Annotated in this window: 52 protein-coding genes and 7 tRNA genes (1 of these 59 running past the window's edge); 44 read left to right on the top strand and 15 right to left on the bottom strand. The window is 44.8% G+C overall.

Features of this window, described 5'->3' with window-relative positions:
* Together CSX02_RS08240 and CSX02_RS08235 are read right to left on the bottom strand one after the other, a co-directional pair.
* Positions 1-471, bottom strand: the 5' portion of a protein-coding gene (locus CSX02_RS08240; protein ID WP_099386317.1) for an SH3 domain-containing protein. The gene continues 54 nt to the left of window position 1, outside the view; only the first 471 of its 525 coding nucleotides appear in the window; its start codon is at positions 469-471; the stop codon falls past the left edge of the window.
* A gap of 505 nt (positions 472-976) precedes the next feature.
* Complete coding sequence (locus tag CSX02_RS08235) at positions 977-1,315, bottom strand: hypothetical protein (RefSeq protein WP_242970448.1); 339 nt, start codon at positions 1,313-1,315, stop codon at positions 977-979.
* Positions 1,316-1,784: 469 nt separating this feature from the next.
* Here CSX02_RS08235 and CSX02_RS13550 point away from each other — a divergent pair, with 469 nt between their 5' ends.
* From CSX02_RS13550 to CSX02_RS08200, 8 genes are all read left to right on the top strand, one after another.
* A complete protein-coding gene (locus CSX02_RS13550) occupies positions 1,785-2,099 on the top strand; it encodes a hypothetical protein (RefSeq protein WP_189281442.1) in 315 nt (104 codons plus the stop codon).
* A complete protein-coding gene (locus tag CSX02_RS08230) occupies positions 2,062-2,730 on the top strand; it encodes a hypothetical protein (protein WP_242970447.1) in 669 nt (222 codons plus the stop codon). The genes CSX02_RS13550 and CSX02_RS08230 overlap by 38 nt, the downstream gene beginning before the upstream one ends.
* Positions 2,731-2,806: 76 nt before the next feature.
* On the top strand, positions 2,807-3,565 hold the full coding sequence (locus tag CSX02_RS08225; RefSeq protein WP_099386314.1) for a YdcF family protein: 759 nt from the start codon (positions 2,807-2,809) through the stop codon (positions 3,563-3,565).
* Positions 3,566-3,586: 21 nt separating this feature from the next.
* Entirely contained in the window at positions 3,587-3,841 is a 255-nt protein-coding gene (locus CSX02_RS08220; protein WP_099386313.1) for a DUF6171 family protein, read from the top strand.
* Between the two features lie 105 nt (positions 3,842-3,946).
* The gene (locus tag CSX02_RS08215) at positions 3,947-5,452 is read left to right on the top strand and encodes an alpha-N-arabinofuranosidase (RefSeq protein ID WP_099386312.1); all 1,506 of its coding nucleotides are present in this window, start codon (positions 3,947-3,949) and stop codon (positions 5,450-5,452) included.
* Between the two features lie 119 nt (positions 5,453-5,571).
* Positions 5,572-6,510: a PfkB family carbohydrate kinase gene (locus tag CSX02_RS08210; RefSeq protein ID WP_099386311.1), complete on the top strand. Its 939-nt coding sequence runs from the start codon at positions 5,572-5,574 to the stop codon at positions 6,508-6,510.
* 66 nt (positions 6,511-6,576) lie between these two features.
* Positions 6,577-7,122 (top strand): TIGR01440 family protein, encoded by a 546-nt coding sequence (locus CSX02_RS08205; protein ID WP_099386310.1) that lies wholly within the window; start codon positions 6,577-6,579, stop codon positions 7,120-7,122.
* A 21-nt stretch (positions 7,123-7,143) separates the two neighbouring features.
* Entirely contained in the window at positions 7,144-8,304 is a 1,161-nt protein-coding gene (locus tag CSX02_RS08200; protein WP_099386309.1) for a phospholipase D-like domain-containing protein, read from the top strand.
* On the opposite strand, the gene CSX02_RS08195 is transcribed toward CSX02_RS08200, so the two are convergent.
* Complete coding sequence (locus CSX02_RS08195) at positions 8,241-9,041, bottom strand: PHP domain-containing protein (protein ID WP_189281441.1); 801 nt, start codon at positions 9,039-9,041, stop codon at positions 8,241-8,243. The genes CSX02_RS08200 and CSX02_RS08195 overlap by 64 nt on opposite strands.
* 118 nt (positions 9,042-9,159) lie before the next feature.
* Positions 9,160-11,595 (bottom strand): GH36-type glycosyl hydrolase domain-containing protein, encoded by a 2,436-nt coding sequence (locus CSX02_RS08190; protein WP_099386307.1) that lies wholly within the window; start codon positions 11,593-11,595, stop codon positions 9,160-9,162.
* Between the two features lie 333 nt (positions 11,596-11,928).
* Here CSX02_RS08190 and CSX02_RS08185 point away from each other — a divergent pair, with 333 nt between their 5' ends.
* The 4 genes from CSX02_RS08185 to CSX02_RS08170 all read left to right on the top strand — a co-directional run bounded on the left by CSX02_RS08185 (position 11,929) and on the right by CSX02_RS08170 (position 16,280).
* On the top strand, positions 11,929-12,945 hold the full coding sequence (locus CSX02_RS08185; protein WP_099386306.1) for a LacI family DNA-binding transcriptional regulator: 1,017 nt from the start codon (positions 11,929-11,931) through the stop codon (positions 12,943-12,945).
* Between the two features lie 78 nt (positions 12,946-13,023).
* Positions 13,024-14,403, top strand: coding sequence for an ABC transporter substrate-binding protein (locus CSX02_RS08180; protein WP_099386305.1), 1,380 nt, complete (start codon positions 13,024-13,026; stop codon positions 14,401-14,403).
* Positions 14,404-14,494: 91 nt separating this feature from the next.
* A complete protein-coding gene (locus CSX02_RS08175) occupies positions 14,495-15,409 on the top strand; it encodes a carbohydrate ABC transporter permease (RefSeq protein ID WP_099386304.1) in 915 nt (304 codons plus the stop codon).
* Positions 15,410-15,422: 13 nt separating this feature from the next.
* Entirely contained in the window at positions 15,423-16,280 is an 858-nt protein-coding gene (locus tag CSX02_RS08170; RefSeq protein ID WP_099386303.1) for a carbohydrate ABC transporter permease, read from the top strand.
* A gap of 97 nt (positions 16,281-16,377) precedes the next feature.
* Here the strand turns inward: CSX02_RS08170 and CSX02_RS08165 are convergent, their stop codons facing one another.
* Positions 16,378-17,007 carry a 4'-phosphopantetheinyl transferase family protein gene (locus CSX02_RS08165; protein WP_099386302.1) on the bottom strand — a complete coding sequence of 210 codons (630 nt, stop codon included), beginning with the start codon at positions 17,005-17,007 and terminating at the stop codon, positions 16,378-16,380.
* Positions 17,008-17,083: 76 nt separating this feature from the next.
* Here CSX02_RS08165 and hypB (CSX02_RS08160) point away from each other — a divergent pair, with 76 nt between their 5' ends.
* From hypB (CSX02_RS08160) to CSX02_RS08060, 21 genes are all read left to right on the top strand, one after another.
* On the top strand, positions 17,084-17,737 hold the full coding sequence (hypB, locus tag CSX02_RS08160) for a hydrogenase nickel incorporation protein HypB (RefSeq protein WP_099386301.1): 654 nt from the start codon (positions 17,084-17,086) through the stop codon (positions 17,735-17,737).
* 83 nt (positions 17,738-17,820) lie between these two features.
* Complete coding sequence (hypB, locus tag CSX02_RS08155) at positions 17,821-18,480, top strand: hydrogenase nickel incorporation protein HypB (protein WP_099386300.1); 660 nt, start codon at positions 17,821-17,823, stop codon at positions 18,478-18,480.
* Positions 18,481-18,492: 12 nt separating this feature from the next.
* Positions 18,493-19,248, top strand: coding sequence for a TMEM164 family acyltransferase (locus CSX02_RS08150; protein ID WP_099386299.1), 756 nt, complete (start codon positions 18,493-18,495; stop codon positions 19,246-19,248).
* Positions 19,249-19,263: 15 nt separating this feature from the next.
* Positions 19,264-20,409 (top strand): THUMP domain-containing class I SAM-dependent RNA methyltransferase, encoded by a 1,146-nt coding sequence (locus tag CSX02_RS08145; RefSeq protein ID WP_099386298.1) that lies wholly within the window; start codon positions 19,264-19,266, stop codon positions 20,407-20,409.
* Between the two features lie 3 nt (positions 20,410-20,412).
* Entirely contained in the window at positions 20,413-22,122 is a 1,710-nt protein-coding gene (locus CSX02_RS08140) for a lectin like domain-containing protein (RefSeq protein ID WP_099386297.1), read from the top strand.
* The gene (locus CSX02_RS08135) at positions 22,119-23,180 is read left to right on the top strand and encodes an N-acetylmuramoyl-L-alanine amidase family protein (RefSeq protein WP_099386296.1); all 1,062 of its coding nucleotides are present in this window, start codon (positions 22,119-22,121) and stop codon (positions 23,178-23,180) included. Before CSX02_RS08140 ends, CSX02_RS08135 begins: the two co-directional genes overlap by 4 nt.
* Positions 23,181-23,183: 3 nt before the next feature.
* A complete protein-coding gene (gene rdgB, locus CSX02_RS08130; RefSeq protein WP_031545922.1) occupies positions 23,184-23,786 on the top strand; it encodes an RdgB/HAM1 family non-canonical purine NTP pyrophosphatase in 603 nt (200 codons plus the stop codon).
* An 87-nt stretch (positions 23,787-23,873) separates the two neighbouring features.
* Positions 23,874-23,948 (top strand) — tRNA-Pro (locus CSX02_RS08125).
* 33 nt (positions 23,949-23,981) lie between these two features.
* Positions 23,982-24,052, top strand: a tRNA-Gly gene (locus tag CSX02_RS08120).
* 64 nt (positions 24,053-24,116) lie between these two features.
* Positions 24,117-24,190: transfer RNA gene (locus CSX02_RS08115), tRNA-Arg, on the top strand.
* 17 nt (positions 24,191-24,207) lie between these two features.
* Positions 24,208-24,281, top strand: a tRNA-His gene (locus tag CSX02_RS08110).
* 51 nt (positions 24,282-24,332) lie between these two features.
* Positions 24,333-24,405 (top strand) — tRNA-Gln (locus CSX02_RS08105).
* A 7-nt stretch (positions 24,406-24,412) separates the two neighbouring features.
* Positions 24,413-24,485 (top strand) — tRNA-Lys (locus CSX02_RS08100).
* A 253-nt stretch (positions 24,486-24,738) separates the two neighbouring features.
* Complete coding sequence (locus tag CSX02_RS08095) at positions 24,739-25,875, top strand: hypothetical protein (protein WP_099386295.1); 1,137 nt, start codon at positions 24,739-24,741, stop codon at positions 25,873-25,875.
* Complete coding sequence (locus CSX02_RS08090) at positions 25,868-26,698, top strand: efflux RND transporter periplasmic adaptor subunit (protein ID WP_099386294.1); 831 nt, start codon at positions 25,868-25,870, stop codon at positions 26,696-26,698. Before CSX02_RS08095 ends, CSX02_RS08090 begins: the two co-directional genes overlap by 8 nt.
* Positions 26,676-27,344, top strand: coding sequence for an ABC transporter ATP-binding protein (locus CSX02_RS08085; RefSeq protein WP_099386293.1), 669 nt, complete (start codon positions 26,676-26,678; stop codon positions 27,342-27,344). Before CSX02_RS08090 ends, CSX02_RS08085 begins: the two co-directional genes overlap by 23 nt.
* A complete protein-coding gene (locus CSX02_RS08080; RefSeq protein ID WP_099386292.1) occupies positions 27,338-28,489 on the top strand; it encodes an ABC transporter permease in 1,152 nt (383 codons plus the stop codon). Before CSX02_RS08085 ends, CSX02_RS08080 begins: the two co-directional genes overlap by 7 nt.
* Before the next feature lie 144 nt (positions 28,490-28,633).
* Complete coding sequence (gene pyk / locus CSX02_RS08075) at positions 28,634-30,067, top strand: pyruvate kinase (protein WP_099386291.1); 1,434 nt, start codon at positions 28,634-28,636, stop codon at positions 30,065-30,067.
* Positions 30,068-30,837: 770 nt separating this feature from the next.
* A complete protein-coding gene (locus tag CSX02_RS08070) occupies positions 30,838-33,171 on the top strand; it encodes an InlB B-repeat-containing protein (RefSeq protein WP_099386290.1) in 2,334 nt (777 codons plus the stop codon).
* 28 nt (positions 33,172-33,199) lie between these two features.
* On the top strand, positions 33,200-35,050 hold the full coding sequence (locus tag CSX02_RS08065; protein WP_189281439.1) for an InlB B-repeat-containing protein: 1,851 nt from the start codon (positions 33,200-33,202) through the stop codon (positions 35,048-35,050).
* A 21-nt stretch (positions 35,051-35,071) separates the two neighbouring features.
* Positions 35,072-36,100, top strand: a complete 1,029-nt coding sequence (locus CSX02_RS08060; protein ID WP_189281437.1) for an Mbeg1-like protein — start codon at positions 35,072-35,074, stop codon at positions 36,098-36,100.
* Between the two features lie 31 nt (positions 36,101-36,131).
* Here CSX02_RS08060 and CSX02_RS08055 read toward each other — a convergent pair whose 3' ends face one another.
* The gene (locus tag CSX02_RS08055) at positions 36,132-37,574 is read right to left on the bottom strand and encodes an HD domain-containing phosphohydrolase (RefSeq protein WP_099386287.1); all 1,443 of its coding nucleotides are present in this window, start codon (positions 37,572-37,574) and stop codon (positions 36,132-36,134) included.
* 124 nt (positions 37,575-37,698) lie between these two features.
* On the opposite strand from CSX02_RS08055, the gene CSX02_RS08050 reads away from it, so the two are divergent.
* On the top strand, positions 37,699-38,070 hold the full coding sequence (locus tag CSX02_RS08050; RefSeq protein WP_099386286.1) for a hypothetical protein: 372 nt from the start codon (positions 37,699-37,701) through the stop codon (positions 38,068-38,070).
* Here CSX02_RS08050 and CSX02_RS08045 read toward each other — a convergent pair.
* The 5 genes from CSX02_RS08045 to CSX02_RS08025 form a co-directional block, all read right to left on the bottom strand.
* Positions 38,054-38,965, bottom strand: a complete 912-nt coding sequence (locus tag CSX02_RS08045) for a DMT family transporter (RefSeq protein ID WP_099386285.1) — start codon at positions 38,963-38,965, stop codon at positions 38,054-38,056. The two genes, CSX02_RS08050 and CSX02_RS08045, sit on opposite strands and share 17 nt — an antisense overlap.
* 248 nt (positions 38,966-39,213) lie before the next feature.
* A complete protein-coding gene (locus tag CSX02_RS08040) occupies positions 39,214-40,206 on the bottom strand; it encodes an ABC transporter permease (protein ID WP_031545941.1) in 993 nt (330 codons plus the stop codon).
* 3 nt (positions 40,207-40,209) lie between these two features.
* The gene (locus CSX02_RS08035) at positions 40,210-41,286 is read right to left on the bottom strand and encodes an ABC transporter permease (RefSeq protein WP_099386284.1); all 1,077 of its coding nucleotides are present in this window, start codon (positions 41,284-41,286) and stop codon (positions 40,210-40,212) included.
* Entirely contained in the window at positions 41,286-42,812 is a 1,527-nt protein-coding gene (locus tag CSX02_RS08030) for an ABC transporter ATP-binding protein (protein WP_099386283.1), read from the bottom strand. The genes CSX02_RS08035 and CSX02_RS08030 overlap by 1 nt, the downstream gene beginning before the upstream one ends.
* A gap of 86 nt (positions 42,813-42,898) precedes the next feature.
* The gene (locus CSX02_RS08025) at positions 42,899-44,113 is read right to left on the bottom strand and encodes a BMP family ABC transporter substrate-binding protein (protein ID WP_099386282.1); all 1,215 of its coding nucleotides are present in this window, start codon (positions 44,111-44,113) and stop codon (positions 42,899-42,901) included.
* Between the two features lie 249 nt (positions 44,114-44,362).
* Here CSX02_RS08025 and CSX02_RS08020 point away from each other — a divergent pair, with 249 nt between their 5' ends.
* The 10 genes from CSX02_RS08020 to CSX02_RS07975 all read left to right on the top strand — a co-directional run bounded on the left by CSX02_RS08020 (position 44,363) and on the right by CSX02_RS07975 (position 56,263).
* Positions 44,363-46,111, top strand: coding sequence for a methyl-accepting chemotaxis protein (locus tag CSX02_RS08020; protein WP_099386281.1), 1,749 nt, complete (start codon positions 44,363-44,365; stop codon positions 46,109-46,111).
* A gap of 89 nt (positions 46,112-46,200) precedes the next feature.
* Positions 46,201-46,971, top strand: coding sequence for a hypothetical protein (locus CSX02_RS08015; protein WP_099386280.1), 771 nt, complete (start codon positions 46,201-46,203; stop codon positions 46,969-46,971).
* Positions 46,972-47,031: 60 nt separating this feature from the next.
* Entirely contained in the window at positions 47,032-47,871 is an 840-nt protein-coding gene (locus CSX02_RS08010; protein ID WP_031545957.1) for a glycosyltransferase, read from the top strand.
* Positions 47,843-49,687, top strand: coding sequence for a glycosyltransferase (locus CSX02_RS08005; RefSeq protein WP_051638038.1), 1,845 nt, complete (start codon positions 47,843-47,845; stop codon positions 49,685-49,687). The genes CSX02_RS08010 and CSX02_RS08005 overlap by 29 nt, the downstream gene beginning before the upstream one ends.
* A 35-nt stretch (positions 49,688-49,722) precedes the next feature.
* Positions 49,723-49,804 (top strand) — tRNA-Leu (locus tag CSX02_RS08000).
* A 463-nt stretch (positions 49,805-50,267) separates the two neighbouring features.
* The gene (locus tag CSX02_RS07995; RefSeq protein WP_099386318.1) at positions 50,268-50,978 is read left to right on the top strand and encodes an ABC transporter ATP-binding protein; all 711 of its coding nucleotides are present in this window, start codon (positions 50,268-50,270) and stop codon (positions 50,976-50,978) included.
* A 166-nt stretch (positions 50,979-51,144) separates the two neighbouring features.
* Entirely contained in the window at positions 51,145-52,575 is a 1,431-nt protein-coding gene (locus tag CSX02_RS07990) for a putative ABC transporter permease subunit (protein ID WP_242970445.1), read from the top strand.
* Positions 52,576-52,593: 18 nt separating this feature from the next.
* Positions 52,594-52,986, top strand: coding sequence for a C-GCAxxG-C-C family protein (locus CSX02_RS07985; protein WP_099386278.1), 393 nt, complete (start codon positions 52,594-52,596; stop codon positions 52,984-52,986).
* Between the two features lie 127 nt (positions 52,987-53,113).
* Positions 53,114-54,850 (top strand): ABC transporter ATP-binding protein, encoded by a 1,737-nt coding sequence (locus CSX02_RS07980; RefSeq protein WP_099386277.1) that lies wholly within the window; start codon positions 53,114-53,116, stop codon positions 54,848-54,850.
* Positions 54,851-55,108: 258 nt separating this feature from the next.
* Positions 55,109-56,263 (top strand): Gfo/Idh/MocA family protein, encoded by a 1,155-nt coding sequence (locus tag CSX02_RS07975; RefSeq protein ID WP_099386276.1) that lies wholly within the window; start codon positions 55,109-55,111, stop codon positions 56,261-56,263.
* Here the strand turns inward: CSX02_RS07975 and CSX02_RS13760 are convergent.
* The 4 genes from CSX02_RS13760 to CSX02_RS13545 form a co-directional block, all read right to left on the bottom strand.
* The gene (locus CSX02_RS13760; RefSeq protein ID WP_207653766.1) at positions 56,227-56,589 is read right to left on the bottom strand and encodes a hypothetical protein; all 363 of its coding nucleotides are present in this window, start codon (positions 56,587-56,589) and stop codon (positions 56,227-56,229) included. The genes CSX02_RS07975 and CSX02_RS13760 overlap by 37 nt on opposite strands.
* A 28-nt stretch (positions 56,590-56,617) precedes the next feature.
* Entirely contained in the window at positions 56,618-56,902 is a 285-nt protein-coding gene (locus CSX02_RS13415) for a hypothetical protein (RefSeq protein WP_143248162.1), read from the bottom strand.
* 21 nt (positions 56,903-56,923) lie between these two features.
* Positions 56,924-57,406 (bottom strand): hypothetical protein, encoded by a 483-nt coding sequence (locus CSX02_RS13410; protein ID WP_143248161.1) that lies wholly within the window; start codon positions 57,404-57,406, stop codon positions 56,924-56,926.
* A 6-nt stretch (positions 57,407-57,412) separates the two neighbouring features.
* On the bottom strand, positions 57,413-57,671 hold a 259-nt coding region (locus CSX02_RS13545), incomplete at its 5' end, for a hypothetical protein (RefSeq protein ID WP_189281433.1).

The raw sequence follows: 57,671 nt of genomic DNA, 5'->3' as shown, positions 1-57,671 counted from the left end.
TTTCTCAACGACTTCTTTATTTGTGCTGAGAAGAAGGACGCATGAACTGTCCCATGGCACGATTTCCATCGTTGCAAGAGGATGCTGAATGGAGGGAGGATTTTTCCAAAAGCCTTCATATCCATTTGACTCCGGAAGCGGATATTTCAGAATCTCATCAAGCGGAATACTTTTTTCAAATCCGGAAAGGACACCCCAAATCCATTGAGAATCGTCTTCCGAAATAATTTTTGTAAGTTCTTCTCCGGATAGAAAGTAGTAATCTGGTGCAGAAATCGCTATCGGCTTTCCGTCTTCGTGCTTCCAATGCACACTCGTATTGAGTGCATCTAATCTGCTGTTATGGGCAACGATTTCGGTATCTGTAATCAGCCAATTGTACTCAACCTGCCTGTTTTCAATAGCGTCGAGAACAGATTTGAGATAGGTATAATAGCGGCAGCTCTCCTTGTCAATTACACCATAAACCATGCGCTCTCCTCCGATCGTAATCTTTCTTAAAATGATAACAGAAAAGCAATAGGATTGCTATTGTTAAAATAGCAATCCTATTCTGTTAGATCGATCGCAGATGAAATGAGATTGCAGAAGAGGCAAAAAGACATCAGGATTTTGCAAATGTGGTTGCAACTTATCAAAGACATAAGTTAATAAAAAAATAAGGCAAAGGATAACCAATCAATATTGATTGGTTATTCTTATTTATGGATGAAATTCCACGAATTATCTATTTTTCATAGATATAGTTGGTCTCCATAAAAAAATGGAGCAAGCATAAGCCTGCTCCATTGTGATTACAAATTTTCGCGCTTATAGGGGCGAAATCCTAATAACATCGTTCACCTTTAATGGAAGTGAGACTCCAATAGATGTGTAATCGCATCTTTTCTAGGCTAATTATAACAAGATAGTGGAAATTGGCAATGTTTAGTTGGATTTACTGGTGTCTTCAATCTGATAAAATGTCGCATGAGCATTACGCGGTCATCCTCCATATCTTTTTGTCAGGCTCATAATAGAGTCGAATGAGTTTGAGCTGGCCGAGGAGGATAATTTTGCATACAAAAATAAGGGTGCAATCGGTGATATAAACGCCGTCTGCAGTGGTATGTGTGCCTTGATGTGTGAGCAGCTGGTATTCGTGGATTTTATGGATTTGATAGATGCCGTCTTCGTCCAGCAGGCGGATTCGTAGCGGGATCAGTTCCCCGTCTCGGGTGTGCTGGCAGATGACATCGACAGCGATTGGCTGCATGACATGTCCTCCTTTCTGTGTACAAGTATTATAGAACGGATGTTCGAGAAAGTAAAGCAAAACTTTCGCTCTTTACGCATCCCTTTCACTGTTTCTCTCCTATCACTCGTCTCTGCTCCCAATCCTATTTAGTCTCCCTCCGTCCATGCGCTGCCTCCCCTGCCTTCACACGATAGGCGAGGAGGCTTAGATTCTCCAAAGCCGTACGCGCTGCTTCAAGAGGCTGTCCTTTCACCGATTTTGCACTTCGACAAACTGTCTTTTCCACGCAAACATATTGGATACGATTGTATCTCTTTCCTGGGCCATATAGACCGGTAGAGGAACATCGTTGGAAGTGCGCTTAGTAAAACAGAAGCCGATTTTGCGACGCGCTCGATACGAACCGCCACGGATGGCGGTGAGAGTCGATGGCGTCCCGGATGGACGCTCTGAGACGGTGTCGAGCGCTCAAAACCGGCTTCGTCGTTTTACTTAGCAAGCGGACTGTGTTCCGAACCGGTCTATATGGCCCAGGAAAGGACTACAAATGATTGGATGTTTGCGTGGAAAAGACTGTGCCGGAGAAGTGCAAAAAGTTGAAAGAACAGCTTCATTCAAAGAAGCAGCGTGTGGCTTTGCTGAGAATCTTGCCTCCAAATGCCCTGTGAGAAGGCAGGGGGAGGCAGCATACGGGCGGAGAGAGAGAAGAGGATGCGGAGTGAGTGAGGACTGTGAATGGGGGCGAAAGTTTGGTATAATAGAGGGCGTTAGAGAATTGGAAGCAAAGAGACGGAAGATATATGGATATCAGAGAGAGACAGTTTTTGGAAAAAGAAATCCCGCATTTTCAGCGCGAGATTAAGAATTTGTATCGCAAATTTGACCGGGAATTCGGCTTGCATGGAGCGGAGGTTCCGATTAAGTTTTCGTTTGAAGAAAATGTACTTGGATCTTATTCTCCGAAAAGCGAAATGACGCAGGAGCATTTTACATTTTCTTTGTATTTTATCAGTTTCATGAATAAGGATCCGATGCATCATTTGGACAAAATTGATTTGTATGCACATGAGTATGCGCATTATATGCAATACCATTATGAGATTCCGCAGAAACACCTGTGGCAGCCGGGCAAGCACGGCAGTGCATGGAAATATTGCTGTTCGCTGGTGGGTGCGGCGCCGACTGAGTTTTACCGGATTGGAGAGGGGCTGAAGAAGCATGATTATGAGAAGGCACTCTACAATCCGCATGCGGACAAAAATTATGTGCTCAAGGACAGACGCTCACAGGAGCAGATGTATGAGGACAAGCGCAGGCGTGTGATACAATATGCAGTCGGGGAAGAAATCGAACACCCGAAATACGGCAAAGGAATCATTGAGGAAATCAAACCGTATGATCGCGGTGTTCATTTGAACATCCGGTTCAAAGATGAAAGCAAACTGATTGATCAGGCGTGGCTTGCACGCACACGATACAAGAAGCGGACATAGCAAAAAGACCGGGAATGGGCATAAAAACGGACATGGAAAAAATCAGAAGAGGATAGTAGAAGGGAGAAGAAATAAAATGGAACATAATCAGTCGAAAAAAAGAGGAATCCTGTTGGCGCTGTATGCGGTTCTGGCAGTGGTCTGCGTTGCTTACGGACTTATGGTACGGGCCTTGGGCAGCGGAACAGGATTTTTTATTGTATGGATAGGAATCGGAATTGTTTTTGCATTTTTTGCAATTGCGGTCCGCATTTGTCTGTGGCAGAAATTGCCGGCGGCCGTCAAGGGGATCTTTCTTGCGATGGTTGCAGTCTTTGTCTGTATTATGGTGGTGGTGGAAGGCTTTGTGATTTCCCATCTGAACGATAAGGGGCAGGAAGGGCTGGATTATATCATTGTGCTTGGGGCACAGGTTTCGGACAGTGGACCAAGCCCGATTCTGCGATACCGCCTGGATGCGGCAATCAAATATTTGGAGGACAATCCGGATACGGTATGCATTGTCTCCGGCGGACAGGGAAAGAATGAGCCGATGCCGGAGGCTTATGTGATGGGAGATTATCTGCGGGAGCGCGGGATCTCGGATGCGCGGATTCTGGAGGAACCGGATTCGAAGACCACGGAGCAGAATGTCTCTAACAGCATGAGAATGATCAGACCGAACAGTTCCGTTGGACTGGTGACCAATGATTTTCACGTGTTCCGTGCGCTGCAGACGGCAAAGAAAAAAGGACTGACCAATGTGACCGGAATCGCAGCATATTCTCCGGCAACCTATTTGCCTAACAATCTGTTGCGCGAATTCTTCGGAGAAATCAAATTCTTATTATTCTAGGAACAGGATTGCGAAAAAGGGATGGAGCAGGAAAAGAAACGCTTTTGCAAAAAATGCCTGATGCGAGAAATGGCAGAGGCAGATGCGGCGATGATAGAAAAATACAAAGAAGCGATTCGGATGGAAGACCGCGTAGACACGCCGGTTTACGAAAGGCGTCTGGCAGAGTGCAAGAATTGTGAAAAACTCAATGCGGGAACCTGCATGGCATGTGGATGCTATGTGGAATTGCGCGCCCTCAGTCCGGTGAGCAAATGTCCGGATAAACATTGGTAGGTTTCGCAATTATTCAAAAGGATAGAGCAAGAAATATATATCTTTTCAATGAGCTTGTTGGTAAAAATGAATTAGAAAAACAGAAGGGGGATCTAATTTTTTATTATGGCAAAATTAGTTATCAATGATGCGAAAGAACTGAGCACAATTGCACCGGAAATTTACGGACATTTTTCGGAGCATCTGGGCCGCTGTATTTATGAAGGTTTATATGTGGGGGAGCATTCGGATATTCCGAATACAAACGGAATGCGTACGGATGTGGTTGAGGCTTTGAAGGCAATCAACATTCCGGTATTGCGCTGGCCGGGAGGATGCTTCGCGGATGAATATCATTGGAGAGACGGTATCGGCGACAAGGCAACCCGCAAGAAGATGATCAATACCCACTGGGGCGGGGTAGTGGAAGACAACAGCTTTGGAACCCATGAATTTATGGAACTGTGTCGCCAACTTGGATGCAAGACTTATGTCAATGGCAATCTGGGCAGCGGAACGGTGCAGGAGATGAGCGAATGGGTAGAATATATGACCTTTGAAGGGGTTTCTCCGATGGCCGACCTGCGCAAGGCAAACGGACATGAGGCACCGTGGAAAGTGGATTATTTCGGCGTGGGAAATGAGAACTGGGGCTGCGGCGGCAATATGACACCGGATTATTATGCGAATGAATATCGCAGATATCAGACTTATGTGCGCAATTATAACGCAGACCAGCCAATCAAAAAGATTTGTTGCGGACCGAATGTCGATGATTATCATTGGACAGAGCGTGTCATGAAAACCTGTTTTGAGCATACACCGGCAGAACATCATGGATTTATGGATCTGATTTCATTGCACCATTATGTATTTCCGGAAGGATGGGATATCAAGGGCAGTGCGACCGATTTCAATGAAGAGGGATGGTACAAGACCATGAGCAAAGCGCTCTTTATGGATACCCTGATTCGCCGTCACAGCGCCATCATCGACCAGTATGATCCGGACAAAAAAGTCGGATTGGCTGTGGATGAGTGGGGCACATGGTATACCGTGGAGCCGGGAACCAATCCGGGATTTTTGTATCAGCAAAATACATTGCGCGATGCGCTCGTGGCAGGTGTTACCCTGAATATTTTCAACAAACATTCCGACCGTGTGCGTCTGGCCTGCATCGCACAGCTTGTCAATGTGCTGCAGTCGGTAATTTTGACAGAAGGCGAGCAAATGATCAAGACACCAACCTATCATGTGTTCCATATGTATCGCCATCATCAGGGCGCGCAACTGCTTGCATCTGAGTTGAGCGATGTGTCAGAGATCGGAGTGGATGAATGGAAGGTTCCTGCTGTCAACGAATCTGTTTCGCGCAAAGACGGAATCATTACGATTACATTAAACAATCTTTCTGCGACAGAGGAGAACAGACTGGAAATCACCTTGACCGAAAAGAACGCATATGAGCTTGTGGAAGCCAATATTGTAACCGCAGATGATGTTCATACCCATAATACTTTTGAGGCGCCGGAAAACCTCACAGAGACAAAATTTACGGCATTGCAGATAAATGGAAATCATCTGACCGTGACACTTCCGGCAGCATCTGTTGTCGAGATTCGAATCAAATAAAAAACGGAAAGGACCGACAGTCTGCGGTCCTTTTTTGATGCGGATTTCGGTAAGATGCGGCAGAGTTTACGGGATGCGGAAATTGTGTTACAATATGGGCTCAAACAGGAGGAAGAAGAATGGGAATTGTAGTTGTTGGAGCAGTATTTGTAGACATAAAGGGATATCCGGATACAAAATTTATTCCGGGAGGACGCAATGTCGGACGTGTCCTGCAGGTGCATGGAGGTGTATGTAGAAATGTGGCGGAGGACATTGCAAATATCGAGCTGAAACCGACCTTTGTCAGTGTCGTGGATCACACGGGTATTTCGGATGATGTACTCAGCAAATTAAAAAGACACAAGATCGATACAACCTATGTGCGCAGGACAGAGAATGGACTTGGCACCTGGCTGGCGGTCTTTGATAATGGCGGAGATGTCGTGGCATCGGTATCCAAACGGCCGGATCTGAGTGAAATCGGCAGGATATTTGAAGAACATGGCGACGAGATTGTGCGGGATGCGGATAGCATTGTCGTGGAAATTGACATGGAAGCATCAATTTTGAAGACGATTTTTCAGCTGGCAGAGAAATATCAAAAAAAGGTATATGCAATCGTATCCAATATGTCGATTGCAGTGGAGCGCAGGGACTTGTTGAAAAAGACAGATTGCGTGGTGTGCAATCTCGAGGAGTCGGGCATTTTGTTTTCGGAGGATTACAGCGAGAAAATGCCGGAAGAAATGGCAGAGATTCTGACCAGAAAGCTCTTGCTCTCACAGATTCCGAAGATGATTGTGACAATGGGAGAAAGAGGCGCTGTATGGGCTGACGGTGAGGGAAATCATGGCATTTGCCCACCGCAAAAAGTAACTGTGGTAGATACGACCGGATGCGGAGATGCATTCTTTGCAGGTGTGGCTGTCGGTCTGACCTATGGCAAGGATCTGGCGGAGTCTTGCACCATCGGTACACGACTCGCATCATCCGTGATCGCAACCAAAGAAAATGTTTGCCCGCGTTTCCTTCCGGAGGAGTTTTCACTCGCTTTAGACGGCGGACTTTCCCGATAAATCTTGAAATTATGCGGGATTGTGCTATGATTAGAAGTTGTGAGAACAAGAGATAGGAGTAGCACAATGTACGAAGAAATCAAGAAACAGGCAGAAGCTGTTACGAGAGAAATCTGCGAAAAAGCAAATTTAAAAAAAGGACAGATTCTGGTGGTGGGATGTTCCTCATCAGAAGTCTGCGGAGATAAAATCGGAAGCAATTCCAATCTGGAAGTGGCACAGGCAGTCTTTGGCGGCATTTATGAAGTGACATGCGAAAAGGGCATTTATTTGGCTGCACAGTGCTGTGAACATCTGAACCGTGCAATTATTATCGAGCAGGAAGCGGTTCCGTTTGCGGAAATTGTCAATGTGGTACCACAGCCAAAGGCCGGTGGATCATTCGGCACAACTGCATACAAGACATTTGCACATCCTGTTGCAGTAGAGGAAATCAAAGCGGATGCGGGCATTGATATCGGTGATACCCTGATTGGAATGCATCTGAAAAAAGTTGCGGTTCCGGTTCGTCTGGAGCATCATGAGATCGGAAGTGCACATATTGTGGCAGCAAGAGTCCGCCCGAAATACATCGGCGGAGAGCGTGCGCATTACGATACAACATTGGAATAGACAAAGATACCGGTGACAGAGATGAAATGGATTCTGGCAGCGCTTATTGTTTTGGTATATTGCTATCTACTGGTCGCTCCGCTGCTGCGGCGCAAGGCAATTCCAAAGGAATTACAAAAGAAAAAGGATCTGGATGGGGAATGCAATTTGCGCATACGCATCCTAAAGGACGCAGAGGAATCATTTGCGGAATATCTGCGCCTGATTGATCATGCGCGGACGAGCATCCATATTGTTGCGAGTACATTTGAGGACAACAATGTCGGCAATGTGATGCTGGCTGCACTCTATACTGCAGCAACCAAGGGGATTCATGTGCGCATTCTGTTGGATGCGAAGCATATCCGTCTGAGTAGAAGCGGGAAACAGTATATTCAATGTCTGCTTTCCATGTCAAATGTAACAATCTGTGACTATGCACGATTTCATATATGGGCGCCATGGAGGCTGTTTGACTGCCTACACATGGACTTTCTGGTCGCGGATGGTCAGATTGCGGTATTCGAGCAACACGCTCTGCTTGTTCAGATGGACGAACAGGGCAATCCCGCAGAGACAGGGACGGTATCACATCTGGAGGACTGTTTTGAGGCGCTGATGGCGCATCATAAGACTGCAAAGCACCACATCTGTACCCTTGCCAATCGTGCAAAAACAGAACATGCCAAAGCGCATCTGGATCGTCTGTATCAGCATGTCGGACGGCGTAATGTCAGTTGGTTTGCAACGGAGGATTATGCAGAAGTTACCGAACCTGTCGCGGCGGCAGCAGTGTTGTACAATCCGGCATTGTTCTATCAGGTTACGGAATGGATGCGTCAGTCAGAGGAACAGGCCCGAATTCAGACGGCGGATATCAAATTGGATTTGTATATGACGAATCGTCTGATGCAATTGTGTAATTACGGAAAAGGCGCAATCCTGCAGATCAATGCTCCGTTACAGGGGCGGATGATTGAAAAAATAAAAAGAACCGGCGCGACCATAGAGGAGGCACCGGACGATGATTACGGAATGGAGAAGGGAAGCACATTCTCGATTGGAAATACAATCTTTGGACTAGGCTCCATGTCATGGGAAAAGCGCTGCGCCTATGTCAATTCCGAGATATATTTGATTTATAAGATGTCAGCATCGATTTCCATGCCAAACGGGACATCGGGTTTGACGGATTCCCCGTGAAAATCGGATCCACAACTGCATAACAAATGATTTTGAATGGCCAGGCGTCTGTAAAAGGCGACCTGGTTTTTTGTATGTTTAAAATAATACACTTCCAACCCGTCAAGCCCCGCTTCACACAACTCGACAATCAGACTTTCCTGCCATCGTTTTCCCATTTTTAAAAGCCCGGGATGCGCCAGAAATGCCTTGCCTCCCGCACTGTGAATGAGTGAGATGGCCTCCTGAGGAGTCGGTTTCTTACGGTCTGTGGCAGCATGAAAAGCGGGCGTGTTCAAATACCGGTCAAAAGCTTCCTGCCGTGTCCGGACAAAGCCGTTTTGCTGCAGATATTGTGCAAAATGCGGGCGCCCAAGCGAACCGTCATTCTTTTCCGGCAGATCATTTCGCGTGATGGGGATGCCCAGACTGTTCAAATAATCAATGATTCTTTGACCGCGGCTCAGGCGGCTTTTTTTATATTCTTCGCAGGCTTGTATCAGCGCAGGCGTTGTTTCGTCAATCCGGAGTCCGAGGATATGAATCTCTTCTCCGAGCTGAGTGCTGATTTCAATGCCAGGAATAAAATTGACATCATATTGCAGGGCAGCCAGGCGCGCCTCCGCAATGCCATCTATTGTGTCATGATCTGTGAGTGCGTAAAGACTTAGATTGTGTTCCTTTGCCATTTTTACCAGCTCACGAGGGCGGTACTGGCCGTCGGATGCGGTTGAGTGCGTATGCAGATCGACTCTCATAGAAACCTCCTTTATCGCTTCCATTATAGCATATTGCAAATGAAAAGAGCTGACATAGAATGTCAGCTCTTAAAAAAGGATTGGGAATATGAAAAAAGAAAATTAGTGTGTAACTAGTTTAGCCCATTACGACTTCGACATTGTATGTCTTCTTGCCGGCTTCGTATGGAATGACAGTTCCGTCTACAGTCACGCCGTCAACAACCAGAGCGCGTACACCCTTTTCCACATGGGAAGGATTGGTGACTTTGATGTTGTAGGTACCTTCACGGAATTTTCTGGTCAGCGTAAAGTCTCCAAAATCCTTTGGAATACAAGGATCGATGGAAAGACCGCTGTGTGTCGGATAAAGTCCGAGAATGTACTGGGAAATGTTAACAAATGTCCATGCAGCAGTTCCGGTCAACCAGCTGTTCTTCGCTTCACCATGTCTAGGTGCATCTGCACCGGCAACCATCTGTGAATATACATATGGCTCAGTGCGATGAATCTCGCTGATATCCTCGATATATGCAGGACAGGTCTTCTTGTAAACTTCGAATGCGCGATCGCCACGTCCGATGGTTGTTTCTGCGATGGAAACCCATGGATTGTTGTGACAGAAGATTCCGGCATTCTCTTTGTATCCAGGCGGGTAAGATGAAATTTCGCCGAGCTCGAGGTGATATTTGGTATAAGCCGGCTGCAAAATCATCACGCCGTATTTGGTATCGAGACGCTCTTTTACAGAATCAAGTGCCTTGCGTGGCAGGCCTTCCGCCATACCGATTCCGGCAAGTGAACAGAATCCGTTGGACTCGATATAAATCTGTCCTTCTTCGCATTCGCGGGAACCGATTTTGTTGCCATATGCATCATATGCACGGACAAACCATGAACCATCCCATCCGGAAATCATAACAGCATTGACCATGTCTTCAACCTGTGCGCGTGCATAAGCTGCTTCGTCGGTCATATTGAGCTGTTCGCAAAGCTGTGCATATTCCTCTCCGTATTTTACAAACATGCCGGCGATGAATACAGATTCCGCAACAGGTCCTTCGCTTGGACCGAATGTCTGGAATGACTCACCCGGATGCTCGGAGAAGCAGTTTAAGTTCAAACAATCGTTCCAGTCGGCACGACCGATCAATGGAAGATTGTGTGGTCCCTTGTGGTTGACAATGTAGTCGAATGAACGCTTTAAGTGTTCCATCAGGGTAGTTGCCTTTGACTCGTCATTGTCATACGGTACAGACTCATTCAGGATTGAAAGGTCTCCGGTCTCGCGCACATAAGCGCTGGTTCCGGCGATGAGCCAGAGCGGGTCGTCATTGAAACCGCTTCCGATGTCGGAATTGCCTTTTTTGGTCAGAGGTTGATATTGATGGTAGGCACTTCCGTCTTCGAACTGTGTTGAAGCAATATCAATGATTCTTTCTCTGGCGCGTTCCGGAATCAAATGTACAAAGCCCAGCAGATCCTGGCAGGAATCACGGAATCCCATTCCGCGACCGATACCGGATTCGTAGTATGAAGCCGAGCGTGACATATTGAAGGTAACCATACACTGATACTGGTTCCAAATGTTGACCATTCGGTTGACCTTATCATTGTTGGATTCGAGATGGTAACGGGAAAGAAGTCCATCCCAATATTCGTTTAATTCGGCAAATGCCTTTTCTACATCGGCATCTGTGCGATATTTGTCAAGTAAAGCTTTTGCAGGAGCCTTGTTTACAACATTCAGTGACTCGAATTTGAGATCCTGCGGATTCTCGCAATAGCCCAATACAAATACAAATGATCTGGATTCGCCCGGTGCGAGTTTGATGTTAATCTGATGTGATGCAATCGGACTCCATCCGCTTGCAATAGAATTGGTAGCCTGGCCGTTTAATACGACATCCGGCTTGTCCGGTCCGTTGTATGCTCCAAGGAAATCATCACGGCTGGTATCGAAACCATCGATATCTGTATTTACAGAATATACCGCGAAATGATTACGGCGCTCACGATACTCGGTTTTGTGATAAATGGTGGAACCGATTACTTCAACTTCTCCGATGCTTAAGTTACGCTGGAAGTTTTTCATATCGTCATCGGCATTCCACAGACACCATTCCACATAAGAGAAAACAGATAACTGTTTTTCCTCGGAAGAGTCATTGGTGATGACAAGCTGCTGCAATTCGCAGGTGTCATTCATTGGCACAAAAGCCAGAATCTTTGCGGTTACGCCATTTTTTGCTCCCATGAAGCGGCTATATCCGATTCCATGGCGACACTCATAAGCGTCGAGCGGTGTTTTGGTTGGCTGCCAACCTGGATTCCAAACGGTATCCCCGTCTTTAATGTAAAAATACTTTCCGTTTGTATCCAGCGGACTATCGTTGTAACGATATCTGGTCAAACGAAGAAGCTTGGCATCTTTGTAAAAAGAGTATCCACCACAGGTGTTTGAAATCAGACTAAAGAATTCATTGCATCCTAAATAGTTGATCCAAGGCAGTGGAGTCTTCGGAGATGTGATTACATATTCTTTGTTGTTGTCGTCAAAATATCCGTACTTCATTGAGATCCTCCTATATTTACGAAAACGATTAAGTTATCGTATATCCGCATTATATCGTGGTTTTTGAAGGAATGCAATAGTAATTTTCGCATATTTTGGCAGAAATACTTCCAAAGTGGGGAGTGAAAAGTTGCCTATAATAGAAGAAACAGAAATGTTATCGGGAAAAATTGATAAAAATGATTATCAAAATTTGTATAAAGACACCAAAGTTGGTTAATATGACGAAAAATAGTACTAAAGTACATTGCGGGAATTGCGGTTCTGGATTATATTGAAATTGCGAAAACGATTAAGGAAGTCCTTTTCGGACACAACAAAGAGGTTTAAAAAATGGTTTCACTGAAGGATATTGCTTCAGCATGCGGGGTATCGGTTGCCACCGTCAGCAAGGCGTTAAACAACCATACAGATATTGGAGCTGATACGAAAGCACGTGTGCAGCAAATGGCACAGGAGATGGGGTACCATCCAAATGCAGCGGCACGGACGCTGAAGACAAACAGAACATATAACATCGGTGTCCTGTTTATCGACGGTAATCATAGTGGACTGACACACGACTTCTTCAATCATGTGCTTGACAGTTTCAAACGAACGGCAGAAGCACACGGATATGACATTACATTTATTAACAATGGACGGATGCAGAATCGCAAGATGACTTATCTTGAACATGCGCGTTACCGCAATTTTGACGGAGTGGTAATTGCCTGTGTGGAATTCTCGGAACCGGAGATCATCGAACTGGTCAACAGCGATGTACCGGTAGTCACCATTGACCACTTATTTAATAACAGAATTGCCGTGATGTCCGACAATGTCGGCGGCATGCAGCAGCTGACCCGATATGTGATCGGAAAAGGACATCGCAAAATCGCTTATATTCACGGTTTGCCATCAGCGGTAACCTCGGCGCGATTGTCTTCTTTTTACAAGACACTCGAAGAAAACGGAATTGCAGTTCCGGATGAATATGTTCGTGAAGCGGCCTACCGCAGTACGGACGAGACATATCGGGAAACACGCAGTCTGCTGGAACTCGACGAACCGCCGACATGTATTCTTTATCCTGATGATTTTGCCTGCATCGGAGGCATAAACGCAATCCGGGAAAAAGGACTTCGGATTCCGGAAGATATATCCGTAGCCGGATATGACGGAATTGAAATCGGACTTCATATGTTGCCGCAGCTGACCACATTGGCGCAGAACATGGACGCAATCGGAGCGACGGCAGCAGAACAATTAATTGATTTGATCGAGAAACCAAAGACGACCCTCATTCAGCCAAATATCATTGTTGGCGAAGTCAGAGAGGGCGGATCGGTAGCAGCACCTCGATCATAAATTACGATTACTATTGCGAATGCGATAATAATAAATCTTTTATGAAAGTTTTATAAACAACAAGGGAGGTAAACATTCATGAAAAGAAAACTCATTAGCGCACTTTTGTGTGCAGCAATGGCAACAACTTTACTCGCTGGCTGCGGTGGAAAGACAACCGACACAAACAAGGCAAACAACGCTAGCAGCAACAACGAAGCAAAAGACGGCGGAGATGTTTTAAACATTTATGTTTGGAACACCGAGTGGCAGGAGAGAGTAGTTGCTTACTATCCGAATTACGAGAAGGTTGATGACACAACCGGTAAGATCGGAGATGTAACTGTAAACTGGGTTATCACAGCAAACCAGGACAACGCTTATCAGAATAAGTTGGACGAGGCACTTGATAATCAGGCTACCGCAAAAGATGATGATAAGGTAGATATCTTCCTCATCGAGGCTGACTATGCATTAAAGTATGTTGATACTCCAGATGCTCTTCCATTATCTGAACTCGGACTTGACGATTCTGTATTTGCTAACCAGTATCAGTACACTAAGGATGTTGTAACTGATTCAAATGGTCAGTTAAAGGGTGCATCATGGCAGGGCTGCCCAGGTGCATTGATTTACAACAGAGAAATCGCTAAGAAGGTATTAGGTACCGATGATCCTGCAAAGGTTCAGGAGGCAGTTTCTGACTGGGATAAGTACGCTGAGACCGCTGCTAAGATGCAGGCAGCTGGATATTTTATGACTGCAGGTGCTACTGATTCTTACCGTGTATTCTCTAACAACGTAAGTTCTAAGTGGGTTGTTGATGGAAAGATTAACATCGACCCTAACATCAAGAAGTGGGTTGATATGACCAAGGAGCAGGCAGACAAGAAGCAGATTAACTCAGCATCTTCTTACAACTTATGGCAGGAAGACTGGAAGAAGGGATTCTTTACAGATACCGCTAACGTATTCTGCTACTTTGGACCGGCTTGGTTCATCGATTTCTCAATGTCATGTGATCAGGATGGATCTGTTGGTTCAGCAGGTGGCTGGGCTGTTACTCAGGGACCACAGGGATTCTTCTGGGGCGGAACTTGGATCTGCGCAGCAAACGGAACCGACAACAAGGATTTAGTTGCTGATATCATCAAGACTATGACTACTGATCCTACTGTTCTTTCTAAGATCGTAGAAGAGAAGTCTGACTTCGTAAATGACCAGACCATCATGGAGAAGTATGCAAAGGATGAGAAGTTTGGAAACAAGTACCTTGGCGGACAGAACCCATATGGTATCTTCGCTTCAGGCGTATCTTCTGTAAGCCTTGCAAACCAGTCTGCATATGATCAGGGATGCAACGAAGAATTCCAGAATGCTATGACTGACTACTTCGCAGGAAAAGCAACTTACGAAGAAGCATTACAGACATTCTACAACAAGATTACTGCTAAATATCCGGATATCAAGGCTGAATAATTTTGTCTTAATTATCTGAAATAAAAGCAACTTTTAAGCGCCTGCCTGGTTGCCGGGCAGGCGCATTTTTAGAGAATGAGGAGGCAAAATTATGAAGAAGAAGAAAAGCAGCAATGTGGTTAAATATAATCGCTGGGGCTACATTTTCTTGATTCCATTTTTTGTAACATTTATTGTATTTCAGCTGATTCCTTTGTTTGGTACATTTTGGAATAGCTTTTTTGAAAATTATCGTTCAGGCCGCCAGCAGATTGGCCCAAACTTTATTGGAATTGAAAATTTTAAGACGATTATTACATCAGGTTTGATTTGGAAATATGCGAGAAATACTCTGATTATGTGGGTACTTGGTTTCGTTCCGCAGATTTTCTTCTCCCTTTTATTAGGAGCTTGGTTTTCAGATAAACGATTAAGCATTAAGGCATCAGGATTTTTTAAGACAGTTATCTATTTGCCGAACTTGATCATGGCATCTGCTTTCGCAATGTTATTCTTTACTTTGTTTTCTGAAGGTGGACCAGTCAATTCTATTTTGGTAAATCTTCATATTTTAAAAGAACCATTTGCATTTTTGAATGATATCGCAGCAACCAGAGGATTGGTTGGATTAATGAACTTTGTAATGTGGTTTGGAAATACAACCTTGCTTTTGTTGGCCGGAATGCTCGGAATTGATCCTTCCCTGTATGAAGCGGCAGAAGTAGATGGTGCGACATCCACGCAGAAATTTTTCCGCATTACACTTCCGATTTTGAAGCCGATTTTAGTATATGTAGTAATTACTTCATTAATCGGTGGATTACAAATGTTTGATGTTCCTAGTGTCCTTACAAACGGAAAAGGAAATCCAATGGAAACATCTATGACATTGATTATGTACTTAAATAATCACTTGTATAGCAAGAACTTTGGACTTGCAGGAACGGTTTCTGTTCTCTTGTTCTTAATTACAGGAATTCTCAGTTTCATTGTATTTAAAGTAAGCAATGAGAAAAATGTAAAGTAGAAAGGAGTACAGGATGAAAAACAATACGACAAGCAAAGGTTTGGGAATTCACACAAGAAGAGCCATAGCCTATATCATTTTAATATTATTATCATTTTTCTGTCTGATCTGGTTCTTTATTCTTTTTATTAATGCAACCAGAGCAAACAGTGAGTTGGGAACCGGTTTTACCATTGTCCCGGGAACGTATTTGTTGAAGAATTGGGAAACCATGATTCATCGACCAATCCCGATTGTACGAGGAATGTTTAACAGTTTATTTGTTGCAACTATGTCAGCAATTCTCTGTACATATTTCTCTTCCATGACGGCTTATGCAATTCATGCTTATGAGTTTAAGGCTCGTAAAGCGGTATTTACCTTGATTCTTATGATTATGACCATTCCTACGCAGGTATCTGCGCTTGGTTTTATTCAGTTGATTGGAAATATCGGACTTAGAGATAGCCATTGGGCATTGATTCTTCCGTCTATTGCAGCGCCGGTTACTTTCTTCTATATGAAACAGTATATGGACTCCACACTTCCGCTTTCTTTAATTGAAGCAGCAAGAATTGATGGAGCCGGTGAGTTTAAAATTTTTAATACCATGGTCGTTCCGCTTATGAAACCGGCAATCGCCGTTCAGGCTATTTTCTGTTTCGTAGGAAGTTGGAACAACTTCTTCGTACCGACTTTGGTATTGGATACGGAAACAAAGAAAACATTACCAATTCTGATTGCAGAACTTCGTAATACCGACTGGGCAACATTTGATATGGGTGCCGTATATATGTCAATCGCGTTCTCAATCTTCCCGGTAATTATTGTTTACCTGATTCTTTCTAAACATATTGTTGGAGGAATGACATTAGGAGGCGTTAAGGGTTAAGTTTCCTTTTATAAAATAGTATGTTGCAAATAAAATGCACACCCCTATTTGTTGATAAACGGATGGGGGTGTGCATTTGTTTTATAAATTTGATTTCTTAATCAATATGATTCAGTTTCAAAGTAAAGTCGTCATTTTTCATGGCAACAGCAATCATGTGGTTCGCTAGCTTAATATGTTTGCAAATCCAGGTATCAAACAGCTCTGGGTTTTTGAGCGGATCTTTATAAAAGCCGGATCCATCAGCTTTTAATACCGCTTCCACGGTGGTCCATAGGCGGGAAAATACAACCGGCTCGTCTAATGATGCTGCATAATATTCTGAAAGTAAGGAAGGTATGAGTACGCGCTTTGCTGTGATTTCGCGATGATGTCTTGCTTTTTCCGAAAGATTATCAGGGATTTCTTCGATGTCAGCGCCAAGAATGTTTTTATCATCGGAGACGGCTAAAATCGTATAATCCCTTGCGTGTGAAAGACAAAAATTCCTTGAACCGTCCGGATAGGAAAGGCATCCATTTTCATCGATGCAAAACTGCTCGTCGGAAGTAATCTGAAGGCATTTTTTTAACAAGGTTCCGCTGCAATACAATTCCACTTTTCTTTTTTGATTTTTGACCGCGGAGATGGCATTGGTATAGTGTGGTGCGATTGCGTTGCCGGCAGCGTCTAATAGGTCCTGTGTAATTTCATTATGTTTTATAAAGTAGATATTAACGATATTCATGTTTTTATGATATAATAAAATTACATGTCTGAGGGTGGGGATCCTATGCAGGACCTACCCTCGTGAATAATTCAGGATTATCGATTTAAAAAAGACAATTTTGGAAGACAATGATGCGGATGCAGAGGTGCTTCGCAAAGAATTGACGGAAAAGAAATTGGTATATATAAATGTGATGTCATCGCCGGGATCCGGCAAGACAACCACATTGCTGGCAACCATCCGCGGACTGAAGAATCAGTTTCGTGTCGGCGTGATGGAGGCAGATATTGATTCTGATGTGGACGCAAAGAAAATTGCGGATGCGGGAATTCCGGCCGTGCAGCTTCATACAGGAGGAATGTGCCACCTGGATGCAGACATGTCACGACAGGGGATGCGTGCGCTCGGCTGTGAGAATCTCGATGTCGTTTTCCTGGAAAATGTGGGCAATCTCGTATGTCCTGCAGAGTTTGATACCGGCGCACAGCTGAATGTAGTGATTTTATCGGTGCCGGAAGGACATGACAAGCCGTTGAAATACCCATTGGTATTCGAGAAATGTTCTGTGGTATTGATCAACAAGATGGATGCTTTACCGGCATTTTCATTTGATCTGGATAAAGTGACAGAATATGTGCATGAGAGAAATCCTCAGGCAAAAGTATTCCCGATTTCGGCAAAGACCGGAGAGGGTGTGGATGCGTGGTGTGCGTATCTTGCGGAGGAAGTGCGCAGGCTGCAGTCATAAATCTGAAACGACAGGGCTGAAACAGTTCATATAACAACTGTTCATAATGAAAGCTATTAATTATAGAAGAAACGGATGAGAATATGAAAGTAATCGAAGTACATCAGAGCGTTTATGCAATCAATGATGCAATTGCTGAGGAGACGCGCAGAAAGTTAAAAGAAGACAAGACCTTTATGGTCAACCTGATGGCATCACCGGGAGCCGGAAAGACGACCACCCTGTTAAAAACCATCGAAAAATTGAACGGAAAATATAAGATTGGAGTCATGGAAGCGGATATCGATGCGACTGTAGATGCCGAGACCATGGCAGATGCCGGCGTCGCCTCCATCCAGGTTCACACCGGTGGAGAATGTGCGATGGATGCAGAGATGACCGCACAGGCAATCGAAGAATTTCAGACCAGCCAATATGATCTGCTCTTTTTGGAGAATGTAGGCAATCTGGTTTGCCCGGCAGAAACCGATACCGGAGCATCACGCAATGTAGCCATCCTTTCTATTCCGGAAGGGGATGACAAGCCATTGAAATATCCATTGATGTTTGAAGTGTGCCAGGCAGTATTGATTAACAAAATTGACACCAGAGAATATTTTGATTTTGATGATGAGGCCGTCATTTCACATATCCATGACCTGAATCCGGATGCAAAAATCTTTTTCGTATCTGCGAAGACCGGGGAAGGCTTTGATGAATGGATTGCTTGGCTGACAGCCCAGGTGGATGCGTGGAACGCATAAAGGAGCAAAAGAATGTTGGAATTTTATGAGAAAACAATGGATTTGCTTGCAATTCCGATGCATCAGATCAGGCCGTATTCGATAGAACATTTTGAAATTGCAGCCATTGTTGTAGTGTCGGCAATTCTGGTGGCATTTTTGTTTGCAAAGACAGGCGCGAGCAGAGCCGGTGTGATTGCAACTTTTTCGGTTGTTTTGCTTTTGTTTGAAATTTTAAAACAGTGTCTGCTGACACATGTCCGTGGCTCATACGGATGGTCGGATTTTCCGTGGCAATTGTGCAGCATTCCATTATATGTGACTTTGGCATATCCGCATATGAAAAAGGGGCGTGATACTGCCGATGTATTTTTGATGACATTTGGATTTCTGGGCGGGGCGGCAGCTTTGATTGTTCCGGAAAGCTCATTTTATCCTTACTTGTTATTGACGATTCAATCGCTCGTATGGCACGGGATTCTGCTGATGCTGTCATTGTATCTGATGATGAGCTGTGCAAAGAGTCGCAGCGTACAGGCATTCCGCCCGGCAGCAGTATGGTATCTCCTGGCAGCTGTAATCGCGATTGTGATCAATTTTGTTACAAAGGACATATCGCGCGGAGCGAGCAATATGTTTTTCCTCGGACCGAATTATCCGCATATGTACATCCTGAATGCAATTTATAAGGCATATGGATGGATTGTCGAATCTGTTGCAATGATTCTTGCAACGCTTGCGGCGGCATTTGTGGTATATTTTGTGTCCGGTGTAGGAAAGCGCAAATAGAAAAGACAGGAAAATATGAAGACATTTCAGTTGATTGTGCCTTGTCATTTTGGACTTGAGGCAGTGACAAAAAGAGAAATATATGATCTCGGATATGAGATTACCCGCGTTGAAGACGGGCGCATTACATTTGAAGGGGATGCGGAAGCAATATGCCGCGCAAATGTATTTTTGCGGACTGCAGAACGTGTACTTTTGCAGGTGGGCAGATTCCATGCGGAGACATTCGACGAATTATTTGAAGGAATCAAAGCGCTTCCATGGGAGGAATATATCCCACAGGACGGCAAATTCTGGGTGACAAAAGCATCCTCGATTAAGAGCAAATTATTTTCGCCATCCGATATCCAGTCTATCGCAAAAAAGGCGATGGTTGAGCGCATGAAGCAACATTATCATGTGAACTGGTTTCCGGAAGATGGTGCGCCATATCCCGTACGCATCTTTTTGATGAAAGATGAAGTGACAGTGGCACTGGATACTTCCGGAGATTCGCTGCATAAGCGCGGATATCGTACCTTGAGCAGTCGTGCACCGATTACGGAGACACTGGCGGCTGCATTGATTATGCTGACTCCTTGGCATGCAGATCGCATTCTGGTCGATCCGTTTTGCGGAAGCGGTACGTTTCCGATTGAGGCAGCGATGATGGCTGCCAATATCGCACCGGGAATGAATCGTGATTTTACGGCAGAGCAATGGACGAATCTGATCGAGCGACAATTGTGGTATGATACCGTCGAGGAAGCGCGTGATCAGATCAATACGGATGTCGATGTGGATATTCAGGGATATGATATCGATGGGGAAGTGGTAAAAGCCGCACGCGAAAATGCACAGCGGGCAGGCGTAGACCATCTGATTCATTTTCAGCAGAGAGCAGTTGCAGATTTGCGACATCCGAAAAAATATGGATTCATCATTACCAATCCTCCATATGGAGAGCGATTGGAAGATAAGGAAGACCTGCCGTATTTGTATACCCAGATTGGAGATGTATACAGAGGACTGGATTCCTGGTCGATGTATATGATTACGAGTTATGAAGATGCGGAAAAATATGTCGGCCGCAAGGCAGACAAGAACCGTAAGATTTATAATGGTATGATTAAGACTTATTTCTATCAGTTTATGGGACCGAAACCACCGAAGAGAAAATAGACCATGAAATTTGCAAAGAGATATTTATTTTTTCTGGTAATCCTTGGATTACTGTTCTTTGGAAAATTTTATATTACGACGATTGATGCCTCTTCACTGAGTGATTTCCGAGGCGGAAATCTGCAACCGGAAGTATGGGATCCGCTGGTGGCAGAATCTGTCAATGCGGGTAATTTGCGCGTCCTGATTGATAATCATGAATTCAGCAATGTATCCATGGATATCTATATGGACAGCCACCGCAATATTATGGTGCCAATCCGGATTCTGCGTGATTCGATGAACTGCAGCATCCATGTGTATCGCGAGAAGACGGTTCTGGTAGAAAAGCATGATTATGTGGTTTCCTTTACGCTGGGCGACCAGCAGGCGGATGTCAACGGCAAGCGTGTGGATCTTTCGACACCACTTGTGAAAAAGGATGAGCAGTTTTATCTGGCGCTGAATGACCTGTCGGATTTACTGGATTATACATCTAATTTTGATATGGCAGATAACCAATATGTGACTGCGGATTCTTCCGACAGTAGTTCGATGTTTCCGGCAAAGTATGATTTGCGTGAGCGCGAGCGGATTTCGTCTGTGCGCAATCAGCTACAATACGGAACATGTTGGGGATTTGCGGCCGTTTCTGCACTGGAATCATCGCTTTTGCCGGAAAAGAACAGTACTTTTTCTGTAGACCATATGGTATTGGCAAACTCCTATCATGTGAATTTGTATGATGGTGGTGATTATACCATGGGAATGGCTTATCTGGCTGCATGGCAGGGACCGGTCTATGAAAAGGATGATCCATACGGAGATGCCAAGACCGATACGAAGCTCAAACCGGTTGCACATGTGCAGGAAATGCGCGTGATTGACGGAAAGGATTATGAGGCCATCAAAAAGGCGGTATTCCTTTACGGAGGTGTGCAGAGCTCCCTCTACAGCACCATTCAAAGCGCTTATGCAAGCGATGATAACTACAATCGCGCTACGGCATCTTACTGCTATATCGGTACCAGAAAACCGAATCATGATGTCGTTATTATCGGATGGGATGACAATTATCCAAAAGAAAATTTTAATACGCACCTCGAGGGAGATGGCGCATTTATCTGCCAGAACAGCTGGGGCGAAAACTTTGGGGATAAAGGCATATTTTATGTATCCTATTATGATACCAATATCGGAACACACAATGTGGTCTACAGTCGTTTGGAGTCTGTAGACAACTATGATCATATCTATCAGAGCGATCTGTGTGGATGGGTAGGCAAGATTGGATATGAAAAGGAATCCATTTACGGGGCCAATGTGTTTACGGCAAAACATGATGAGGAAGTGGCTGCCGCATCATTTTATGCGACAGGTGCCAATTCCAAATATGAATTGTATGTGGTATCGGATTTTAAGAATACTGCAAGCTTTTCTAATGCAATAAAAGTAGCCGCAGGATCCCTGGAACAGGCCGGTTATTATACCATTGATTTTGAGCATCCTGTTCCGGTAAATGAGGGAGACGAGTATGCGGTGCTATTATATATCTCGACGCCTGACAGCCTGCATCCGCTGGCAATCGAATATGATTCCGGCAATGAGGCATTGCAGGATGTAGATTTAAAAGATGGAGAAGGTTATATCAGCTATAATGGCAAGACCTTCATCAATGTAAAGGAAAAGCAGGATTGCAATTTGTGCATCAAGGCTTTTACAAATGATCGATGATAGAAAAGAAAATATTACGATGGTCTTCGGTAGTGATTCTGGGTGTCATGATTGCAACATTTATCTTTTTGCACTATTATCCTATGATTCAGATGAGCTATTCGGTGGTAGAAGACTTGGAGGATGAATCTTCGCCGGGGACAAAACAGCTCGCAAACAGCAAAGCGCCGGAAACGGTTGTGGAGAACCGGGAAGAATTACAGGGAAAATTAAAGATGGAATTGCCGGACGACGTCGCAGGACCGGCAGTGACAGTTGAGAATCATTATCTCGAGCAGACGGTATATGTGAAATTTCCGACAACCTGCGCAGACTATTTTTCTGAATACAGTCTGCAGGGCAGTAGTGATACCATTTCTTCAATCGGTTATTATACCGAGGATGGAGTCGGTGTGATGGCGATTCAGATGAGCCGTCTGTACGAAGTGGAACATCAATTTGAAAAGGGAAGCGTCTATCTGACTTTTGTGGATCCGCATGATATCTATGACAAGGTGATTGTGGTGGATGCCGGACATGGTACCGGAGCAAAGGGGGGAGCGACGATGGCCGGGGTGGATGAGGCTGAACTGAATCTTGCAATTGTGCTTCAGTTAAAGAAACTGCTGGATGCCAGCGACCTGAATATTGGCGTATATTATACCCGTTTAAACGAGTGGGATGTGAGCCTGCAGGATCGTGCGCGTCTGGCCAATGCGGCACATGCGGACCTGTTTATCAGTGTGCATAACAATGCCTACCAATCGGACCATTGGAGCTATATCAATGGTACAAGTGTATTATACAGTCAATCAGACAATGCAGAACATAACAGCAAACGATTCGCGGAATTGTGTTTGAATCACTTGCTGAAAGAATTGGGCAGCAATCGACGCGGACTGGTTGAGGGCGATAGCAAGTATATCATCCGAACGGCCGAATGCCCGGTTGCGCTGGTTGAAATCGGATATATGACCAACCGCGATGAATTTAATAAACTGGTTACACCGGAATATCAAAAGAAAGCCGCCCGCGCAATTTACAATGCAATGGTGCAGGCATTTGAGGAAGGATTTTAACACATGACAAAGATTGTATTTGCAACAGGAAATAAGGACAAGCTGCGTGAAGTGCGAGAGATTATGAAAGATATGGATGTGGAAGTGGTTTCCATGAAGGAAGAGGGCATTCTCGTCGATATCGTGGAAGATGGCACTTCGTTTGAAGAAAATGCCACAATCAAGGCGCGTACCATTGCTGAGCATACGGATGCCATTGTTTTGGCAGATGATTCCGGGCTGGAAGTCGATTATCTGAACAAGGAACCGGGAATTTATTCTGCACGATACATGGGTGAGGATACCAGCTATACCATCAAGAATCAGGCAATTCTGGATCGCCTGGAGGGAACCACAAAGGAGCAGCGTACCGCGCGATTTGTCTGCGCGATTGCAGCGGTTCTTCCGGATAAGAAAGTGCTTGTGACACGACAAACGATGGAAGGGACGATTGGATTTCAGGCAGATGGAGAGAATGGATTTGGATATGATCCAATCTTTGTCCCGGATGGATATGATTGCTCTTCGGCTGCAATTTCGGCTGAGGAAAAGAACGAAATCAGCCACCGCGGCAAGGCTTTACGCGCGATGAGAGACATGCTGAAAGAAACCATGAAAAAAAATTGATTTTTTTTTAAAAAAGTTGTTGACATTCAGAGCGATTGAATGTATTATATTACTTGCGTCACGGGGAAGCAGTGATGCGGAGTACATCGGGGTGTGGCTCAGTTTGGCTAGAGTACCTGGTTTGGGACCAGGGGGTCGCAGGTTCGAATCCTGTCACCCCGATTCAGCAATTTTAAATTTCATAGCTTTCGACATGCGGGTGTAGTTCAATGGTAGAACACCAGCCTTCCAAGCTGGATACGTGGGTTCGATTCCCATCACCCGCTTTCGTTTTTCAAAAGCGGATACTTGATGTATTTTATCATCAACAGCACGCGGTTGGAAGCGCATGTGTCCGTAGCTCAGCTGGATAGAGCAACGGCCTTCTAAGCCGTGGGTCGGGGGTTCGAATCCCTTCGGGCACATTCAGTAGAATAATATGGTGGGTATAGCGCAGTTGGTTAGCGCGCCAGATTGTGGCTCTGGAGGCCCTGGGTTCGAATCCCAGTATCCACCCTTTGCTATTTTTAGCATGGAAGTGCCGATTATAGCCGGTTGGTACTTTAAAGGGCTATCGCCAAGCGGTAAGGCACAGGATTTTGATTCCTGCATTTCGTTGGTTCGAATCCAACTAGCCCTGTTCATATGGGAGTGTAGCTCAGTTGGAAGAGCACTTGACTTTTAATCAAGTTGTCGGGAGTTCGAGCCTCCTCACTCTCATTCCTACAAAGGTCGTATGACGCTAAAGTTCAGCGTCATACGGCTTTTTTTTTGATATAGGAAATTTCTCCGCAATTCCTATATCAAAAAAAGCGCTCCGCTATGGATGCGCACTCGCGCGATAGCTTTCTTGTTGTATAAAAAAACGACACCTAACTAAAAAAAGTTACCTTGTGATAAAAAAAGACATTTGATAAACTAACCTTGGAAGTAAAAAAAGATCCACAGACTTCAGGAAGGTATGAACATAATTATGCGAAATAGGATAAAAAAAGGAATTATAATCGTATCGGTAGCAAGTTTGTTGTGTGCATGTGCAAAAAATATAGATGAAAGTGAAAAAAATACTGTATCAGATGTTCCAACAACTGAAGCAGAAAGCGCGATTATTACACCGGAATATCATCAAACAATTTTAACCGATTTAAGAAATTGTGATTTGGTTTTTACCGATGAATATTTTTCACAAAATTTTGAAGTGTCGCTCTATTCGCTGGAAGAACTTGATGTGAATCAAATTGAGGTCTCCTTTGATAGTGATATTAAGTATGAAGTGACTGTTTTTGAACAGTCTCCAACTGAAAGCAAGAATTTCGGTTATGCCCTTTTATGCGCCTATAATGGAATTGGGTTATCACATTTTGGCGATTATTCAGATAAAATCCCACTTGATGGTTTCCAGGAACTGTTAGAGGCACGAAATATTCCTGCTTTTTATCATTATGATGTCAATGTACATCTTAATATGTTAGATGAGTCCTATGCGGACAATTTGAATTATGAAATAACAACGATGGATGTCAAATATAAGAATGAGCATTATTCCTTTGATATTGGTTCCATTCGATTTGACTTTAACGAGCGTTTACATAGTCACATAGGTAGACTACTGGCTGGGGAACATAGTGCATTTCAAAAAATCGGTGGATTGGATTATATTCCTTTGACACCAACGCGCGAAGGTTATTTTGATTCGTCTGTGGAAGAGTGCATTGTTACAGATGAGGAGGAGCTGACCATTGACAAAATCTCTATTTCCGGACCGGGTTCCGTAAAGCTAAAAGAAGCGGAAGTGTCCTGGGACAGCGATGGGACTTCGATGAATGTCAAGTATCAAGAGGGTGAATCGATTGTGATTCCACCGCATTCAACCGTGAGCATTCACGCAATTGGCGAAATGGAAGAATTAACGAAACAAATCGGTGGATATTATGCGTTTACGCTGGATGTAGGATATCGCTGCAAAGACACGAGTGGCGAGCTGAATATCCTGATTATTGCAAAAGCTTATACACTAACACCATATGAATTATATGCATATGATGTGGATCATATCGATATATTGAATATGTATTTAAATAAATTTGGATATAAGGAGCAATATGAATAAAATAGGAAAAGCGATTCTTGTATTTTTGGCAGTTCTCCTGTATCTGATTCCAATGATTGGTGTGATTGTCATCTCTAATATTGAGAAGCAAAGCTACGCAGAGGATACGGAGTTTTCCTTTGAAGTCAGCTCGTATGGAGAGGCGGTGACGATTGAACGGCAGGAAATGTACGAATATTATGTTGTAGATCTGAAAGCGTCATCTATTACATATCGTGATATTACTGTGAACAATCGCGCGAAACTCTTGTGCAAGGTCGGAGATGAGATTAGTAACGGACAGCTCATTGCAGATGATGGGACAACTGCGGAATTTGATGGCGAAATCACCGACATTGAATATGGCGATAAGATTACACTTACCTGTCTGGATATTGACCAGCTGGTTTTGGAACTGGATTTGCCTGCAGATAAATATGGGGTGATTAGTGGAAAAAAATTCCAAAATGAACAGGGCGACACATTTGAAATTGTCAAAAAATCAAAAATGATTACCGATGGGATGTTTCATATGATACTTTCCATGCCGGAAGATATGCATATGATTTATGGACAGGAACTTACGAATTATACGCTCTATACCGGAACTGTTTATCATGATGCGTTAACGGTAGAGAAAAATTGCGTTTATCAAAGAGGAAACAGCTATTATGTACGCATTGTTGATGAGAATGGCAAATTTGTATCAGAAGAAGAAGTGAAACTCGGATATGCGGATGAAAAATATGTCTGCGTTTCCGGCGATGGAATTGAAGAAGGCATGTATTGTGATTCCGGATATGCGGATGTGGTAGACCAGGATGAAGAAAATCAAGGATATTGAAATAGAACTCCGCAACATCAAAAAAGGATACGGCAGCCAGAGTGTCTTAAACGGCGTGTCGCTACGGATTGACAATACCAGTTTCATTTCAATCTGTGGCAAATCCGGATCCGGTAAATCGACTCTGATGAATATTCTCGGGTTGATTGAAGGATATGATGCGGGAGAATATTTGTTTAATCAACAAAAGATAGAGCCGGGAAAAGATTATTATCTTTTGCGACGTAATTATATTGGATTTATTTATCAATCGTATAATCTGATTCCGGAAAAGACCTGTTATGAAAATATTATTTTACCCGCAATGTATGCAGGAATGAAACAGGCTGAAATCGATACCTATATTTCTTCCATTGTGGATCGGCTGGAAATTTCGCATCTGTTGGAGAAAGGGACATTTGCTCTGAGCGGTGGGGAGAAGCAGCGTGTTGCAATTGCAAGGTCGTTGATTCTGAATCCCTCTCTGATTGTAGCGGATGAGCCGACCGGAAATCTTGATACGCATAACCGAGATGCTGTCATGGAAATCCTTTTGCACGAGCATCGAAACGGGCGAGGAATTGTATTGATTACACATGATGAAGCAGTTGCAGATTATGCAGATGAAAAAATTTATTTAAAAGACGGGAAATTGAGCATATGCTGAAAGAAGCATTGAGTCAGATTTGGAATCATCGCAAAACATATCTCCTTTTGTCGATTACGGTTTTGCTGACATTTACTGCAATTGGCGTATATATGATATTGGATGATTCCATAATATTTAATAAGTACAAACATATCATGCATGAATCGCACTATATATCAACGGCTGGTTTTGATCGGTCTGATGAAGCCAAAGAGCGTTTGCTCAAAAATAAGATAGAGCAAATGTCGGATACGCATTATTATTGTACGGAACAGATACAGGGCATCTCGCTCTATGATCATCAATTTGAAGATGCCAGAATTAACCTGGAAGTGCAGGTTATTCCAAATCATATTTGGGCGTATTACTGGAGTCTGGGAGAGCGCGCAGAGATGCTGGATGGAGAAAAGTCCTTTTCTGTGGGCGAGAATGAGATCATCATCTGCAAGACACTTTCGGATATCATGGATCAAGTGGGCGAAAAAGACTATCTGGATGTGGCAGGAAAGCGATTAAAGGTCACCGGAGTGATGAAGGATTGGAGCGATACATCTGCTGTTATGCACGACGATGGCATAGATTATTGTTATGTAAATGCGTTTGTGTCAGAGAAGACATTTCGTGACTGGGAGAAAAACAATCGCACAATGATTATCTATTCCCCGCATCAGCAGGAAATCGAGGCCTATACGCGTGATCTTGGACTTCGGTATTCCTCTGTTTACGACGAAAAGGAGGAAATGAAAAAAGAAATAATCCGCGCAATCGATTCAAAAATGGTCATCACAATCATGTTAATCCTAATTCTTGGGATCAATATGGTCGGTTGCTATATGAATTCCCTTGCAAAAAGAAAATATGAGATTGCGGTCAAGCGGGCATTGGGTGCAAGCAAAATGCAAATCATTAAACAGTTTCTGTTGGAGTCATTGATTGTATTTTTGAGTGACATATTGCTGGCATTTGCGATTTCGATGGCAATTCTTGGTGGTGTCAAAATATTTTATGTTTGGGTCATGCATGATACATGGGTGATACATATCACCGCATACAGTCTGCTCATTTATGCGATATCTGCAAGTTTTATGGCGGTTTATCTGAGCTGTCTGTTTTCAATTCTTTCCACGAAAGTGGAAGTAATCCAATATATCAAAGCAGAGTAGTGCAAAAAGGATGTGAATATTTCACATCCTTTTTTGAATGAGTCAAGGATTGTTTTGCTTGGAATAAGTAGAGAAATTCAAAAGAATCATGTATAATAAATTGGAAAAACAGGAATGAAAAGAGACTAGAAAGAGGAAAATATTATGAGAAAAACGAAGATTATTTGTACGATTGGACCGGCAAGTTCGGATGAGAAGATTTTTCGTCAGATGTGTGAGGCGGGGCTGAATGTTGCCCGTTTAAATTTTTCTCATGGAGACCATGAAGAACAGTTGGGAAAAATTAAGATGATTCGCAAAGTGCGGGAGGAAATGGGACTTCCAATCGCAATTATGTTAGATACCAAGGGACCGGAATACCGTATCGGAACCTTCAAAGAGCACAAAGTAACCGTTGCAGAGGGGCAGGAATTCGTTTTCACTACCGACGCGGTAGAAGGGGATGAAACACGCGTATCCGTCAGCTATAAGGATTTTGCAAAAGATCTAAAAGTTGGCGATACCGTATTGGTAAACAACGGTCTGGTTGTCTGCAAGGTAAACAAAATCAAGGGAAATGAAGTATTTACCACCGTGGAAGCAGGTGGCGTGCTTTCGGACAAGAAGAGCATGAATTTCCCGGGAAAAGTATTGAGCAATGCTTATTTGAGCGAGCAGGACAAGAAGGACCTGTTGTTTGGAATTGAGCAGGATGTGGATTATGTTGCGGCATCCTTTGTTTCTACCAAGCAGGATGCTTTGGATTTGAGAGAATTCCTGAATGCGCATGGCGGAGAAAGCATCGATATTATTGCAAAGATTGAGAATCGCTCCGGCGTAGAAAATATCGAAGAGATTTCGGAAGTGGTTGATGGCATTATGGTTGCAAGAGGGGACCTCGGCGTAGAAATTCCATTTATGGAAGTGCCTGCAATCCAAAAAGAAATCGTCCAGAAATGTCGTCTTCTCGGAAAGCGCGTAATCATTGCAACCGAGATGCTTGAGTCCATGATTACCAATGTGCGTCCGACGCGCGCGGAAATCTCGGATGTGGCGAATGCAGTTTATGACGGTGCCTCCGCAATTATGCTTTCCGGCGAATCTGCACAGGGAAAATACCCGGTGGAAGCAGTTCGTACCATGGCCGAGGTCGCAGAATATACAGAAGAGCATATTCATTATGACAACCGTTTCAAGAATACGGAGTTCGTCAACCGCAATATTCTCGATGCGATCTCGCATGCAACCTGTCAGATGGCAATTGATGTGGAAGCAAAATGCATTGTCGTAAATTCAGTTAGCGGTATCACAGCGCGCATGATCAGCCGCTTCCGCAGCCCGATTCAGATCATCGGTGCGACAACTTCCCCGAAGGTATATCGCAAGCTCGCGCTTTCCTGGGGCGTCATCCCTGTATTATGCGAGGAATACGAATCCATCGATGTCTTATTCTTCCATGCCATGATGCATGCGACACGAATCCTCGATTTAAAGATCGGAGACAATGTGGTCCTGACCGGTGGCCAGGTTGGTGGCAAGACCGGAAACACCAACACCATCAAAGTCGAAACCGTTCGCAAAATTTATCACGAGTCTTAATCTTTTACCCACCGATCGCACTTCGCGATGCGGTGGGTTTTTTGTCACATACCATCCTCCTTATGCCTATTACCTCTCAGCCCTTCAGCCTTCCCGCCGCCGCACTCTGCCTGTCGGCGCACATACGGTAGGCGAGAAAGCTTAGATTCTCCAAAGCCGTAAGCAGCGCTTCAAGAGGCTGTCCTTTCACCGATTTTGCACTTCGACAAACTGTCTTTTCGTCGCAAACACCTTATTGTGTTTCGTATCGCTTTCCTGTCCATATAGACCGGTTGAGGAACACTGTCCGCTTGCTAAGTAAAACCACGAAGCCGGTTTTGAGCGCTCGACACCGTCTCAGAGCGTCCGTCCGGGACGCCTTCGACTCTCGCCGCCGTCCATGGCGGCTCGTATCGAGTGCTTCGCAAAATCGGCTTCTGTTTTACTAAGCGCACTTCCAACGATGTTCCTCAACCGGTCTATATGGCCCAGGAAAGTTCTACAAATGGTTGTGTGTTTGCGTAGAAAAGACTGTGCGGGAGAAGTGCAAATAGTTGAAAGAACAGCCTCAATCAAAGATGCGGTGCGCGGCTTTACTGAGAATCTTGCTTTCGAAAGCCGTGTGTGTGCGCCGACAGGCAGAGCGCGGCGGCGGGGAGGCTGAGAGGCTGACAGGTATATGGTGGTGTGGATGGTATGTGACAAATATGAGTGATTGCATCTGAAGGGCTCTCATTGTAAAATAAGATATGAGACACTTTGATGAATCGTCAGAATAGGATGGAAAATAGATGAAGAAATTGAAAAAGCGCTTGCTCGCACTAGGACTGGCCATGACGATGGTGGCGACCGCGCTGCCACAGATGCAGCTCTTTGCAGGCGAGCAGGAACAGACAGAAGATACAACAGAACAAAAAACAGGTGGCTATCAGGGTCCGGTGCGTGTAAATGTCGACTTTGATCATCTCGAGCAGACGTCCGGATATCGGAAGCGCAGCTACCGCTCGGATGCGCAGGCGACGCAGTGGAAGCGCTACTCTTCCAATTATTATTATACGCAGCTGAGTGAGGCACAAAAGCAGGCCTGGGATCAGCTTGATGTGGAATGTATGGATATCCTGCTCAACGAAAATAGCGCTTATATTTTATATGACAGCAGAAATGAGCATTATTTGTTGCAACCGGTGACAGCCAATGAGCTGACGGAATTGGAAACAGAGCAGGTCATTGAGTTGTTTACTTATTCCAATCCGCAATATTATTTCCTGAGCAACTGGTTTTCGAATACTCCGAGTCAGATGACAATTATTTTATATACACCATTTGGCAATGGACAGACGAGAAGTATGGTGACGGAACATTTTGCCTCCATGCTCCAAAAGTGGACTGAAGATATCGCAATGACTTTCCCGGATTATGATGCGTTAAATGCATCGTCTGAGGAACAATTCGATGTAGAAGTAGAGATTCATGATCTGGTTTGTGATGAAATTTCGTATGATTATAGTTATACAGATGAGTGGTATAACCAGAGTATGATTTCGGTTTTGTTTGACCATTATGGAGTATGCGCAGGATATGCGAAATCGATGACTGCGCTGCTGAGTTATTACGGAATTACCAATTGTGTGGTTTTTAGTAGCGGGCATGTCTGGAATGAGGTGGAAATCGGCGAAAATTGGTATGTACTGGATGCTACCTGGGACGATTCAAACGGCGATACTTATATTAACAGGACATATTTGAATACAACCAATGAAAAGCTTAACGATAGCACGCATACAGAGGATGCATATCCGGAATACCTGCCGGCAAGTCTTGTGCCAGAGGCAGAAGGTGAGTGGTCGACTGCAGTGCAATATCGTCTGGCAGCACCAAAATTTGAGGCGCATGGGACACTGGAACATATTCAGGTTACAATCAAAACCAGGGGAGATGCATATTACGCATGGCAGGACAGTGCCGCGACACAAAAGCCTGCGCAAAGTGATATGAGTATCATGAATTCGAATGCGCAACTTACATATGATTTATCTGCAAATCAAAAGCTTTTTGCAATGTGGTGCGATGGTGAGGATAATACTAGGGACAGTCGAATTGTCTGTCTCGATGACCGCTATTACAGAACAGGGTCAATCTTATTTTTCTTGAATGGCGGATATGAGCATCGCAAAAGCGATCAATTCATTGAGGTTCCGCTGACTGCCACGGAGGTTACAATTCCAACACTGCAAGAGCTGGGATATGAAGTTGTTGCATGGGGAAATTCCATGTATAATTCCGAGGATGTGTATGATACGCCGGAAGAATTGAATGAAACCCTTGCAGAGTGTTTGTCTTCTTCACCGGTATCGCTGCCTTGCACGGAATTAATCGCAAGGTGGAAAACCGTGAAATATACCATCTCGTTTGATCCGAACGGGGGTACACTTGCAACAGCAAGTCGAAGCAGACAATGCGAATATGATACTGCACTTTCTGAACTCCCGACTCCGACGCGCACGGGATATACCTTCCTCGGATGGTATACAGCAAAGTCCGGAGGAACCAAGGTATCAGTCGACACACTTGTCACAGGAGCTGCAACCTATTATGCACATTGGAAGGTCAATTCTTATAAATTGCAGTTCAATGGCAATGGTGGGAAATCGTCAAGTGCTTCCAAGACGGTTACCTATCTTGCAAAATACGGCACGCTTCCGAAGGCTACACGCGCAGGATACACCTTCCTCGGATGGTATACGGCCAAAACAGGCGGCACGAAGGTTACAGCAAACTCTGTAGTAAAGATTACAAAAACGACGACGCTGTATGCGCATTGGCAGAAAGTGACCGTGGCAAAGGGGACAATCGCAAAAGTTGTCAACAAAGCGACCAGAAAGGCGGTTGTGACCATTAAGTCCGTGAGCGGGGCAAAAGGATATCAGATTCGCTACGCGACGGTCAGCAATATGAAGGGCGCAAAGACGGTGACATTGAGTGCCTCTACGCTCAGCCGCACCTTTAAGAGTCTGAAAAAAGGAAAGACATATTATTTCCAGGTGCGCGCATACAAAACTGACTCAACCGGCAAGAAAATTTACGGATCATGGAGTGCAAAGAAATCCGTAAAAATAAAAAAGTAAAGGACGGGAGTTTATTATGAAAAGAATCATGAAAAAACTATTGTGTGGTCTGTTGATCGCAACGCTTGCATTTCCGGTGGTTCCGGCGCAGGCACAAGAGAGGGAACCGATGGTTGCGCATGAACTGCACACCGGTCTGGCAACTCCAACCAACCTGCATCTGAAAGCACCAAAGGTGACGCAGGCTTACAAACAGGAATCGTTTGAAGCCCGATATGACCAGAAAACAGAGCAGGCCTATTGGAAACAATTTACAACAGATTATTATTACAAAAAGGTTTTGAACAGCAACCAGAGAGCGCTCTGGAGGGAACTTGACCGTGTCTGCATGAATCTGCTGCTTGGAAAAACGGCGCCAATCAAAACACAGGACGGCAGTGATGTCTATTATATGACACAACGTGTTGATTATTACACCATCAATGAAGCACAGGCGGAACAGGTGGTTTTCCTGTTTGGATATGCAAATCCGCAATATTTTTTCCTGGATACCAGTATTTTTTCGGTAGACAGCGGTGTGGCAATGCTGCTGGTTTATGATAATTTTGGAACCAAAGCAAAGCTGAAAGCAGGAAAAGAAAAATTGCGCTATTTCCTGAACAGCTGGGTGCATGACATCGAGAAGACGGTTCCGAATTATTCTTCATCCAATGTGAAGCAGCAGTTTGCTGTGGAGATGGAAATCCATGATTATCTGTGTGATCTGGTTTCGTACGATTATGTGGATATGAACCAGAGCATTTATAGCATTATCGCTTCACACAAGACGGTATGCGCAGGATATACCAAAGCGATGGTGGCGATGCTCAGCTATTTTGATATTGTCAATTGCTATGCGTTTTGTATGCCTTCTGATGAAAGTGAGGGCGGCAATCATGTATGGAATGAGGTCTATATCGGCGGCAAATGGTATGTCGTGGATGCAACCTGGGATGATGATGTTTCCGGTTTGATTCTGCGCTTGTTTTATAATACGACCATTGATGAAATCGAAAGAATCTGTCAGGATGACATTGTAAGTTACGAGAGCCATACGGATGACAATTATCCGTCATGGCTGAATACTTCCCATGTGCCGCTGGCAAAGACGGTGCAAAAGAAACAGTATGCGTTGCGTCTGCCGGCATTGCAAGTGAAAGTCGCAAAGAATTCAAAGGGCAATTATTATTTTGCAATGAAAAAACCGGTGATAAATTACGATGGACCTGTCGACTTCTCCAAGATGAAAATGACTTATTCCGTTGCCAATACCGCTTTCGCAAAAAAGGCAACGCCGACCAAGACATACAACGGTAGCGCTGTTGCATTAAAGTTCGGTGGGCATCGATATTTCCAGGGCATGTGGGAGTCATCTTATAAAGAAATTCAGTCCAGCCGTATTGTCTTTGTGGAAGAGAGCACAATCAGTAAGTCAAAGGCGGCAGACAGCTCTGCCATTTTTATCGGATTTGATGCCTGTGGCGGCAAGATGACACAGCAGGGCACGGTTGGTGCAACCGGATATACCTTTGGTCCGCTTCCAACTCCGAAGCGTACCGGCTATACATTTGTGGGCTGGTATACCAAGAAGTCGAAAGGAACCAAGGTGACTTCGAAGACGAAGATCACAGCCAAGCAGCCGATGATGCTGTATGCACGATGGAAGGGCAAGGTCTATACAGTCAAATTCCATGCAAACGGGGGAAAAGTATCCACCAAATCCAAAAAGTATAGAAACGGTGGCAAATATGGCAAGCTTCCGACACCGAAGCGTACGGGATACAAATTTACCGGCTGGTATACCAAGAAAAAGGGCGGCAGCAAGATTACAAAGGCAAGCCGCATCTACAATACCAAGAATATTACATTGTATGCGCATTGGAAGAAAGTGAAAAAATAAATGGAGAATATCCTTACCTATTTGAGGTATCGAAAAGACATTCCAACTTCAAAGATGGCCTGGAACGAAGCGGATTATGTGGCCTTTTCCATGATTTCGTATCTGGATTATACGGGACTTTGTGAAGACTGGCCGCTGCTTTCGGAGGCCGCTGCGCGATACAGGGACAAATACTATCCACAGGGGGATCAGCAGGCGCATATGCGCGAAAAAGCCCTCTTTGAGATGGCAGACAGTATTCGCTACCGGAAAGTGCGAATCGGCCGTTATTTGCGCGATATCGACGAAATACAGGAGAAAACCGTCTATGCGGTTACATTCCGGCTGTCGCGTTTTCACAGTATCGTGGCTTTCCCGGGAACGGATCACTCGATGTTGTCCTGGAAAGAGAATTTTATTTATCTCTATCGCTATGATGCGCCGGGGCTGCTTCAATGTAAGGACTATCTGGAATCTGCCATAAATCGGTCTTTTATGAAAGTAACGGTCATCGGACATTCCAAGGGTGGTTTGCAGGCGGTATATGCAAGTTGCAGACTGCCGGCGCAACTGCGACGCAAAATCAAAGCATTGTATCTGTTTGATGCGCCGGGCTTTGCCTATCCAATTGAGACGGAAGAGGGATATCGGGAGCTTGAAAGCCGCATGAAAAGTTTTGTGCCGGAAGACTGCGTGATCGGAAATCTCAATCATGCATCATATGGGGACAGACAGATGATTCGCAGTTATGAGACCGGGTTTGCGCAGCATGAATGTGACAATTGGCAAATGACAGCGACCGGGATTGCACGGGGGCAAGCGGCGAGCGAATTCTCCGAAAAATCCTCCAAAGTATTCAATACCCTGGTCGAATCGGTTCCGGTTGAGGAGCGTGAAATGGTCATCACAGAGATGTTTGATGTGTTGAAAAATAACGGGATTACAAGGATTGATGACATCAACAATCTGCGCTTCGGGAACGCGCTGAAGATTCTGCTCAGCTATCCGAGGCTTTCACCGCAGACACGCAATCTGATGAAGACCCTGTTAAAAGAAATGAAGAACGGTTAAAAAGTAAAAGCCCGGCAGCTGCCGGGCTTTTTTATGAAAACATACGCAATTTATTGCGAATTTCGGATTGTAAATAAATGATATTAAACGGCTTGAGTACATAATTCTGAATGCCGAGACTGCGGAAATGCATAATGCTTGTGGTGTCGCGGTATCCGCCGAGTACGATGACGGGAATCTCTTCGAGAATGTGGAGATTTACCAACAGCTGGTTGGATTCCTTGGACATCTCAAGTCCGTCAATGTCGACCAGCAACATGTCCGGTCTTCCGTCTCGCTGAATATATCCCTCTGCGAGCTTTTCGTTCTTGACCCACTGGAATTCATAGAGATAACCAAGTTTTTCGGAGATTTCACGGAAGGAATCTCCGGTATAATCCACAACCATAATGCGATACCGCGTCAGCGGTGAGGTCATTTCTCTGCGGTGTTCTTCTTCCTCAATCAAATCCAGATAATCCTGCGCGCTTGGCTGTGTGATGATGATATCCTGATATTCTGCAGAACTCAAATCAATCTCTGCAAAGTCTTCCATGCAGCGGATAATCGGACGATGATTGTGTTCCTCGGAATTCTCGATGACAATACCGACAGTGCCGTCTGACAGATGAATTTCGGTTCCCTTCGGATAGATTGGGATATATTTCAAAAATGCATCTACAATTGCCGGGTCAAAAATTGTGCCGGCGCCGCCTTTTAAAATCTCAATGGCCGCATATGGCGAGTAGGCGCGTTTGTACGGACGCTCGCTGGTTAAGGCATCATAGACATCTGCTACATGAATAATGCGTGCCAGGAAAGGAATTTCATCCTGCGCAAATCCTTTTGGATATCCGCTGCCGTCATAATTTTCATGATGGCATAATACCGCATTTTTCACATTGGAAGAGATGTCGAGACGGTCGTAAATCATGTCATAGGCAAGTGTTGGATGCGTCTTGACAAGCGCATATTCCTCTTTGGTGAGGATATCCGGCTTGTTTAATAACTCTGCCGGAAGATCAAGCTTACCGATATCATGCAACAGGGCGGCAAATACCAGATCTACAAGCTGGTCATTGTGAATCTCCATACCAAAACCGATGACACAGGCCATAACTGCTACATTTACGGAATGCGCGAATGTGTAATCATCAAAGGTACGCAGGTCCTGCATATCCAGGCTGTGGAACCCGTTTGCAATAATCTCGTCTACAATTTGCTTTGCGATAAGCCGACAAGTGTCAATATCTTTGTTTCGAACAGCACTTAATCCTGCGGAACGAAGAACCGGCGGGATCGGCGGCTTTAAATCGATGCCGGCAGAGAGTTTGTCTTCAACATAGACTGCCGGAATTCCGAGAGATATCAATCGCTCGATATATTGTTCTGTTAATGCTGTATTTTCGGAAATTAAGATTCGCCCTTCCGAATCCAGGACATCGGCGCCCAGCATCATGCCGGGAAACACCAGGTCAATGCGTAAATATCTCATGTAGTACTCCAATTACTTAATACATTAAAAAGTATACCAAATGTCAGTGCATAATGCACGATAAATCAGTTTTTATGCTACAATAAAAATATCATTTACGGGTTACAAAGGGTGGTACAAAATTATGAAAAACAAATCAAAAAAGAAAACAATCACCATCACAAGCGGATGGTTCATCATGGCCGCTTCAGAGCTCTCTGTTGCGGAAATCAAATCCCTGATTCCGCACGAATTCGATGTGGAAATCTGGCTTGAAGCCGGCGTATTAGAAGTAATCATCGGTGAAAAATGCTCAATGGATATTGAAGCCATCGAATGCGATTTGCGCGATGATTTCAGCAATGCATTTTTGCGTGAGCATCATATCACTCATTTATTTTATGTCTCATTCCCACAATCCGGTCATGAGGCAGCAATGCAGATTCTATCTGCAATCTCAAACGGAATCGATGGCTTTGTATGCGCTGATTCCGAAGATTTTATGCCGGTTCTGTAATCCGGTCTTTTTCACTTGGTACAAGTTGCGCAATTGTAACTGCAACAAAAATGGTAATGCATCCGGCGATTTCGCGAGAGGATAACCGTTCGTGCAATAAAAGCCATCCAAACAGAATCGAAAATACCGATTCCAGACTCATAATCAGGGATGCGACGGTCGGATGAAGACCACGCTGTCCTGCTGTCTGCAGCGTGTATGCAATTCCCGATGAGCAGATTCCCGCATACAAAAGCGGAATCCATGCCTCCCATGAGGCTAGAACATGCAACCAGGATTGCGGAGCCGGTGCGATATCAAACAAAAACATAGGAATCGCCGATTCAATTCCACACACGAGAAACTCGAGTGCGGAAAGAAAAATCGCGTCGACCTGCGGTGCAAAATGGTCAATGGCCAGAATCTGTACCGCAAAGGATACCGCGCTGAGCAGGAGTAAGATGTCAGAAGTCTGTACCCGGAACGAACCCTCTGTCATGCACAAAAAGTAGAGGCCGATCAAGGCAAGGAATACTCCTATCAGCACATTCCAATGGGTCTTCTTGCCGAGCACCAATCCAAAAATCGGAACCAGGAGAATATAGCAGGCTGTCAGAAATCCTGCTTTGCCGACGGAAGAACCCATAGTGATACCAAGCTGTTGCAAGTTGCTTGCAAAGAAAAGTGCGGTGCCACAGATGATGCCACCGAGAATGATTTTCCCGGTTTGGAGAGGCTGCTGTGCCTTTCTTCTGCGACCGATGAGCAATATCGGGAGTAGCACGAGAAATCCCATAATATTGCGTATGCTGTTGAAACTGTATGCTCCGACAACATCTCCGCCGGTTCGCTGTGCCACAAAGGCTGCGCCCCAGATGAGATCGGCGAGCAGTAGAAAAATGACATTTTTCTTCATATTAGGTATCCTTCTATTGCAAAAAACGATTCAGTAAGTAGGCTTACGAAATCGTTTAAGAAAACACAAATGACATATTAATACCTTTTGCGAGGAGATTCAATACTCGAATATGACAAAAGTAACAGAAAAAATAGGAAAATAATAGACAAAAGTTATACTACCCATTCCTAAGAGGAATACTAAAGAGCAGATACTTTCCTCGAGGTTATTAAAAAACTCCCATACCATTTGGTATGGGAGTTTTTTTAGCGTTCTTCGCGGAAATAGTTGGTGCCAAGACTGGCAGGTGGCTGATTTTCGCGCTTGTTTCTCACACTTGTAAATACAAGTACGAGCAGTGTGATAATATAAGGAATCATTTTGTAAAGTTCTGTATATTCCATATGAGCCATGTTGGTTGGCAGATACAGATACAGTACATATAAACCGCCAAACAGGATGGAAGCAAAGATGCTTAAATCCGGTTTCCACAAAGTGAAGATAACCAGTGCAATCGCAAGCCATCCGCGATCGCCGAATGCATCATTGGACCATACGCCGCTTGCATAATCCATTACATAATACAAACCGCCGAGACCGGCAATCATACAGCCGAGGCAGGTAGCCACATATTTGTATTTGGTGACATTGATTCCGGCTGCATCCGCAGTCGCAGGGTTCTCACCGACCGCACGCAGGTGAAGACCGGTGCGGGTATGCTTGAATACAAATGCCATAATCAGGGCAATCACAATTGACAAATAAGCGAGGAATCCATAGGAAAGAAAAATCTTTCCGAACCATCCGAGCTTTCCGGCAAATGGTAATGATTTGCTGAAGAACGCAGAGGTCTTGGTCAATGTGATGGATGGAACATCGAGCTTGGAAATCTTGATCAGAGAACCGCCGAAGAAGTTTCCAAAGCCGACACCGAAAGTAGTCATTGCCAGACCGGTTACATTTTGGTTCGCACGGAGTGTTACCGTCAGGAAGCAATAGAGCAGTCCCATCAAAAGAGAGCCAAGCAATGAGCATACCATAGGAATCATGATGGCCAGGAACGGATTGAGTGCGCCTGTGGCATGGTTCTCATAAATGAAGGAACCGATGACACCGCAAATACCGCCGACATACATGACACCCGGAATACCAAGGTTCAGGTTGCCGGACTTCTGTGTCAGGATTTCGCCTGTACTTCCATATAAAAGTGGAATTCCCTGCTGCACTGCGGTAGGGATAAATGCTACAAAATTAAACATCGCTTAGGCCTCCTTTCCTGATTTCTTTGTCCGATTGATTTTGTATCGAATAAAGAATTCACATCCGATGATAAAGAACAGGATGATTCCGGTCATGATATCGGAGAATGATTCATTTAATCCACAACTGGTTGCCACTTCCGAGGCACCGCGGTCCATAAAGACGATGAGCAGGGAAGTAAATACCATTGTGATCGGATTGAATTTGGCGAGCCACGAAACCATAACCGCAGTAAAGCCCATGCCGCCGGCAATGGTGGTGGTAACGGTATGATTGATACCGCCGGTCAAAAGCAGTCCGGCAAGTCCGCACATTCCGCCGGAGAGCAGCATCGTACGAATGACAACCTTTTCTACCTTGATTCCGACATAGCGCGCGGTGTTCTGGCTTTCGCCGACAACCGTGATTTCATATCCGTGTTTGGTATATTTCAAATAGACAAACAGACTGGCGGTGCAAAGCAATGCAACCACAATCGGCAGAAAATGCTGATTGACAATCTGAGGAAGCCAGCCGGCCATGGTATCGCTGTTGATGATACCGATTTTACCGGAGCCCTTTGGAACTTCCCATACAATCGTAAAGAATGCCACCAGCTGTGTTGCAATATAGTTCATCATCAATGTGGAAAGTGTTTCGTTGGTATTCCACAAGGCTTTAAACAAAGCAGGAACAAAGCCCCAGAATGCACCGGCAGCGATGGATGCGATAATCATAATGATGATTACGGCTGCATTTGGAAGTTTGTCGCCGAGCGTAATCATGCAAGATGCGGCGGTGAGCGATCCGATCAGGACCTGACCTTCTCCACCGATGTTCCAAAACTGCATCTTGAATGCAGGTGTGAGTGCAAGTGCAATAATCAGCATAATGGACAGTTCCTGAAGCGTAACCCAGCTGCGGCGGGTGGTACCGAATGCACCGCTAAAAATGGATTCAAAGACAGAGAGCGGATCCTGTCCGGTCAGTGTCATGCAAAGGACTGCAATCAGGCCGACTGCCAGCAGGATTGCAACGACATGTACAAACAGCGACTTTTGCCAAGGAAGGGCATCTCGTTTCGAAATATGAAATTTCATTATGCTTCTCCTCCTTTCTTGGTCATCATCATGCCGACAGTCTGCTTGTCAGCAGTGCGTCCGTCGATGATTCCGCTGACTTCACCGCCGCAGAGAACCAGGATGCGATCGGACAATTCCAAAAGCACATCGAGATCCTCGCCGACGAAGATGACTGCGACACCGTTTTTCTTTTGCTGATTAATCAAATCATAAATGGTATAGGACGAATTGATATCCAGACCGCGGACTGCATAAGCTGTCATCAATACGGTCGGTGAGGATGCAATTTCTCGACCTACCAATACTTTTTGGACATTTCCGCCGGAGAGACGACGAACCGGAGTCTCAATACTTGGGGTAGAAACCTTGAGCTCTTTTACGACAGTCTTGGCAAGCTTACGCGGTGCTTTACGATCGGTAAAGAAGCGTGATTTGCCATGGCGGAAGGAGCGAAGCATCATATTATCTGCCAGGTCCATATTGCCGACCAGTCCCATTCCGAGACGGTCTTCCGGGACGAATGAAAGAGAGACTCCAAGTTCGGCAATGTCACGAGGATTTTTGCCAATCAATTCTTCTACGGAACCATCCGGGGCAATATAGGAGACACTTCCTGTCTCAACACGCTGTAATCCGGCGATTGCCTCGAGCAATTCCTTCTGACCGCATCCGGAGATGCCGGCGATTCCGAGAATTTCACCGCTTCTTGCGGTAAAGGATACATCTTTCAATTTATAGACACCGTCCTGATCCCGCACGCTGAGTCCTTCGACTTTGATTCGCTCTGTCGGGTTTACAGGCTCCGGACGGTCAATATTCAATGATACGGAACGACCTACCATCATATCGGTCATTTCCTGTGCGTTGGTTTTGGCGGTTTCAAGTTCACCGACGAATGCGCCTTTGCGCAAAATTGCCACACGGTCGGAGATCGCTTCCACCTCATGCAATTTGTGCGTGATGATAATGATGGTCTTGCCGTCGGATTTCATATTGCGCATAACCGCAAATAATTTTTCCGTCTCCTGAGGAGTCAGTACGGCAGTCGGTTCATCGAGAATCAGAATCTGTGCGCCGCGGTAGAGTACCTTTACGATCTCGACAGTCTGCTTTTCGGAGACGGACATGTCATAAATCTTTTTGTCAAGATCCACCTCGAAGCCATATTTGTCACAGATTTCGTTGATGCGCACTTTTGCTTCTTTGAGATTTAATTTGCCTTCGAGTCCGAGAATGATATTTTCGGCAGCAGTCATGACATCAATCAATTTGAAATGCTGATGAACCATACCGATTCCAAGATTGAATGCGTCATGAGGAGAACGGATGGATACCGCTTCTCCGTTGATGAAAATCTGTCCTTCATCCGGATGATAGATGCCGGAGAGCATGTTCATCAATGTGGTCTTTCCACTTCCGTTTTCGCCGAGAAGAGAAAGAATCTCACCCTTGTAAATATCAAGGGTTACATTTTCATTGGCCACAACAGGACCGAATGTCTTTTTGATGTCACGAAGTGACACCGCAGTGGTTTTCTCACTCAATGTTTTTACCTCTTTATCGTAGATTCATAAAAAGCGAAAAATGGGCGGCACTTTGTGCCGCCCATGAAAAATCAAGCGAATCGATATTAGAACTTAGGATCTCCCAAGAATTTGATTCCGTCGATCTGTACATCGAAGTATGGTGCAGAACGGAATTCTGATTCTGAATAATAGCCATCCTTTACAACAACGGTATCGGCGGTATAATCAGCATCGGTATCTACATCTGCCTTGTAATCGTCGGCAAGCTTTGCTCCGCCAACAGTGAACTGTTCGAGTTCGAATACATGAAGATCGCCGCTCTCGAGTTTCTCCTGAGTCTCAGCAACAACCTTGTCGGTTCCTTCTGCTACGGACTTACCAAACTCAGAAAGTTTTACAGATCCGGTAGAAAGATTTCCGGTCCAGTCGGTATCGATATCCTTCTTGTCGGCAACCTGTCCGATGATATATTCGAAGTATGGTGCCCAGTCGATCTTGGAAGATACGAGGAAGGTTTCAGGACAAGCGCTTGCGGTAGAACCGTTGTAAGATACATTCGGGATACCTGCATTTTCACAAGCGGTAGGAGCTCCCATGGAGTCTGCGTGCTGTGAAATCAATACGCATTTGTCATCAATCAAAGCCTGTGCTGCAGTCTTCTCAGCGGTTTCATCATACCATGAACCGGTGAAGGTTACTTCCATGGTTGCGCTCTCACAGATAGAACGCGCGCCGAGGAAGAATGCGGTATATCCAGAGATTACTTCTGCATAGGTGTAAGCGCCTACATAACCGATCTTTGCCTGGTCAGCAGTGATCTTTCCGGAGTCGATCATTTCATTTAACTTTAATCCGGCAACCACACCTGCAAGATAGCGTCCTTCGTAGATGGTTGCGAAAGCGTTGTGATAGTTTGCAAGCTTTTCGGTATGTGCCTTGGTACCTGTTGCATGGCAGAACTGAACATCCGGGAATTCCTTTGCAGCCTTGATCATGTAATCTTCATGTCCAAAGCTGTCTGCGAATACGATATCGCATCCGCCATCGGCAAGATCTGCTGCTGCATCGTAGCAGTCTTCACCTTCGGAGATATTGGTCTTGAATACGGCCTCTGCTCCGGTTGCCTCGCAAGCAGCCTTTGCTGCATCAAGGAAGTTCTTGTCGTAAGTGGAGTTCTCATCATGTAAGGTGATGAATCCAATCTTAACGCCGGACTTGTTTCCCTTTGAGGAATCAGAATCCTTTCCACCACATGCTGCCAATGAGAATGTCATGGTTGCAGCAAGTGCAAGTGCAAGAAATCTCTTTAATTTCTTCATTTTGTTGTTTCTCCTTTTTCTCTTTCATACGATAGTTTTTACTACCAAATCAAACAATAACAAAATAAGAAGAGAAATACAAGAAGCCATTGTTAGAAAATTTGATTTTTTTTGCGCATTTTTTTATAAATAATAGATACCTGTCTTGTCATGGTGGAGAATAAGTACTATAATTACTTTGCTGTATGTAACATAGTGGAAATGCTATATTTATGTAACACTTTTGAAGTACTAGGAGGGTAAAATTTAATGTTCAAAAACATGAGCATGCGTGTGAAGACACTGCTTCCGGTTTTTATTTTGGCAATTCTATGTGTCTTGACCGGTTTTTTAGGCATGTTTCAGATGCAAACAATCAAAAAAGCAGGTGACGATTCTATCGATGTCTATGCCAAGCGTGTGCAATATGCACTGCAGGCAAATGTCTACTTTAAGGATGTGCGCACCATCGGTTATTCCGCAATCGTAAATTCGGATAACCCGGAGACCGTAAAATATCTGATTGATTCCTATAAGGCTGATGCCGAGGCCGTTATCGAACAGATTGAATTGCTTTACGGTTCCATCAAGGATGAAATCGGAGAAGACGAAGCTCAAAAGAGTATGGGTGGATTCCTTGCAAATGCAACAACAATGAATACTTATATGACAAAGTTTTTTGAAACTATGTCGACCGGAGATGTGAAGAATGCGTCACGTTTGATGACCAGTCAGATCAATCCGCTGGCTGCAACACTGACAGAAACATTTGATACCATCATTGCACAGAGTCAGGATGAACTTGCAGCTGCATCCAATACAATGAATACATCATTTCATACAGCACGCATCGTTGTATTCGCTGTTTTGGGAATCACAATTCTGATTGTCGTTCTGGCAATTATCAGTATTATCATCGAAATCATCAAGCCGATTGAGCGGACGGAGAAGGCACTGACTACAATGATTCGCGAAATCGAAGAGGGACAGGGTGACTTAACCAAGCGTGTTCCGATTCGCGGCAAAGATGAAATTGCAAGACTTGGAAAGTCAATCAATATCTTTATTGAGACTTTACAGAATATTATGATTAAGATCACTGATAACTCCGAACGCCTGCAGGATATTGTAGGTATCGTAGTCGGCAGTGTACAGACTGCAAACAGCAGCTCTACAGATATTTCCGCAGTTATGGAAGAGTTGTCGGCATCCATGGAAGAAGTTTCCGCAACCACACAGGATGTCAATGAGACGACGGTCGCAGTCGATGCGTCAGTCGGTGCTCTGGCAGATGCTTCCGGTGAACTTTTGAATTATGCCGGAGAAATGCATTCCAGAGCGGTTGAGGTTATGAATCATGCAGCAGAGAACAAGGTAAATGCAAGTGATGCAATCAATCATATTCTTGAATCACTTCGCAAAGCAATTGCGGACAGCAAGAGCGTGGAACAGGTAAATGTCCTGACCGATGAAATCCTTAGCATTTCGAGCCAGACCAACCTGCTCGCACTCAATGCATCCATTGAAGCAGCCCGTGCGGGAGAAGCCGGCAAGGGATTTGCGGTAGTAGCAGATGAGATTCGTCAGCTTGCCGATTCCAGCCGTGAGGCAGCCAACAACATCCAGAACATCAACGGAATGGTGACGGAAGCTGTGCATGAGCTGATTGCAAGCTCAAATGAAATTGTGGATTATATTAATTCCAATGTCCTTCCGGATTATGACGGATTCGAAGAAGCCGGCAAGCGCTACAGCGATGATGCGGCATACATCAATGAGATTATTGACAACTTCAAGACTTCCGCAGCAGAGATTCATACCAGTATGGGTCAGATTACACAGTCCATCCAGGACATCGCAACAGTTGTGGAAGAATGTGCGTCAGGTGTATCTTCCGCATCGGTCAATACCAACGATCTGGTGCAGGGCATCGGCAAGATTTCAAGCGAGATGGATTCCAACAGCGAAATCGCGGGAACCCTCAAGCAGGAAACAGCCACATTTACAACACTTGTATAAATCAAACAGTGAGAAAGGGGTTCTGCAGTGCTCTGCAGGCCTCTTTTTTGTTGTCCAAATAATTTGAAATATGATAAAATAGTGACGCTATGAAAAAAAAGGTAATTTACTACAGAGATGAATTGCATGAAGAATTCTCCGAGGCAAAAATCAGCCCTAAGTTCATCGATGAAAAGTATCGATATGAGGGTGGCCGGTTGCGCCCGCTCGGAAGAGGCTTGTGGTATCATCTGCTTGCCAAACCGATTGCATGGATGATTATGAAAATCGGATTCGGACATCGAATCGTCAATGGGAGTATCCTGAAGTCGGCTCGTAAAGAAGGCTATTTCTTATACGGGAATCATACCAATCCGGTTCCGGATGCATTTATTCCAACCATGTTAAATTTTACGGGATCAGTCTATGTGATTGTCCATCCGGCAAATGTTTCCATGCCGGTGCTGGGCAGAGTGACGCCGTCGCTTGGCGCTTTGCCATTGCCGGATACCAAAGGCGCCTTTAAAAATTTTTTAAAGACGCTGGAGCATCACTGTGACCGCCACAAAGTCATTATGATTTATCCGGAGGCACATATCTGGCCGTATTATACAAAGATTCGTCCGTTCGTGGCAGATTCTTTTCAATTTCCGATTCTGTTTCACAAGCCGGTATATTGTTTGACGAATACCTACCAGAAGCGATTGTTTTTTAAAAGACCGCGGATGGTTACCTATGTGGACGGTCCGTTTTATCCGGACGAATCGTTGCCGAGAGGCAGACAAAAGCAGGAACTGCGCGACAGAGTCTATGAGACAATGACGAAACGGAGCACAAACAATACCGTGGAATATATCCATTATGAAAAAATTAACGCATAGGTAGTGACAAATGTTATTAGATGTAGTATTCTAAACTATGTGTAAAGGAAATGAAAAACCATGAATATTTTATTCTCAGGAAATGATCGTGTTTTTGATGGCGTTTTGACCTGCATGTTGTCCATATTAAAGCGGACTGCGGTGACGGAACCGTTTTGCTTTTATGTGATGACAATGGATGTCTCGCATCTGAAACCGGAATATGTGGCAATCAGTCAGCAGAGGATTGATTATCTTGATATGATTGCAAAAAAATATAACCCGGACAATCGTGTGATTCGGCTGGATGTGACCGAAATCTACAACCGTGAATTCGCAAGCTGTCCGAACGAGCAGTGTTATTGTTCGCCATATACATTGCTTCGTCTGTTTCTGGACATGATTCCGGATATTCCGGACAAGATGCTGTATCTGGATGTGGATATCATGTTTCAGCGGGATATTGCACTGCTCTATAATCAGGATGTGTCGGGCTACGAATATGCGGCAGCACGTGACCATTACGGGAAGTTTTTGATTCATCCGAATTATATCAATGCGGGTGTCATCCTGTTTAATGTTCCTCTGATCAGACAGACCGGTTTGCTGGTCAAAGCACGCAAACTAATCCAGACGAAGAAGATGCTGTTCGCGGACCAGGATGCAATTTATCGGAGCACAACAAAAAAGAAAATGCTTCCGCAATATTTCAATGATCAGAAATTCCTGCATAAGCATACGGTTGTGCGACATTTTTCCAAGAGGTTGTTTTATCTGCCGTATCCGCACACGGAGAATGTGAAACAATGGCAGTTGAGCCGCATGTACAGATTGTTCGGATATGCGCAATTCGATGATATTCTCTACGAATATTTATATTGGAAAGGTAAGTATGAACATGAAATTGAATTTGAAAAGTAGAAAGCGTTTAAAGGTGAAAAGACCTGTGATTCCGGTATTTTTTGCCTGCGATGATAATTATGTCAAATACATGATGGTGACAATGAAGTCTCTGATTGCACATGCTTCGCCGCAAAACAAATATTTGCTCTATGTGCTGCATACCAATATTTCGGCGGAGAATATCATGAAGGTGGAACAGATGATGACGGACAATGTCTCTGTGACATTTTGTGATGTGTCAGAGGCACTCAAGCGTGTGGAAAGTCAGCTGTCTGTCCGTGATTATTATTCTCTGACAACCTACTATCGCATGTTTATTCCGGAATTGTTCCCGGAATTTGACAAAGTGCTTTATATCGACAGTGATACGATTCTCTATCGTGACATTGCGGATCTCTACAGCTATGAGATGGGCGACAATTATATCGGAGGTATTCAGGATTATCTCGTGGCACATGTCAACATTTACGGCGAGTATGTGGAAAAGGTACTCGGCGTATCGCGCGCGGCATATTTCAATGCCGGTGTGGTTTTGATCAACAGCGATGCTTTTCGCCGCAATCATATCAAAGATAAGTTTGTGGAATTATTGAATACCTATTCGTTTGTCGTAGCACAGGATCAGGACTACCTGAATATTCTGTGTCAGGATCACATCCTTTGGATTGATTCCAAATGGAATGTCCAGATGCCGGAGCCGACAGAGCGACCTGCCGATTCGATTGCGCTTGTGCATTACAATCTGGCCATCAAACCATGGCAGAGTGCGCAGTGCCGTTACGGCGATGAATTCTGGAAATATGCAAAAGATACGGCGGTCTATGAAAGCCTGAAAGAAGAGCAAAAGAGCTTCAATGAGGAAGATGTCAAAAAAGTGGAGCAGGCCGGAGAAAATTTGAAGAATCTCGCGCTTCATGAAATTGCAAATGAGGATAACTATCTGCGCCGCTTCGTGGATGAAAGCCGTCATACAACAACGCGTCAGGAAATCGTGGCAAAGCGGGAACAGTATGAGCGCGAAGGCCGCTTTGTGGAAGACCTTGAGGATGATCCGCCATCACGCGTATTGATGCCAAACGAAGTCGATTACCTGCGCCGGAATATGACGAACCGTCTTCGTACACGCTATGCATTTAAGATTGCACGCTTCTTCATGAATACCATGATTAAGAAAAAACAGCTGGTCATCAAGGAAATCACCGGTGTCGAGAATTTCCGCAGTGTGACCGGTGGTGCGATTATCACTTGCAACCACTTCAATGCATTTGATTCATTTGCAGCGCAAATCGCTTATGAAAAAGCCATTCCGCGCGGACTGCCTTTGCGAAAGAAACTGTTCCGCATCATCAAGGAAGGCAATTACACTAGCTTCCCGGGATTCTACGGATTTTTGATGCGCAACTGCAACACGCTTCCGCTCAGTTCCAACAAGGACACCATGAAGAAATTCATGAAAGCGGTGGACAAGATTTTGCAGCGCGGCCATCTGATTCTCATCTATCCGGAGCAGAGCATGTGGTGGAACTATCGCAAACCGAAACCGCTGAAGAAGGGCGGCTTTACCTTTGCGGCCAAGAACAATGTCCCAATCATCCCGATGTTTATCACGATGGAGGACACCAATGTTCCGGGCGAGGGTGGTCTGCCGGTGCAGGCTTACAGCATCCATATTGCTCCACCGATTTATCCGGACAAAAATAAAAACAAAGCTGCCAATGCGCAGGAGATGATGGAAAAAAATGCACGTGCATGGAAGGAAATCTATGAGCGCGCATATGGGATTCCATTGGAGTACACCTGCGATGATTCATATGTAGATATGTACCTTGCATAAACTGTCGAATTGTGATATTCTATCGCATGTGACCTGCGGGATTGTCGGAATTGGCAGACGAGCGAGATTTAGGTTCTCGTGTCCTATGGCGTGTGGGTTCAAGTCCCACATCCCGCATAGTAAAAAGGAAATACCTCAGACCTGTGGTCTGGGGTATTTCCTTTTTAGTAGCGGGAGCGTGATTGAACCCAGGGTTCAATCTCCGCTCCGCTACGGTCGGCGCTAAACAGACGTCCACCGGACGTCTAGCGCCCCACATCCCGCTGGATAAAAATTAAGGTTTATTGAAGATGCGGGAGCGTGATTGGTCCCAGGTTCAATCTCCGCTCTAGTCGGCGCTAAACTAGCGCCCACATCCCGCCAAATAAAAATTGAGGTTTATTGAAGATGCGGGAGTGTGATTGGTCTCAGGGTTCAATCTCCGCTTCGGTCAACCTGAATCAATATTTTGATTTAATTATATTATGTCAAGAATAATCTAGTGCATGTATTTCTTCAATATTGATGTTATCTCCCAAAATCCCTATAATTGAAAGTAGATGAGTGAATTGGATGACTCAGGAGGACAGATAAGATGGCAATGCTTGAAATTAGTAACTATTCAAAGTCGTATGGAGGAGATAAACTGGCGGCGGACTCTGTTTCACTGAAAGTGGAGAGTGGCGATATTTACGGATTTATCGGACATAACGGAGCCGGAAAGTCGACGACAATCCGCGCGATTGTTGGGGTGCTTGATTTTACAGATGGGGAAATTTTGATTGACGGACATTCTGTAAAAACAGAGCCGATGGAATGCAAAAAAGTGACTGCCTATATTCCGGACAATCCGGATTTGTACGAGAATCTGACCGGGATTCAGTTTTTAAATTTTGTGGCGGATGTATTTCAAATCGGAGACGCAGAGCGAAGCGAGCGGATTGCGCATTACGCAAATGCATTTGAAATCACGGATGCGCTCGGAGATTTAATCAGCTCTTATTCTCATGGAATGAAGCAGAAAGTCGCAATCATTTCGGCGCTGATACATGAGCCGAAACTGTTGGTATTGGATGAACCGTTTGTTGGACTTGATCCGAAAGCGGCCTTTACACTCAAAGAGATCATGCATGACCTTTGTAGGAAAGGTGCAGCGGTTTTCTTCTCGACGCATGTGCTGGATGTCGCAGAAAAATTGTGCAACAAAGTTGCGATTATCAAGCAGGGAAAAATTATTACCTCCGGTACGATGGAAGAATTGACGGCCGGAAAATCTTTGGAAGAAGCTTTTCTGGAGGTGTATGATGCATAATCTGATTTTGCTTAGGACTTTGCTTTTGTCCACAAGTCAGCGAAATCAACTGAAATATTGCACGGACAAAAAGAAAAAGAGTCGTATCATTGGAAATTATATTGGAATAATTGTTCTTTTTTTCATGTTGATGGCATATTGCTTTTTCATGTGCATAGGCTATGGAATGTATCAGATGATTGATGCAGTTCCGGGACTTTGCGCGCTGACAATCAGTTTGCTTTCGTTTGTTTTTACCATCATAAAAGTAAATGGATATCTTTTCCAATTTAAGGAATATGACATGCTGATGGCATTGCCGCTGAAAGAGAAAACCATTGCAGCCTGCAAGTTTGCCTACATGTATATAAAAAGTCTGCCGTGGTATGCAAGTATTGCGCTTTCGATGATGGTCGGATATGGATATTTTGCCAAGCCGGCATTTTATATTTATCCGATTTGGGTCATGCTTGCGCTTGTGCTTCCGCTGATTCCGATGTTGGTGGCAACTTTCTTTGGATTTTTATTTGCAAAGATCAGCTCCGGGTTCCGCAAAAGAAATCTGGTGCAGACAATATTGATTATGTTGCTCGTCCTGTTTTGTTTTGGACTTCGTTTCTTTATCGACAATATGATTCGAAATGATGCAGTGGAATCGACGCTACAGGATACTTATTATATGACAGCAAAGACGGTGGAGCTTTATCTGCCGGCGAAGTGGTTTGAAAAGGCAATTCTACAGACAGATTTGGTGAGTCTTACCTTATTGCTTGTCATCAGTGTGTGCCTGTTTGCGATTGTATTTGCAATCATCGGAAGTTCCTATCGCAATATCAATTCCGCATTAAAGTCACATGCGGCAGCAAGAAAATACCGTATGACCGGACAAAAGAGCAAGAAGGTCGTATGGACGATTGCATTTAAAGAATTAAAGCGGATGACCGGCTCGACGACCTATCTGGTCAATGCCGGATTGGGATATGTATTGATTATTTTGCTCGGAGTGATTGCACTTTTTGTAAGGTTTGATGAAATCATTGCGCTCTTGACGAATGGGGCTCCGTTTGATCCGAAGGTTGTTTACCCATCGATTCCGTTTATCATCTATTTCTTTATTGGAATGGTTTCTACGACGGCTTGCTCCCCATCATTGGAAGGAAAAAATTACTGGATTGTGCAGAGCCTCCCGATTGAGAAAAAGACGCTTTATCAGGGCAAGATGCTATTTCAGCTGTGTCTGTCTGTGCCGTCGATGGCCATCGGAACGCTTGGAATCTGCATCTCTGCACGAATTGGAATCGTCGATACAATTTGCTATTTGCTGATTGGATGTTTATTATGTTTATTTTCTGCAACATGGGGATGTGTATGCGGTGTTAAGCATATGCGCCTGGATTGGGAAAATGAAGTGGAAGTCATCAAGCAGGGCGCGGCGGTGTCAGTATACCTGCTTGTGAATATGTTTTTAACCATGGCTGTGGCAGCACTTGCTATCTTCATTGGCATGCAGATGGATCATCTTCTGCTGAACCTGATTTGGATGGGGGTGTATGCACTGCTGTCGGGGCTGTGCTATTTGCGCGTACGCGTGCTCACGCAGAGACCCAAAATGGCCTAGGAGAAAGGAACTAAAATTATGACAATCAATGAACGGGCTGAAAAAGCCGTACAACTTAAAACTTCCGGTGGATACAACTGCTCGCAGGCAGTGACTGCGGCGCTGGCGGACCAGACGGATTTGACCGAAGAACAATTAAAACAGATTTCAGCAGGTTTCTGTGCAGGAATGGGAAATCTGCAAGCGACCTGTGGCGCAATTATCGGTGCGGGCATAATTGCGGGCGCACAGACGAAGGGACAGGGAACCTTGCCAATTGCACGACAGATTCAGGAGAAATTCCATCAGAAGTGTGGTGCAATCAAGTGCGGTGACCTAAAGGCAATGACCGATGGAAAACCACTTTGCCCATGTGAAGAATGCGTGCGCAATGCAGTGCTCATTTATGGCGAAGTCATTGGAGTAGAATAGATAGAAAGAGGAATCCAGCCAATCGGTTTGAATCCGATATCGGCAAGGACCATACTCCGTTTGAGAAAATGCTCGAGGAGGACGAAAAGACCGGATAAAAATAGTACTATTGAAACAGTGAGGAATTATGAAAAAGAAATCAAATCTGAAAAAACTAATCTCTTATTACAAACCATACAAAAGACTGTTCTGGACCGATATGTTTTTTGCAACGGTATCGGCAGCAGTCGCGCTGACCATTCCGTTGATTGTGCGCTATATCGCTTACAATCTGGTCTATGAGGAGCGTGCGGTGATTTTGCATACCATGCTTTATCTGGGCGCCGGCCTGCTGCTTTTGGTGGCAATCGACTGCTACAGCCGTTTTTATATCGGCAATTACGGACATGTGATGGGGGCAAAAATTGAATATGATATGCGCGCGGAAATTTTTGCACATATGCAGAAACTTTCTTTTTCATTTTATGATGATGCACAAGTTGGACAGCTGATGAGCCGCATTACAACGGATTTGTTTGATATCACGGAGCTGCTGCATCATGGACCGGAAAATATTATTCTTTCTGTCATCAAAATCGCAGGGGCACTCGTGATTCTGGTCAATATCAACTGGATGCTTGCCATCGCGGCCTTTGTGATGGTTCCGATTATGTTCTTTTTTGCATCGAAATTATATCGCAAGATGCGTCGCGCATCGCGCAGAAACAGGCAGAAAATCGCGGAGATTAATGCGCAGATTGAGGACAATCTGTCCGGAATTCGCGTGGTCAAATCGTTTGCAAACGAGGAAATCGAGAATCAGAAATTCCAAAAAGGAAACGACGGATTCCTGGAATCAAAGAAAAACAGCTATCACTATATGGGCATGTTCCAGGCCGGAATGGCAGGATTTACAACGCTGATTCAGGTCTGTGTGCTCGTGACAGGCGCAGTGCTGATTGCTTACGGCAGGCTGCAGGTGCAGGACCTGATTACCTTTATGCTTTACATCAGTGTATTTACCGAACCGGTGCGCACACTGGTGGACTTTACCGAGCAGTTCCAGAACGGCTATACCGGATTCGAGCGCTTCCGTGAAATCATGGATACGAAACCGGATATCGTGGATGCAAAGGATGCAAAGGTACTCACCGATGTGAAGGGCGACATCTGTTTCGATCATGTCTCTTTTGCATATCAGGAAAATCAGGATGAAGTATTGAATGAGGTATCACTGAATGTTCCGGCGGGGGCATATATGGCTCTGGTCGGTTCCTCCGGTGCCGGCAAGACCACACTTTGTTCTTTGATCCCGCGTTTTTATGAGACGACGGGTGGAAATATTTATATCGACGGGCACAATATCAAAGAAATCACACTCAAGAGTCTGCGCGATAACATCGGAATCGTGCAGCAGGATGTCTATCTGTTTGCCGGTACGATTTATGAAAATATCAGTTACGGCAAGCCGGGTGCGACCAGAGAGGAAGTCATTGCTGCCGCAAAAAATGCGAATGCGCATGATTTTATCATGTCCTTTCCGGACGGTTATGATACGGATATCGGGCAGCGCGGCATCAAGCTGTCCGGCGGACAGAAACAGCGTCTTTCCATTGCGCGTGTCTTTTTAAAGAATCCGCCGATTTTGATTTTTGATGAGGCAACTTCCGCACTCGACAACGAGAGCGAGCGTGTGGTGCAGGAATCACTGGAGAAACTTGCAAAGAACCGCACCACCTTTGTCATTGCGCATCGCCTCACCACAATCCAGAATGCCGAGCGTATTCTCGTGCTGACCGAAAACGGCATTGCCGAGTCCGGCAGCCATGACGAGCTGCTCGCAAAAGGAGGCATCTATGAGAAGCTGTATCATATGCATGCTTAAGGTGATTCTTCGGAATCACCTTTTAATATGTCAGCTACGCTGACGCAAATCTCGCGCCAAGTCTCGCGAGCGAGACTTGAATTTACGAGAAAATTCTTCTGAATTTTCTATAAAGTAAAAGTGCTCCGCTAAGAATGCACACTTGCGCGAGATGATTGTTGCTAAAGCAACACGCGCCGCGCTAAAAGAGATATATGGTATAATAAATATTATTGAGCAAAGAAGGGGAACGCATTTCGTCAAAATTAGGAGGCTACTATGGGACAAATTGATTTGAAGCCGATGAAGACGGCTATTGTGGGTTGTGGGGCAATCAGCGATATCTTTTTTCAGAATTTTACAAAACGATTTGAGATGATTGATTTGAAATATTGCTGCTCGAAAGGCGGCGCAAGCGCAGCGCAAAAAGCGCAGCAATATGGCATCAAAAATAGTACGCTCGAAGAAATTCTTGCAGATTCGGAAATTGAATTGATCATCAATGCGACTCCAACTTCGCAGCATTATGACATTATCAAGGCTGCGCTGGATGCAGGAAAACATGTTTTTACAGAGAAAGTCATTACGACAGATTTCAAAAAGGCACAGGAACTACGCGATCTGGCACACAAAAAAGGATTGTATCTGTGTAGCGAGCCGGATCATTTCATGGGTGCTGCATGGCAATGTGCGCGTGAATATATCGATGCCGGAATCGTCGGCAAAGTAAGCTCTGTGATTGCGACAGCTTCGCAAAATCAGGATGGACTGATGGATTTTTTGCGTTACACCAATGAGCCGGGAGGCGGTCCGGGATTTGATTATGGCATTTATCTGATTACGCAGATGTTGGCATTGTTCGGGCCGGTAAAAGAAGTGTGCGGAACCATGCAAACGACCAATCCGCATCATGTGCATCGTCGTATTTCGCGACCGGAACTGGGGCATTCTTATGAGGCAATGAACGAAGATCTCGTCAGCGCGACTCTGGTATTCCACAGTGGTGTGATTGCGACCGTTCATCTGGATGCGAACAGTATTATCGAAGCACCGGCTCCGTTTATGATTTATGGAAAATATGGTGTGCTTGAGATGTCGCGCCCGTCTGAATTCAGCGGTGAGGTGAAATTGCATCGACAAGATTCGCATGAACCATCATTGTTGCAACCGGTTCATGGGTTCGATCACGATTCTCGTGGTGTGGGCGCTGCAGAAATGGCGTGGGCCATCCGTATGGGACGCACCCCGCGTGCAGAGGCATCATTGGGCATCCATTGTCTTGAAATTTGTCAGGGAATTCTTGCGAGCGGCCGCACGCGATCATTCTATCAAATGACCACGACCTGCGAGCAGCCGGCACCGCTGCCAAAAGGCTATCGCGGCTTCCCGATGTTTTATCACGATGAAGAAGCATCGCTGATTTTTCTTGAATGATACCAACTCGGATCGTGCGCGACACAAACCGCATCCGTCGTCCCAAAATCTATTGGCACCGCATCTTCAAAGTAGGCATCAATCTGTCCGATGCAATACGGGATGCTGACTTCGACGCCAAAACTTTCCAATTTATAAAATTCTTCATATGGATCGCCAATTTCCGGCATCAAATGCATACGAAGTCCGTCCACGAATCCCAGGCACTTCGTATGCATTCCGGCGGCAGCAAAGCATACGAACCCATCAAAAAGCTGCTGGTTCGTATGCAACTTCAGACACCAAATGCATACGAAGTCCATAAATCCCAGGCACTTCGTATGCATCCCGATGACAGCAAAGCATACGAACCCATCAAAAAACTGCTGGTTCGTATGCAACTTCCGGCACTAAATGCATACGAAGTCCACGAATCCCAGGCACTTCGTATGCATTCCGGCGGCAGCAAAGCATACGAACCCATCTAAAATCTGCCGGTTCGTATGCAACTTCAGGCACCAAATGCATACGAAGTCCATAAATCCCAGGCACTTCGTATGCATCCCGACGACAGCAAAACATACGAACCCACCAAAAAGCTGCCGGTTCGTATGCAACTTCAGGCACCAAATGCATACGAAGTCCATAAATCCAAGGCACTTCGTATGCATCCTGGCGTCATCAAAGCATACGAACCCACCCAAAAGCTGCTAGTTCGTATGCAACTTCCGGCACCAAATGCATACGAAGTCCATAAATCTCAGGCACTTCGTATGCATCCCGACGACAGTAAAACATACGAACCCGCCAAAAATCTGCTGGTTCGTATGCAACTTCCGGCATCACCCACCAAAAAGCTGCTAGTTCGTATGCAACTTCCGGCACCAAATGCATACGAAGTCCACGAATTCCAGGCACTTCGTATGCATCCCAGCGGCAGCAAAGCATACGAACCCACCAAAAAGCTGCTAGTTCGTATGCAACTTCAGGCACCAAATGCATACGAAGTCCATAAATCTCAGGCACTTCGTATGCATCCCGACGACAGCAAAACATACGAACCCGCCAAAAAGCTGCTGGTTCGTATGCAACTTCCGGCATCAAATGCATACGAAGTCCACGAATCCCAGGCCCTTCGTATGCATCCAGGCGGCAGCAAAGCATACGAACTCATCTAAAATATGCCGGTTCGTATGCAACTTCAGGCACCAAATGCATACGAAGTCCATAAATCCCAGGCACTTCGTATGCATTCCGGCGGCAGCAAAGCATACGAACCCATCTAAAATCTGCCGGTTCGTATGCAACTTCCGGCACCAAATGCATACGAAGTTTACGAATCCCAGGCACTTCGTATGCATCCCATCGACAGCAAAGCATACGAACCCATCTAAAATCTGCCGGTTCGTATGCAACTTCAGGCACCAAA

Source organism: Agathobacter ruminis (assembly GCF_002735305.1).
Taxonomy (GTDB): domain Bacteria; phylum Bacillota; class Clostridia; order Lachnospirales; family Lachnospiraceae; genus Roseburia; species Roseburia ruminis.
The sequence above is the reverse complement of the archived record's forward strand: the minus strand, read 5'-3'. Positions and strand labels throughout refer to the sequence as shown.

What these genes read in the sequence shown, in the direction of transcription:
- CSX02_RS13550 (WP_189281442.1), top strand. Translation starts at nt 1,785, where the DNA reads ATGATTGGATGTTTGCGTGGAAAAGACTGTGCCGGAGAAGTGCAAAAA.
- CSX02_RS08225 (WP_099386314.1), top strand. Translation starts at nt 2,807, where the DNA reads ATGGAACATAATCAGTCGAAAAAAAGAGGAATCCTGTTGGCGCTGTAT.
- CSX02_RS08220 (WP_099386313.1), top strand. Translation starts at nt 3,587, where the DNA reads ATGGAGCAGGAAAAGAAACGCTTTTGCAAAAAATGCCTGATGCGAGAA.
- CSX02_RS08215 (WP_099386312.1), top strand. Translation starts at nt 3,947, where the DNA reads ATGGCAAAATTAGTTATCAATGATGCGAAAGAACTGAGCACAATTGCA.
- CSX02_RS08210 (WP_099386311.1), top strand. Translation starts at nt 5,572, where the DNA reads ATGGGAATTGTAGTTGTTGGAGCAGTATTTGTAGACATAAAGGGATAT.
- CSX02_RS08205 (WP_099386310.1), top strand. Translation starts at nt 6,577, where the DNA reads ATGTACGAAGAAATCAAGAAACAGGCAGAAGCTGTTACGAGAGAAATC.
- CSX02_RS08200 (WP_099386309.1), top strand. Translation starts at nt 7,144, where the DNA reads ATGAAATGGATTCTGGCAGCGCTTATTGTTTTGGTATATTGCTATCTA.
- CSX02_RS08195 (WP_189281441.1), bottom strand. Translation starts at nt 9,041, where the DNA reads ATGAGAGTCGATCTGCATACGCACTCAACCGCATCCGACGGCCAGTAC.
- CSX02_RS08190 (WP_099386307.1), bottom strand. Translation starts at nt 11,595, where the DNA reads ATGAAGTACGGATATTTTGACGACAACAACAAAGAATATGTAATCACA.
- CSX02_RS08185 (WP_099386306.1), top strand. Translation starts at nt 11,929, where the DNA reads ATGGTTTCACTGAAGGATATTGCTTCAGCATGCGGGGTATCGGTTGCC.
- CSX02_RS08180 (WP_099386305.1), top strand. Translation starts at nt 13,024, where the DNA reads ATGAAAAGAAAACTCATTAGCGCACTTTTGTGTGCAGCAATGGCAACA.
- CSX02_RS08175 (WP_099386304.1), top strand. Translation starts at nt 14,495, where the DNA reads ATGAAGAAGAAGAAAAGCAGCAATGTGGTTAAATATAATCGCTGGGGC.
- CSX02_RS08170 (WP_099386303.1), top strand. Translation starts at nt 15,423, where the DNA reads ATGAAAAACAATACGACAAGCAAAGGTTTGGGAATTCACACAAGAAGA.
- CSX02_RS08165 (WP_099386302.1), bottom strand. Translation starts at nt 17,007, where the DNA reads ATGAATATCGTTAATATCTACTTTATAAAACATAATGAAATTACACAG.
- hypB (WP_099386300.1), top strand. Translation starts at nt 17,821, where the DNA reads ATGAAAGTAATCGAAGTACATCAGAGCGTTTATGCAATCAATGATGCA.
- CSX02_RS08150 (WP_099386299.1), top strand. Translation starts at nt 18,493, where the DNA reads ATGTTGGAATTTTATGAGAAAACAATGGATTTGCTTGCAATTCCGATG.
- CSX02_RS08145 (WP_099386298.1), top strand. Translation starts at nt 19,264, where the DNA reads ATGAAGACATTTCAGTTGATTGTGCCTTGTCATTTTGGACTTGAGGCA.
- CSX02_RS08140 (WP_099386297.1), top strand. Translation starts at nt 20,413, where the DNA reads ATGAAATTTGCAAAGAGATATTTATTTTTTCTGGTAATCCTTGGATTA.
- CSX02_RS08135 (WP_099386296.1), top strand. Translation starts at nt 22,119, where the DNA reads ATGATAGAAAAGAAAATATTACGATGGTCTTCGGTAGTGATTCTGGGT.
- rdgB (WP_031545922.1), top strand. Translation starts at nt 23,184, where the DNA reads ATGACAAAGATTGTATTTGCAACAGGAAATAAGGACAAGCTGCGTGAA.
- CSX02_RS08095 (WP_099386295.1), top strand. Translation starts at nt 24,739, where the DNA reads ATGCGAAATAGGATAAAAAAAGGAATTATAATCGTATCGGTAGCAAGT.
- CSX02_RS08090 (WP_099386294.1), top strand. Translation starts at nt 25,868, where the DNA reads ATGAATAAAATAGGAAAAGCGATTCTTGTATTTTTGGCAGTTCTCCTG.
- CSX02_RS08085 (WP_099386293.1), top strand. Translation starts at nt 26,676, where the DNA reads ATGAAGAAAATCAAGGATATTGAAATAGAACTCCGCAACATCAAAAAA.
- CSX02_RS08080 (WP_099386292.1), top strand. Translation starts at nt 27,338, where the DNA reads ATGCTGAAAGAAGCATTGAGTCAGATTTGGAATCATCGCAAAACATAT.
- pyk (WP_099386291.1), top strand. Translation starts at nt 28,634, where the DNA reads ATGAGAAAAACGAAGATTATTTGTACGATTGGACCGGCAAGTTCGGAT.
- CSX02_RS08070 (WP_099386290.1), top strand. Translation starts at nt 30,838, where the DNA reads ATGAAGAAATTGAAAAAGCGCTTGCTCGCACTAGGACTGGCCATGACG.
- CSX02_RS08065 (WP_189281439.1), top strand. Translation starts at nt 33,200, where the DNA reads ATGAAAAAACTATTGTGTGGTCTGTTGATCGCAACGCTTGCATTTCCG.
- CSX02_RS08055 (WP_099386287.1), bottom strand. Translation starts at nt 37,574, where the DNA reads ATGAGATATTTACGCATTGACCTGGTGTTTCCCGGCATGATGCTGGGC.
- CSX02_RS08050 (WP_099386286.1), top strand. Translation starts at nt 37,699, where the DNA reads ATGAAAAACAAATCAAAAAAGAAAACAATCACCATCACAAGCGGATGG.
- CSX02_RS08045 (WP_099386285.1), bottom strand. Translation starts at nt 38,965, where the DNA reads ATGAAGAAAAATGTCATTTTTCTACTGCTCGCCGATCTCATCTGGGGC.
- CSX02_RS08040 (WP_031545941.1), bottom strand. Translation starts at nt 40,206, where the DNA reads ATGTTTAATTTTGTAGCATTTATCCCTACCGCAGTGCAGCAGGGAATT.
- CSX02_RS08035 (WP_099386284.1), bottom strand. Translation starts at nt 41,286, where the DNA reads ATGAAATTTCATATTTCGAAACGAGATGCCCTTCCTTGGCAAAAGTCG.
- CSX02_RS08025 (WP_099386282.1), bottom strand. Translation starts at nt 44,113, where the DNA reads ATGAAGAAATTAAAGAGATTTCTTGCACTTGCACTTGCTGCAACCATG.
- CSX02_RS08020 (WP_099386281.1), top strand. Translation starts at nt 44,363, where the DNA reads ATGTTCAAAAACATGAGCATGCGTGTGAAGACACTGCTTCCGGTTTTT.
- CSX02_RS08015 (WP_099386280.1), top strand. Translation starts at nt 46,201, where the DNA reads ATGAAAAAAAAGGTAATTTACTACAGAGATGAATTGCATGAAGAATTC.
- CSX02_RS08010 (WP_031545957.1), top strand. Translation starts at nt 47,032, where the DNA reads ATGAATATTTTATTCTCAGGAAATGATCGTGTTTTTGATGGCGTTTTG.
- CSX02_RS08005 (WP_051638038.1), top strand. Translation starts at nt 47,843, where the DNA reads ATGAACATGAAATTGAATTTGAAAAGTAGAAAGCGTTTAAAGGTGAAA.
- CSX02_RS07995 (WP_099386318.1), top strand. Translation starts at nt 50,268, where the DNA reads ATGCTTGAAATTAGTAACTATTCAAAGTCGTATGGAGGAGATAAACTG.
- CSX02_RS07990 (WP_242970445.1), top strand. Translation starts at nt 51,145, where the DNA reads ATGTATCAGATGATTGATGCAGTTCCGGGACTTTGCGCGCTGACAATC.
- CSX02_RS07985 (WP_099386278.1), top strand. Translation starts at nt 52,594, where the DNA reads ATGACAATCAATGAACGGGCTGAAAAAGCCGTACAACTTAAAACTTCC.
- CSX02_RS07980 (WP_099386277.1), top strand. Translation starts at nt 53,114, where the DNA reads ATGAAAAAGAAATCAAATCTGAAAAAACTAATCTCTTATTACAAACCA.
- CSX02_RS07975 (WP_099386276.1), top strand. Translation starts at nt 55,109, where the DNA reads ATGGGACAAATTGATTTGAAGCCGATGAAGACGGCTATTGTGGGTTGT.
- CSX02_RS13760 (WP_207653766.1), bottom strand. Translation starts at nt 56,589, where the DNA reads ATGCATACGAAGTGCCTGGGATTTATGGACTTCGTATGCATTTGGTGT.
- CSX02_RS13410 (WP_143248161.1), bottom strand. Translation starts at nt 57,406, where the DNA reads ATGCTTTGCTGCCGCCTGGATGCATACGAAGGGCCTGGGATTCGTGGA.